This is a genomic window from Phormidium tenue FACHB-1052 (assembly GCF_014696675.1).
Taxonomy (GTDB): Bacteria; Cyanobacteriota; Cyanobacteriia; order Phormidesmidales; family Phormidesmidaceae; genus Nodosilinea; species Nodosilinea tenuis_A.
Window position 1 is genome coordinate 56527 of record NZ_JACJQN010000006.1, and the last position, 57671, is coordinate 114197.

At 51.7% G+C, this 57671-nt stretch carries 51 protein-coding genes and 1 pseudogene (2 of these 52 only partly in view); 17 read left to right on the forward strand and 35 right to left on the reverse strand.

Going from position 1 to position 57671, the window contains the following annotated elements; translation table 11 throughout:
- The 5 genes from H6G07_RS10235 to H6G07_RS10255 all read right to left on the reverse strand — a co-directional run.
- On the reverse strand, positions 1–607 hold the 5' portion of the coding sequence (locus H6G07_RS10235; RefSeq protein ID WP_073608372.1) for a superantigen-like protein SSL4. Its footprint begins 98 nt before the window's first position; 607 of the gene's 705 nt are visible here — the first part of the coding sequence; it begins with the start codon at positions 605–607; its stop codon lies off the left edge, out of view.
- A 186-nt stretch (positions 608–793) separates the two neighbouring features.
- Positions 794–1126 (reverse strand): MgPME-cyclase complex family protein, encoded by a 333-nt coding sequence (locus H6G07_RS10240; RefSeq protein ID WP_073608371.1) that lies wholly within the window; start codon positions 1124–1126, stop codon positions 794–796.
- A gap of 87 nt (positions 1127–1213) precedes the next feature.
- Positions 1214–1924 carry a pyridoxine 5'-phosphate synthase gene (locus H6G07_RS10245; RefSeq protein ID WP_073608370.1) on the reverse strand — a complete coding sequence of 237 codons (711 nt, stop codon included), beginning with the start codon at positions 1922–1924 and terminating at the stop codon, positions 1214–1216.
- 76 nt (positions 1925–2000) lie between these two features.
- The gene (locus H6G07_RS10250) at positions 2001–4181 is read right to left on the reverse strand and encodes a GumC family protein (protein WP_073608369.1); all 2181 of its coding nucleotides are present in this window, start codon (positions 4179–4181) and stop codon (positions 2001–2003) included.
- A gap of 23 nt (positions 4182–4204) precedes the next feature.
- Positions 4205–5320: a polysaccharide biosynthesis/export family protein gene (locus H6G07_RS10255; RefSeq protein WP_084173112.1), complete on the reverse strand. Its 1116-nt coding sequence runs from the start codon at positions 5318–5320 to the stop codon at positions 4205–4207.
- A gap of 411 nt (positions 5321–5731) precedes the next feature.
- On the opposite strand from H6G07_RS10255, the gene H6G07_RS10260 reads away from it, so the two are divergent.
- The 3 genes from H6G07_RS10260 to cofH all read left to right on the forward strand — a co-directional run bounded on the left by H6G07_RS10260 (position 5732) and on the right by cofH (position 9199).
- Positions 5732–6790 carry a Gfo/Idh/MocA family protein gene (locus tag H6G07_RS10260; RefSeq protein ID WP_084173110.1) on the forward strand — a complete coding sequence of 353 codons (1059 nt, stop codon included), beginning with the start codon at positions 5732–5734 and terminating at the stop codon, positions 6788–6790.
- Positions 6787–7845, forward strand: coding sequence for an NAD-dependent epimerase/dehydratase family protein (locus H6G07_RS10265; protein WP_073608368.1), 1059 nt, complete (start codon positions 6787–6789; stop codon positions 7843–7845). Before H6G07_RS10260 ends, H6G07_RS10265 begins: the two co-directional genes overlap by 4 nt.
- Before the next feature lie 136 nt (positions 7846–7981).
- Positions 7982–9199 carry a 7,8-didemethyl-8-hydroxy-5-deazariboflavin synthase subunit CofH gene (gene cofH / locus H6G07_RS10270; protein WP_171973006.1) on the forward strand — a complete coding sequence of 406 codons (1218 nt, stop codon included), beginning with the start codon at positions 7982–7984 and terminating at the stop codon, positions 9197–9199.
- Here the strand turns inward: cofH and H6G07_RS10275 are convergent.
- The 4 genes from H6G07_RS10275 to efp all read right to left on the reverse strand — a co-directional run bounded on the left by H6G07_RS10275 (position 9100) and on the right by efp (position 11642).
- Positions 9100–9768, reverse strand: coding sequence for a hypothetical protein (locus tag H6G07_RS10275; RefSeq protein ID WP_073608367.1), 669 nt, complete (start codon positions 9766–9768; stop codon positions 9100–9102). The genes cofH and H6G07_RS10275 overlap by 100 nt on opposite strands.
- The gene (pyrF, locus tag H6G07_RS10280) at positions 9744–10469 is read right to left on the reverse strand and encodes an orotidine-5'-phosphate decarboxylase (protein ID WP_073608366.1); all 726 of its coding nucleotides are present in this window, start codon (positions 10467–10469) and stop codon (positions 9744–9746) included. Before pyrF ends, H6G07_RS10275 begins: the two co-directional genes overlap by 25 nt.
- A 32-nt stretch (positions 10470–10501) precedes the next feature.
- The gene (gene accB, locus H6G07_RS10285) at positions 10502–10996 is read right to left on the reverse strand and encodes an acetyl-CoA carboxylase biotin carboxyl carrier protein (protein WP_073608365.1); all 495 of its coding nucleotides are present in this window, start codon (positions 10994–10996) and stop codon (positions 10502–10504) included.
- Between the two features lie 88 nt (positions 10997–11084).
- Positions 11085–11642 (reverse strand): elongation factor P, encoded by a 558-nt coding sequence (efp, locus tag H6G07_RS10290; protein ID WP_073608364.1) that lies wholly within the window; start codon positions 11640–11642, stop codon positions 11085–11087.
- Positions 11643–11885: 243 nt separating this feature from the next.
- On the opposite strand from efp, the gene H6G07_RS10295 reads away from it, so the two are divergent.
- From H6G07_RS10295 to H6G07_RS10325, 7 genes are all read left to right on the forward strand, one after another.
- A complete protein-coding gene (locus H6G07_RS10295) occupies positions 11886–13007 on the forward strand; it encodes a peptidylprolyl isomerase (protein WP_084173106.1) in 1122 nt (373 codons plus the stop codon).
- Between the two features lie 106 nt (positions 13008–13113).
- Complete coding sequence (thiL, locus tag H6G07_RS10300; RefSeq protein WP_073608362.1) at positions 13114–14124, forward strand: thiamine-phosphate kinase; 1011 nt, start codon at positions 13114–13116, stop codon at positions 14122–14124.
- Between the two features lie 170 nt (positions 14125–14294).
- Complete coding sequence (locus H6G07_RS10305) at positions 14295–15566, forward strand: sensor histidine kinase (protein ID WP_073608361.1); 1272 nt, start codon at positions 14295–14297, stop codon at positions 15564–15566.
- A 290-nt stretch (positions 15567–15856) separates the two neighbouring features.
- Positions 15857–16174: an ATP-dependent Clp protease adapter ClpS gene (gene clpS / locus H6G07_RS10310; RefSeq protein WP_073608360.1), complete on the forward strand. Its 318-nt coding sequence runs from the start codon at positions 15857–15859 to the stop codon at positions 16172–16174.
- Between the two features lie 38 nt (positions 16175–16212).
- On the forward strand, positions 16213–16512 hold the full coding sequence (locus H6G07_RS10315) for a DUF2103 domain-containing protein (protein ID WP_073608359.1): 300 nt from the start codon (positions 16213–16215) through the stop codon (positions 16510–16512).
- A gap of 23 nt (positions 16513–16535) precedes the next feature.
- Positions 16536–17630 (forward strand): tRNA (guanine-N1)-methyltransferase, encoded by a 1095-nt coding sequence (locus H6G07_RS10320; protein ID WP_073608358.1) that lies wholly within the window; start codon positions 16536–16538, stop codon positions 17628–17630.
- Between the two features lie 106 nt (positions 17631–17736).
- Positions 17737–19002, forward strand: a complete 1266-nt coding sequence (locus H6G07_RS10325; RefSeq protein ID WP_199312017.1) for a serpin family protein — start codon at positions 17737–17739, stop codon at positions 19000–19002.
- Positions 19003–19107: 105 nt separating this feature from the next.
- On the opposite strand, the gene H6G07_RS10330 is transcribed toward H6G07_RS10325, so the two are convergent.
- Positions 19108–20409, reverse strand: a complete 1302-nt coding sequence (locus H6G07_RS10330) for a hypothetical protein (RefSeq protein WP_073608356.1) — start codon at positions 20407–20409, stop codon at positions 19108–19110.
- Positions 20410–20614: 205 nt separating this feature from the next.
- Positions 20615–21052 carry a CAAD domain-containing protein gene (locus H6G07_RS10335; RefSeq protein ID WP_073608355.1) on the reverse strand — a complete coding sequence of 146 codons (438 nt, stop codon included), beginning with the start codon at positions 21050–21052 and terminating at the stop codon, positions 20615–20617.
- 783 nt (positions 21053–21835) lie between these two features.
- On the opposite strand from H6G07_RS10335, the gene H6G07_RS10340 reads away from it, so the two are divergent.
- The 5 genes and pseudogenes from H6G07_RS10340 to H6G07_RS10360 all read left to right on the forward strand — a co-directional run bounded on the left by H6G07_RS10340 (position 21836) and on the right by H6G07_RS10360 (position 26830).
- The gene (locus tag H6G07_RS10340; RefSeq protein ID WP_073608354.1) at positions 21836–22036 is read left to right on the forward strand and encodes a CAB/ELIP/HLIP family chlorophyll-binding protein; all 201 of its coding nucleotides are present in this window, start codon (positions 21836–21838) and stop codon (positions 22034–22036) included.
- A gap of 557 nt (positions 22037–22593) precedes the next feature.
- On the forward strand, positions 22594–24150 hold the full coding sequence (hflX, locus tag H6G07_RS10345; protein WP_479684956.1) for a GTPase HflX: 1557 nt from the start codon (positions 22594–22596) through the stop codon (positions 24148–24150).
- Between the two features lie 32 nt (positions 24151–24182).
- Complete coding sequence (locus H6G07_RS10350) at positions 24183–24812, forward strand: Uma2 family endonuclease (RefSeq protein WP_073608352.1); 630 nt, start codon at positions 24183–24185, stop codon at positions 24810–24812.
- A 143-nt stretch (positions 24813–24955) separates the two neighbouring features.
- Positions 24956–26005, forward strand: coding sequence for a bestrophin family protein (locus H6G07_RS10355; RefSeq protein WP_084173102.1), 1050 nt, complete (start codon positions 24956–24958; stop codon positions 26003–26005).
- A gap of 60 nt (positions 26006–26065) precedes the next feature.
- A pseudogene (locus H6G07_RS10360) lies at positions 26066–26830 on the forward strand (IS5 family transposase).
- A gap of 51 nt (positions 26831–26881) precedes the next feature.
- On the opposite strand, the gene hpsJ-C (H6G07_RS10365) reads toward H6G07_RS10360, so the two are convergent.
- The 20 genes from hpsJ-C (H6G07_RS10365) to H6G07_RS10460 all read right to left on the reverse strand — a co-directional run bounded on the left by hpsJ-C (H6G07_RS10365) (position 26882) and on the right by H6G07_RS10460 (position 50853).
- Positions 26882–27517, reverse strand: a complete 636-nt coding sequence (hpsJ-C, locus tag H6G07_RS10365) for an HpsJ-like protein, cyanoexosortase C-associated (RefSeq protein ID WP_139297023.1) — start codon at positions 27515–27517, stop codon at positions 26882–26884.
- A 217-nt stretch (positions 27518–27734) separates the two neighbouring features.
- Positions 27735–30302, reverse strand: a complete 2568-nt coding sequence (locus tag H6G07_RS10370) for a DUF4347 domain-containing protein (RefSeq protein ID WP_073608349.1) — start codon at positions 30300–30302, stop codon at positions 27735–27737.
- Between the two features lie 531 nt (positions 30303–30833).
- Positions 30834–31589 (reverse strand): PTPA-CTERM sorting domain-containing protein, encoded by a 756-nt coding sequence (locus H6G07_RS10375; RefSeq protein WP_139297022.1) that lies wholly within the window; start codon positions 31587–31589, stop codon positions 30834–30836.
- 176 nt (positions 31590–31765) lie between these two features.
- The gene (gene crtC, locus H6G07_RS10380) at positions 31766–32695 is read right to left on the reverse strand and encodes a cyanoexosortase C (RefSeq protein ID WP_073608347.1); all 930 of its coding nucleotides are present in this window, start codon (positions 32693–32695) and stop codon (positions 31766–31768) included.
- 97 nt (positions 32696–32792) lie between these two features.
- Entirely contained in the window at positions 32793–33401 is a 609-nt protein-coding gene (gene hpsJ-C / locus H6G07_RS10385; protein WP_073608346.1) for an HpsJ-like protein, cyanoexosortase C-associated, read from the reverse strand.
- A gap of 145 nt (positions 33402–33546) precedes the next feature.
- Positions 33547–34944, reverse strand: coding sequence for a hypothetical protein (locus tag H6G07_RS10390; protein WP_073608345.1), 1398 nt, complete (start codon positions 34942–34944; stop codon positions 33547–33549).
- Complete coding sequence (locus H6G07_RS10395; RefSeq protein WP_073608344.1) at positions 34944–36116, reverse strand: glycosyltransferase; 1173 nt, start codon at positions 36114–36116, stop codon at positions 34944–34946. The genes H6G07_RS10390 and H6G07_RS10395 overlap by 1 nt, the downstream gene beginning before the upstream one ends.
- Entirely contained in the window at positions 36104–37345 is a 1242-nt protein-coding gene (locus H6G07_RS10400; protein ID WP_073608343.1) for a glycosyltransferase family 4 protein, read from the reverse strand. Before H6G07_RS10400 ends, H6G07_RS10395 begins: the two co-directional genes overlap by 13 nt.
- A 108-nt stretch (positions 37346–37453) precedes the next feature.
- Complete coding sequence (locus tag H6G07_RS10405) at positions 37454–38611, reverse strand: glycosyltransferase (protein WP_073608342.1); 1158 nt, start codon at positions 38609–38611, stop codon at positions 37454–37456.
- A gap of 39 nt (positions 38612–38650) precedes the next feature.
- The gene (locus H6G07_RS10410; protein ID WP_084173099.1) at positions 38651–39736 is read right to left on the reverse strand and encodes a polysaccharide pyruvyl transferase family protein; all 1086 of its coding nucleotides are present in this window, start codon (positions 39734–39736) and stop codon (positions 38651–38653) included.
- A gap of 99 nt (positions 39737–39835) precedes the next feature.
- Positions 39836–40981, reverse strand: coding sequence for a glycosyltransferase family 4 protein (locus tag H6G07_RS10415; RefSeq protein ID WP_199312018.1), 1146 nt, complete (start codon positions 40979–40981; stop codon positions 39836–39838).
- Between the two features lie 358 nt (positions 40982–41339).
- Positions 41340–42473 (reverse strand): glycosyltransferase, encoded by a 1134-nt coding sequence (locus H6G07_RS10420; RefSeq protein ID WP_073608341.1) that lies wholly within the window; start codon positions 42471–42473, stop codon positions 41340–41342.
- 37 nt (positions 42474–42510) lie between these two features.
- The gene (locus H6G07_RS10425) at positions 42511–43377 is read right to left on the reverse strand and encodes a glycosyltransferase family 2 protein (protein WP_073608340.1); all 867 of its coding nucleotides are present in this window, start codon (positions 43375–43377) and stop codon (positions 42511–42513) included.
- A gap of 36 nt (positions 43378–43413) precedes the next feature.
- Entirely contained in the window at positions 43414–44376 is a 963-nt protein-coding gene (locus H6G07_RS10430; protein ID WP_073608339.1) for a glycosyltransferase family 2 protein, read from the reverse strand.
- 35 nt (positions 44377–44411) lie between these two features.
- On the reverse strand, positions 44412–45314 hold the full coding sequence (locus H6G07_RS10435; RefSeq protein ID WP_073608338.1) for a glycosyltransferase family 2 protein: 903 nt from the start codon (positions 45312–45314) through the stop codon (positions 44412–44414).
- 34 nt (positions 45315–45348) lie between these two features.
- Positions 45349–46335, reverse strand: a complete 987-nt coding sequence (locus tag H6G07_RS10440; RefSeq protein WP_171973001.1) for a glycosyltransferase family 2 protein — start codon at positions 46333–46335, stop codon at positions 45349–45351.
- 143 nt (positions 46336–46478) lie between these two features.
- The gene (locus tag H6G07_RS10445) at positions 46479–47348 is read right to left on the reverse strand and encodes a polysaccharide pyruvyl transferase family protein (protein WP_073608336.1); all 870 of its coding nucleotides are present in this window, start codon (positions 47346–47348) and stop codon (positions 46479–46481) included.
- Between the two features lie 39 nt (positions 47349–47387).
- On the reverse strand, positions 47388–49250 hold the full coding sequence (hepA, locus tag H6G07_RS10450) for a heterocyst formation ABC transporter subunit HepA (protein ID WP_073608335.1): 1863 nt from the start codon (positions 49248–49250) through the stop codon (positions 47388–47390).
- A gap of 86 nt (positions 49251–49336) precedes the next feature.
- A complete protein-coding gene (locus H6G07_RS10455) occupies positions 49337–50155 on the reverse strand; it encodes a hypothetical protein (protein ID WP_073608334.1) in 819 nt (272 codons plus the stop codon).
- A 356-nt stretch (positions 50156–50511) separates the two neighbouring features.
- Positions 50512–50853 (reverse strand): hypothetical protein, encoded by a 342-nt coding sequence (locus H6G07_RS10460; RefSeq protein WP_139297020.1) that lies wholly within the window; start codon positions 50851–50853, stop codon positions 50512–50514.
- 864 nt (positions 50854–51717) lie between these two features.
- Between H6G07_RS10460 and H6G07_RS10465 the strand changes: the two genes are divergently transcribed.
- Positions 51718–53058 (forward strand): right-handed parallel beta-helix repeat-containing protein, encoded by a 1341-nt coding sequence (locus H6G07_RS10465; RefSeq protein ID WP_084173095.1) that lies wholly within the window; start codon positions 51718–51720, stop codon positions 53056–53058.
- Positions 53059–53415: 357 nt separating this feature from the next.
- Complete coding sequence (locus H6G07_RS10470) at positions 53416–54144, forward strand: DUF8692 domain-containing protein (protein ID WP_139297018.1); 729 nt, start codon at positions 53416–53418, stop codon at positions 54142–54144.
- Positions 54145–54492: 348 nt separating this feature from the next.
- Here the strand turns inward: H6G07_RS10470 and H6G07_RS10475 are convergent, their stop codons facing one another.
- The 4 genes from H6G07_RS10475 to H6G07_RS10490 all read right to left on the reverse strand — a co-directional run.
- Positions 54493–55116 (reverse strand): sugar transferase, encoded by a 624-nt coding sequence (locus H6G07_RS10475; RefSeq protein ID WP_338420691.1) that lies wholly within the window; start codon positions 55114–55116, stop codon positions 54493–54495.
- A 184-nt stretch (positions 55117–55300) separates the two neighbouring features.
- Positions 55301–56380 carry a GDP-mannose 4,6-dehydratase gene (gene gmd / locus H6G07_RS10480; protein WP_073608332.1) on the reverse strand — a complete coding sequence of 360 codons (1080 nt, stop codon included), beginning with the start codon at positions 56378–56380 and terminating at the stop codon, positions 55301–55303.
- Between the two features lie 166 nt (positions 56381–56546).
- Positions 56547–56975, reverse strand: a complete 429-nt coding sequence (locus H6G07_RS10485) for a hypothetical protein (RefSeq protein ID WP_073608331.1) — start codon at positions 56973–56975, stop codon at positions 56547–56549.
- A 574-nt stretch (positions 56976–57549) separates the two neighbouring features.
- Positions 57550–57671: the 3' portion of a WecB/TagA/CpsF family glycosyltransferase gene (locus H6G07_RS10490; RefSeq protein WP_073608330.1), read on the reverse strand. It continues 676 nt past the right edge of the window; the window shows 122 of its 798 coding nt (coding positions 677–798); the start codon falls outside the window, past its right edge; its stop codon occupies positions 57550–57552.

Below are 57671 nucleotides of genomic sequence, written 5' to 3' on the forward strand. Positions count from 1 at the left end.
TAGAGGCGGCTCCGGCCACATCGGGGCTGTGGGCAATGAGTAGGTAGGAGCGCTGGCGATGCACCGCTAGGCCTACGGCCTGGCCCACCTGACGCTGAATGGCGATCGCCGACTCGGGCTGATACTGATAGTCCACCAGCACCGCAAAGCCTGTACCCAGCGGTTGAGGGGCGTAGGCGGTCGGCGCTGACTGCGTCGTCGCTGGGGGAGTAGCCGAGGCAGGAGTGCCACTGCTGGGCGGAGTATTGTTGGCGAGGGGAGTCTCACCGTTCGCAGGCGGAGTTGTGCCACCCGTGGGGGGTGCAGGCTGGGCCGCAGTGGTAGCCGGACGGGCCACAAAGGCCTGGAAGCCCTCTACCTCAGTCATGTACTGGGCCCAGGCATTGGCATTTTCCAGGTTGGTAAACCCTCCGGCCCGCACGACGGTGTCGTTGAGGTAATCACAAACTAGAACGGTGCTGTTGGAGGGCAGCAGGTTTTGTACCCGCGTGCGCTCGGCCTCGGTGTTGCTGCGCACCAGCAGCAGATACTCGTTGGCGGACGGGGGCGGGCAGGGCGGAAACTGGGCCTGGGCCGCAGTCCACAGGCCAGCTAGCGGGGCCAGCAATAGCCCCAGGGCAATGCTTCCCGCTCGGGGCAGTGTTATCCAACCAAGCGATACCTGTGCGCTGCTCCGTTTCAAACCCTTTACCATTGCTCTTTTTACCGCCGTAATCTGCCAGCGATTCTAGCCTAAAGCGGCGATCGCGGGCAGAGATTCTAGGTTTTGATCGCAATCGCGCCTGCCGTCAGCTTAGGACGCTACGGCATCTAAAGAGGCGAAGGGATCGGGAATGGTAGCGGAGGGAGCCTCAAATTCACCGGTGCCTACATAGTCAAACCGCAGTTTGACCCAGGTAATAAACTGCTTGCTGGTAGAAACTAGAGCTACAGAAGGCTGGGGGCAGCGGGCCTTAACGCTGGCCAACTCAGGAGCCTCTAGAAAAGCGGGAGACTTAACCAGCCAAAAATTCACCTCCTGCTCTTGTTCCTGATAGTAGCGGCGGCGCTCCTTGAGGGATTCTTCAAGGGGTTCTTCTTCGAGCAGAAACTTTTGGCTGGCGACGGCGTAGTAGTAGGTGGTCATGGGAAATCTCCTTTAGGGTGGGTGGGTAGGGGGCGAGGAATGCAAAGTTCAAAATTTTGAATTCTCAATTTTGAATTTTGCATTTCCTCAGATCAGCGCTTTCATCTCGCGGACGGCGCGCTCTAGGCCGACCAATACCGCGCGGCTAACGATGCTGTGGCCGATGTTCAGCTCCTCCATACCAGGGATGCGGGCGACTGGAGTGGTGTTCCAGTAGGTGAGGCCGTGGCCGGCGTTGACCCGCAGGCCGAGGGCGATCGCCTGGGCCGTTCCCTGAGCCAGAATGTCGAGTTCGCGGTGGAGGTTCGCTTCGGCCTTGGCCTCGGCGTAGGGGCCGGTGTGCAGCTCGATAAACTGGGCACCGACCTGCGCTGAAGCCTCAATTTGGTCGGTGGCAGCGTCGATGAACAGGCTGACCGGAATGCCAGCGCTCTGAAGGGTGTTGACTACGGATTTCATCCGATCGGTTTGACCGGCAATATCTAGCCCGCCTTCGGTAGTGACTTCCTCGCGCCGCTCGGGCACTAGGGTGACGTAGTCAGGTTTGACATCGAGGGCGATCGCCACCATTTCGTCGGTGGCAGCCATTTCCAAATTTAGGTGGGTGCGCACCGTCTGCCGCAGCAGGCGCACGTCGCGGTCTTGCATGTGGCGACGGTCTTCGCGCAGGTGCACGGTGATGCCATCGGCACCGGCTAGCTCGGCCAGCACCGCGGCGGCCACGGGGTCGGGCTCAACGGTGCGGCGGGCCTGGCGAATCGTGGCAATGTGGTCAATGTTGACTCCCAGGGTAGGCAAGCGATCGCTCCTCAACGTTCCTAGACGCTACAGCCTACGATCCTACCCTATCGGCCTACCTTGCTAAAAGTCGCCGCTAAAAGTCGATGGAGCGAACCATGGGCTGGGGGGCTGGGGTGACGGCGGCACTATCGGTCGGGGGGATGGTGGCAGACGAGATCGTGGTGCGATCGGTGGCGTTAACAATCGCACCCAGCAGCGGCAGGTCTTCGTTTTCTAACAGTTGTTCTAACAGAGCCTCTAGCACCGCTTTGTCGGTGTAGCCGGGGCGGGTCACCAGCAGTAGCCCATCGCTAGCTGCCCCTAAGAGCAGAGCGTCATTGCTGTTGCCCAGGGGCGGCGCGTCGATCAGCACTAGGTCAAATCGAGCGCGAGCATCAGTTAAAAACTGCCCCATCTCGCTCGACTCCAGAATGGCCGCCGGGTGGGGCTGGGGGCCGGGACTGGGGGCCAGATACAGGTTTTCAACCCAGGGCGCAAGCTGAATCGGCTCCTGCTGCCGCCCGGCGTAGTAGTGCAGCGGTGCCGAGATGGCGGCTGGGCTGAGCTTGATCCCCAGGCGGTGGCCGCAGGAGGGTTGACGCAAGTCAGCTTCGACAATCAGGGTGCGACGTCCGGCGCGAGCGGCGGCAATGCCCAGGTTAAAGGCGCTGGTGGTTTTGCCTTCCCCCGACCGGCTGCTAACCACGAGCACCACTCGCGGGGGTGTCCCAGCCTCAGACAAGCTGCCCGCCCGCCGCAGGCTGCTGCGCAGGCGCTCATAGATTTCAAGGTCGGGAGTTTGGGGTTGGTAGAGAATTGGCCAGCCCTGGGAGGAGGTAGCCGCCAAGGCCGGGACTAACCCCAACACCGGCACATCTTGATCGGTGAGAATGCCCTGGAGGTCTTCCGGGGTGCGGGCGGTGCTGTCGAGCAGATCAAGCAAAAAGGCCACGGCTCCGGCGGCGACAATTCCCAGTAGCCCGCCTACAGCCATGACGACGATGGGGCTGGTGGGCGGGTCAGCCTGGAGCGTGGTGGTGGGCGGTTGGGCGACGGTGAGGCTGCTGGCGGTCTCGGCCTCGGCAGCCTGGGCATCAATGCGTTTGGCCTGAATTTGGTCGTAGAGAGCCTGATTGAGGGCCACCTGCTGGGCCAGGCGATTGCGCTCTAGCTGCTTGTTTGGCAGGCTGGAGTACTGCTGGCGCAGTTGGCCATCGCTCTGGCTGAGCACCTGCTGCTGGCTAGCCAAGGCGGCCCGCTGGGCGCTGAGGGTCACCAGTTGATTGGCCAGGGCAGCGCGGGCGGGGTCGAGGCTGCTGTTTTGGCGCACTTCACTAACGCTGGGCAGGGCGGCTAGATCTTGTCCCCCAATTACCTCCTGGGCGCGCTCGGCCAGCAGGGCGTTGTAAGCGGCCAAGTTTTGGCGCAGGTCTTGAATGGTAGGGTGCGACTCGCGCAGGGTGGCCGACAGCAGCTTGAGCTGGGTTTCGCTCTCTAAAATCTGCGATCGCAGCTGGGCAATAATCGGGTCAGCGCTCAGGGCCGAAGCGGTGAATGCCTGCCCCGGCGTCAGCCCTAGCTGCTGTTGTAGGCTCTGAATTTGGGAGTCGAGCCCCGCCAGGGCAATTTGGTTCTGGCGCTGCTGCTGCTGTCCGCCCGAGATTGCCCCCAGCAGGCTGCCGTCGAGGGCAGATTGAATGGCCGGGCCTTCGGTGCGATCGTAGGTCTCAAGGGCCTGTTCGGCAGCCCGGAGGTCGGCCTCCACAGCGGGCAGGCGTTCATCTAAGGCGGTCACAATGGCCCCAATTCTGGCGCGGTTGGTGACTCGGCTCAGCTCCACCATGGCCTCAAACATCAGGCTAAGGGTGAGCTGGGTCTGCTCTGCGTCGGCCCCGCGAAAGGTAACTGTGACCCGCTGCACCAGGTTTTCTTCCCCCTCCAGTTTGACCGTGGTGCGGTAGCGCAGGGTTTCAGGATCCATTGAAATTCCTTGCCGCTCTAGCTCCTGGGACACCTGCTGAAGCAGCACGTCAGCCAGCAAAAATTCCTCCGAAATAATGCCCTGGCCCCGCTGCTGCACTTCGGTACCGGTGGTGGTGAGGGCAACGACGGGCGCATTCTGTACCAGTACCCCCTCAGCTCGATACAGCGGCGGTGGCGGCGGCTGCACGGCTACCACCGCTGAGATACCCAAAATTCCCAGCAGGGTTGCCAGACTAGGCCACTTGTAGCGGTCGAGGGCCAGCAGATAGCGTTTAACAAAAGGAGAAACCATCGCTGTTCTCAGGGGCTAAGGCCCTAGGGTCTAAATAACGAGTCTGCTGAATCGGTCAGTGAGTCAAAAAAGAGCAAAAAGCCCAACACATCGCGGAAGGGCTGAGTAAAGGTATTGAGAGCATAGCTGACCCGCGCCAGCAGGTTGCGGTCAACCACCAAGATGTCGTTTTCCTGAAGGGGAATGTTCTGACTCAAGTCACCGTTTACCGCCGCCGTCGCATCCACCGTAATCGTATCGGCCAAGCCAGTTTCGGGGTTGAATCGCAGCACCGCAATACGGTTGTAGGCGGCCACATCGGGGTTGACCCCCGCCACGGCCAAAGCGTCTAAAAAGCGGCTGCCGTTACGCAAATTAATGGCTCCAAAGCGAGCTTCCCCGCCCCGCGCCCCAGCGGCTCGGTTGAGTATGCGGATGGTAATTTCGGGGCGGGCCAGGGTTGAGCTGGCTACTAGGGCGCGATCGTAGCTCTCCACATTTTCTGGGGCCAGGCGGGGTACCGTGACCACATCGCCGTCCTGGAGCCTCACCTGGGGAATGGGTTCGCCCTGGAGAAGTGGGGTGAACAAATCTACGGTGCGCGAGAGTACGTCGCCGCTCTCTAGGGGCCGATCCACCTGAACGAGGCGCAGATCCGCCAGGGTGGTAGAGCCCCCTGCGGTCAACAGCGCCACCGATAGCTGTGGAGCCTGCAAGGGGTAAAACCCTGGACGGGGCACCTCGCCTACCACCGTCACTTCTACCGGGCGCTGGGTGGTGAGAATCACCGACACATCAGGATTTACCACGTACTGGTTGTAGAGGTTAAAAATTGTTTCGCGGGTTTCGTCTAGGGTGAGCCCGGCAAGGTTGATCGTGCCCGCTAAGGGCAGCACCACATTGCCCTGAATATCTAGAGTAGCCGGAAAGCTCAGGTCGGGAAACCGCTGTACTCCAACAAAAATGCCGTCTCCAGGCCCTAGACGGTAATCGTCAAAGGCGGTGTTCAGGTTCTCGGATTCTAGCCTGAGGCTAGAACCTGGGAGGTGCTCGGGCAATGCCGCTGGGGATGGCTGGGCGATCGCTGGGGCGATCGCGATCGCCAACCAAAGCCCCGTCACCCCAACGCCCCAGCATTGAGCTGAACCACAAAAAACCATAGCTTTAACCCTGGGACGCGATCGCAATGGACGAATACCCAATATTGACCCATTTTTCTAGCGGTGGGACAGGGTTCGGCGCAGCCTCGTTCAAAGAAGGGCGCTAATTTTGAATTTTTTCCTCTGCCCTGCCAGATTCAGGTTGCTAACAACTAAGCTCGATGCCAGATCGCTCTGGAGGTGCGACAACCGAGCTTCAGTTTTTATACACGGCAGTTTGTAAAAACTTTACGGTGTAATCATAGATCTGAATTTTTTGGCAATATTCCTTGCTTTTCCCACGTTCTTAAATTCAGCCGTATAGTCTGTACAGCAGTTAGGGGTGGGTACACTTAGCCCTGCGTAGCTCATTTTTTCCGTCTAGATACATCTCTATGATTAGTTTTGGCTGGCTTGCTACAGGTATCTTCAATGGGTAAATCTCTAAAGGCTGCGGTGATTGGCACCGGCGTTATTTCTAAGCAACATCTAAGCTTTCTAGATAGTTCTGACCACAGTGAGCTGGTTGGGGTGTGCGATCTGTCTGCCGCCGCCGCTAAGTATGCCGCTGAGACGTTTCATGCTGGCCAAGCCTTCACCGATTACCAAACCATGCTGGCCGAAACCAAGCCCGACGTGGTTCACATTCTGACCCCGCCAAATACTCACCAAAAGCTGGTCACTGACTGTCTCAATGCCCAGGCCCACGTGATCTGCGAAAAGCCGATTACGCCCACCTACGAGGACTTCAAAACCCTCTGGCACTTAGCTCAGGAGAAAAACCTGCACCTGATCGAAAACCACAACTACCGATTTAACGAAGCCATTCTCAAAATCGAAGAAATGGTCAAAGACGGTACCTTGGGCGAGGTGCAAGAGGTTGAGGTACGCGTTGCCCTAGGCTATCGCGAAGCAGGCGGGCGCTTTGCCGATCGCAACCTGCCCAACCCCGTCCACAAGCTGCCCGCCGGGGTCGTGCATGACGTGATTACCCACATGGCCTATCTGCTGCTGCGGTTCATGCCCGAGGTAGACCGGGTCGCTGCGGCCTGGAGCAACCACGGCGGCGGCGATCTGTTCAAGTACGACGACCTCGACGCCATTCTGCTCAACGGCCAGCAGCACGCCCGGCTGCGGTTTAGCTGCTACACTAAGCCCGAGTGTTTTACCCTGTTCGTCAGAGGCAGCCAGGGCTATGCCGAAACCGACCTATTTCAGCCCTACCTGCGCACCGTGATTCCTCGGGCCGGGGGCGAGCAGCTTTCGCCACTGATCAACCACTTCGTCAACGGCTGGGATCTGATGGGTTCTAGCGTTAAAAACTTTCGCAACAAGGTCATGCAGCGCACCGCCTACGAAGGGCTGCACCGCCTGCTCGACCAGACCTACGCCGCTATTCTTCACGATCAGCCCATGCCGGTGAGCTTCGAAGATATGGATAAAACCAACCGCTTAATTGAGACCCTACTTGCAGAGGAGAACCGAGTATGAAGCTGTTTATTACTGGAGCATCGGGTTTTTTAGGCAAGTATGTGGTGGCCGAGGCGGTGCGGCAGGGCTACGCCGTTAAAGCCGTAGTGCGTCCCGCTACCGACACCTCGAAGCTGGCCTGGGCGAGCCACCCCGCCGTCGAGCTAGTGCGCGTTGATCTGCGCCAGGGTCGCGGCATCGCCGAAGCCCTCAGCGACGTTGACTGCGTGATTCATCTGGCGGCGGTCAAGGGCGGCGATTTTTACGATCGCTTTGCAGGCACCGTGCTCACCACCGAAAACCTGCTGGGCGCGATGACCACCGCCGCTGTAAAAAAGCTGGTGGCCACCAGCACTTTCTCGGTGTACGACTACTTCACCCCCCCAGCCAACCGGGTGATCGACGAAGCTTTTCCCATCGAGTCTGAACCCGAGTACCGCGACGCCTACGCCCAGACTAAGCTGATTCAAGAAGACCTGATGCGCGACTGGGGCAAAGCCAATGATGCCGCCGTCACCCTGATTCGCCCGGGCATGATCTATGGCCGTGAGGCACTGTGGAACGCCTGCCATGGGGCCGACTTTGGCTCCAAGTGGCTACTAATTGGCCCCAATGCCTTGATTCCAGTTACTTACGTCGAAAACTGCGCCGAGGCCATTGTGCTATCGGTGGGCAGCGCTGCCGCCGCTGGCGAAGTGATCAACGTGGTAGACGATAACCTGCCCACCCGCCGCCAGTTCACTAAAGCCCTGGTGAAGCGTACCGAAAACCCGCCCCAGGTCATCCCTATGCCCTGGGGCATGATGCGCGGCGTCTCTAGTTTGGCCTGGTTTGTGAATCAGCAATTGCTCAAGGGCAAGGCGCGCCTGCCGGGGCTGCTGATTCCCGCCAGCCTGGATGCGCGGCTGAAACCCTTTCGCTACACCAACGCCAAGGCCAAAGAAATGCTGAACTGGAGCCCCCGCTACACCCTGGAGGCCGCCCTTGATCGCAGCGTTAGCGACCAGAACCTGCTGAGCGACATCCTGGCCAAAGCTCCCGCTACCCCCACCCTAGAGCCTGTCACCCAGGGCTAGCGGTTGTCTGCCCTAGGCCAAAAAAGCCCGTGTTTCTAGTCCTAGAAACACGGGCTTTTTGATGGCAAGATAAATTTGCCTGCTAGAAAGCCAGTCCGCCGCCACAATGAGAAAGTGATGTTGTAACGGTGGATGGCTGGTAGCTATGGAAATTGAGCAAATTCTCGCCAAGTCCCTGGCCGGGGGCGATATTTCCCCCTCTGAAGGCGTAGCGCTCCTAGGGCGGCGAGATCCAGCAGCTCGAGAGGCCATTCGCCACACCGCAGACACCCTGCGCCAGCGGCAGGTGGGGGAAACCGTCACCTATGTGGTCAACCGCAACATCAATTTCACCAACATCTGTGAGCAGCACTGTAGCTTCTGCGCCTTTCGTCGCGATGCTGAGGATGAGGGGGCTTACTGGCTTGACTTTACCCCCATGCTCGAAAAAACCACAGAGGCTGTCGCCGTGGGGGCCACCGAAATCTGCATGCAGGGCGGGTTGAACCCCGACGCCAAAATCAATGGCCGCTCTCTGAACTACTATCTGAAGCTGGTGGACACCATCAAGGGCTCGTTCCCCACGCTGCACCTGCACGCCTTCTCGCCCCAGGAGGTGGAGTTCATCGCCCGCCAGGATGGGCTGAGCTATCGGGAAGTACTGCTGGCTCTTAAGGATGCCGGGGTGGGTTCGCTGCCGGGCACGGCGGCAGAGGTACTCGATGACGAGGTGCGGCGGGTACTGTGCCCAGAGAAAATCAACTCTGCCACCTGGCTGGAGATTATTGGGCTGGCCCACGAGATTGGTTTGCCCACCACCAGCACCATGCTCTCGGGCCACATCGAAACCCCCGCTCAGCAAATCACCCATCTGGAAAAGCTGCGTCAACTCCAGTGCCAGTCCCTAGAGGCGGGCTACTCAGCGGCGATGACTGAATTTATTGTGCTGCCCTTTGTGGGACAGGAGGCTCCCAAGCCCCTGCGCCGCCGAGTGGGACGTGACCAGCCGGTGCTAGCCGACGCGCTGCTGCTGATGGCGGTGGCCCGCATCTACCTGGGCAACTGGATTGTCAACCATCAGCCTAGCTGGGTAAAGCTGGGGCTGAGCGGCGCTGCCGAGGCGCTGACCTGGGGCTGCAACGACATTGGCGGCACCCTAATGGAAGAGCACATCACCACCATGGCTGGAGCCCAGGGGGGAACCTGCATGACGGTGGTGGAACTGAAGGGGGCGATCGCCGCCTGCAACCGCCCCGCCCGCCAGCGCGATACCCTCTACGGATTTGTCGATGGGCCTGGGGAAATTTCAACCTCGGCATCGGGTGGAAACACTGCCTCAGCCCGACAGTCGCGCAGCCAAAGTCTCACCGCCTGACCTACTATGCCGTCGCTGCTCTCCTGGGGTGGAGTGGGGGGGCGACTGCCGGAGCCTAATGGGCCACTGCTTGGATAGGTGCCCAGGCTAGAAAACAGCAGAGCCATGTGCCAACCGTCCTGGGTTGGGGTAAGAAACAACCAGTGGTGATGTTGCAGGGATGTCGGCTGGCCTTGCCAGTACTGCCGCTCTAAAGTGGTAAAAAATACCTGCTGCAAACCGGCATCGGGTTCGCGATCGCTGGCCGCCCCGGCGGGAGACATCTGGGACAACTCTAGGGGGGTGAAGTCAGGGGCGCTGGCCACCAAGATAGTGGTTACAGGTTGGATCGGATTGGTAGATAGATCTAGGTTGCGGCTAGACACCCGGTTAGCATAGCTGGGCAGGTCGGCCAAAAGTTGGGTGGCGAGCACTTGGGGGTCGCTCGGGCAGGGTTCAGCGGGTCGCAAATAGTTGGGTTCAGGCTCAGGCGGCTCTTGAGCTTGAAGATCTCCGCCCAGCGCCAGCAGCAGTACGGTGCCCGCAGCCAGCACCGCTTGGCGGACTAGGGGGCGATCGCGGTAGAACATTCTTCGCAGATGCGCGCAAAGGCAGCGGCGGGGTCGGGGGCAGCGGTAATCGGGCGACCAATCACCAGGCAGGTGGCCCCGGCATTGAGGGCTTGTACCGGGGTCATGGTGCGGCGCTGATCTTGGCTATCGGCCCAGGTGGGGCGCACCCCAGGGCACACTAGGATAAAGTCGGCGGGCAAAAAGCGCCGCAGCTGGCTGGCCTCTTGGGGTGAACAGACCACGCCTCTCAGGCCACTATCTCGAGCGAGTAGAGCCATTTGCAGCACGTAGCTATTCGAGTCAAGGGGAACTTTTAGCTCAACAGCCAGGGTTTGAGGGTCAATGCTAGTGAGTAAGGTAACAGCCAGCACCAGAGGTGGTTCCAGGCCGACGGCCTCGGCGGAGGCGATCGCCGCCTGCTGAGCGACCTCCATGGCTTCCTGGCCCGCCGCCGCGTGAATGGTCAGCAGGTCAACCCCGTAGCGCCCCGCTGCCGCACAGGCCCCGGCCATGGTGTTGGGAATATCGTGAAACTTGAGGTCGAGAAAGATACGCTTTTGTCGAGCTTTAAGTTCCTGAATTAGGCCCGGCCCGCTGCTAACAAACAACTCCAGACCCACCTTCCAAAAGCTCACCTCAGGAATTGCATCCACTAGATCTAAAGCGGCTGAGGCTGAGGACACGTCCAATGGCACAATGATGCGTTGGTCAACGGTCATGGGCAAGGGGGCCTGGGCTTAGGGGGCAAAAATTAGACAGGGCGTACCAGCATCAGGGTTTGACCAAACTCCACAGGCTGGGCATTTTCCACCAGGATCTCGACGATTTCGCCGCTGATCTCGGCCTCTAGCTCATTCATCAGCTTCATGGCCTCGATGATGCACACGGTTTGGCCGCTGGTGATGCGATCGCCCACTCCGACAAAGGCCGGCTCCTCGGGGGCGGGCGATCGATAGAAGGTTCCCACCATCGGGGAATTGATCGATAGTAGATCGCTGCCCTTGCCCGGTGGGGTGGCAGGAGGAGCAGGCGGCGATGCCGCCACCGGCTCGGCCATCGGCGGGTTGTTGGGCGCTGTGTCCTCCAGCGATCGAGGAGTCACGGGAGCCGGTGCCACTACTGAAACCATCGCCCCTGGCTTGCGCAGGGTGAGTTCAAAGTCTGAGCTCTTGAGGGTGAGCTCTACAATGTCGCTCTGGCTCAGGGCGGTGACTAACTCTCTTAGATCGGTGACGCTTAGTTCCACGGCGTAAGTCTCATACGGTCTGATCAGGGTAATGGGCCAGGCTTAGTCAGCGGCAAGGGCCGCAGGCGTCAAAGAGCCAGAAAAAATTCTACTCCCGACCCAGGTAGGCGTCGGTGCGGGTATCTACTTTAATGCGCTCGCCAATCGAAATAAACAGTGGCACCATCACCTGAGCACCGGTTTCGAGAATGGCGGGCTTGGTGCCGCCGGTGGCGGTGTCGCCCTTGACGCCGGGGTCGGTTTGGGTAACCTCAAGCACGATGGAGTTGGGCAGCTCAACTTCCAAGATTTGACCATTCCAGCTAACGACGCTGACGCTCATCTCTTCCTTGAGATACTTCACCTGGGGGCCGATTTCGCCCGTGGTAAGGCGCACTTCCTCGTAGGTTTCCATATCCATGAACACCAGGTCTTCACCATCGCGATAGGTGTGCTGCATGTCTCTTTTTTCGATCACCGCTTGGGGCACGGTTTCACCAGCCCGAAAGGTTTTTTCAACGGTGTTGCCACCTTTGACGTTCTTGAGTTTGGTGCGCACGAAGGCAGACCCCTTGCCGGGTTTGACGTGGAGAAACTCGACTACGCGCCAGACGGAGCCGTCTAGCTCAATGGAGGTACCGGTGCGAAAATCGTTGCTGGAAATCATGGCGCTGGCTACGGGGACAGTCGTTAAGTTTGGCAATTCATTTTACCCCCCTGTGACCATTTCCCGCAGGATTTAGCCTTAACCAGCAAAGACTCAGCGTTGCTGCGGCCCACTGGGTTAGGGGCTGGAGTTGCCGCCTAGGGGTCGCCAGAGTATGACAAGATTGTTAGGAGCGCAAGTGCGCTATCTGGTGAACGACCGCCTGGGGCGGAGCAAGGAGTTATTGCTAAGGACATGCGTGCGATGAATCAACGGCAGAGTTTAGGCTGGGCTACCCTGGTGCGGCTGGGATGGGGATTGGCCGTAGCGGTGGGGGTGTGGCTCGGCTCCCTGTCTCCCGCGCTGGCATTGCCCGCCGGGCCGCTGGTGGCCTACCTGCCGCCGGGCAATGCTATTACCGATGGTCGTGCCCTGCTGCGCTACTCGCTGCCCATCGACAACCCTGACATTCGCACGGTGCAGGCGACTCTAGAGGGCCTGTCGGAGTGGCTGCGCAGCAAGCGCTGGGGGCCAATGGCCAAAGACCTGACCAAGCTGGAGCGGGTGCTGATTCGTGGTCGCGAAGCCATGCTGGCGGCGGTGCCCGACGGCAAGCGAGCGGCGGCGATTTCCTACCTCGACGATATTCAGGCTCAGCTGGTGCCCCTCAAGGAGGCGGTGGAGGGACGCGATCGCCCCACCGTGCAGGACAAGCGATCGGCCATGCTCGACGATGTCAGCCGCATTGAAGAGCTGATGGTGAAAGCCTTTCCCTATGAGGTGCCCGAGAAGTACAGCAACCTGCCCCAGCTCAGGGGACGCGCCACGGTAGAAATTACCACCAACAAAGGCACTATGCAGGCGGTGATCGATGGCTACAGCGCTCCGGTGACCGGCGGCAACTTTGTCGATCTGGTGCAGCGGGGCTTCTACGACGGCATGGAATTTACCCGCGCCGAAGACAACTACGTGCTGCAAACCGGCGACCCGGCAGGCCCTGAGGATGGCTTTATTGACCCTAAAACCAAGGCTTATCGGGCAATCCCGCTAGAAATCTTGGTGGAGGGCGACGACGCGCCAGTGTATGGCAACACCCTAGAAGAACTGGGCCGTTTTTTAGACGCGCCCGTGCTGCCTTTCTCGGCCTTTGGCACCCTGGGCATGGCCCGCCCCAACACTGACCCCAACGGCGCGTCATCGCAGTTTTTCTTCTTTTTGTTTGAGCCGGAGATGACCCCGGCGGGCCTCAACCTGCTCGACGGACGCTACTCGGTGTTTGGCTACGTGGTAGAGAACAAAGAGGCGCTCGACCAGATGACCCAGGGCGATCGCATCGAGTCGATCCGGGTGGTGTCTGGGGCTGAGAATCTAGTCCAACCGTCCTAAAGTTCTGCCGTCAAATGTGGGCGGGTGGATGGGTAGGGGGGAGGGAAAATCCGATACCTGCTCGTTCCCCTGGGCGAAGGACTGGATTCACCAGGGGAACATCTACATGGAACATCCGCAAACCATTGCTGAATTGGGGGAACTGGGGCTGCTGAAGCGGTTGTTTCGCTACTGCCCTGGGGATGTGATTGGCGATGACGGGGCAGTGGTAGCCCTGCCTCCCGGTCGTCATCTGGTGGTGACGACCGACGTGCTGGTGGAGGGGGTGCACTTTAGCGATCGCACCACCCCTGCCGCCGCCGTGGGCTGGCGAGCGGTGGCCGCCAATCTGTCAGACTTGGCGGCGATGGGCGCAACTCCCGAGGGTATTACTGTAGGCCTCAGCCTGCCGGGGCACACGCCCCTGGCCTGGGTTGAGGGACTTTATCAGGGCATGGCCGACTGCCTCAACCGCTGGGGTGGGGTCGTGCTCGGGGGTGATCTGTGCCGGGCCGACGCCGTCAGCGTGGCCATTACCGCCCTGGGCTCTGTCGATCCCCAGCGGGCGCTGTATCGCAGCCAGGCCCAGCCAGGGCAGGCGATTGTGGTGACGGGCTACCACGGTTTGTCGCGGGCGGGACTAGAGCTATTGCTGCATCCCGATCGGGGAACTGAGGTGGCCCAGGCCGATCGCGATCGCTGGATCGCCGCCCACCAGCAGCCCCAGCCCCGGCTAGACGCGATCGCCGCCCTCTGGCAGGTGCTGGGGGCAGACGCAGACGCCCGAGCGATCGCCGTTATGGACTCCAGCGATGGCCTAGCCAATGCGGTGCTGCACCTGTGTCAGAGCAGCGGGGTCGGAGCTGTCCTACAAGAGAGCGATCTGCCCATTGATGGGGCGCTGGTCGATTGGGTGGGGCGATCGCAGGCCCTCGACTGGTGCCTCTACGGCGGCGAAGACTTTGAGCTGGTGCTGTGTCTGCCCTGGCCTCAGGCCCAGGCGCTGCAAGCGGCCCTGGGGAAGGGCTGTGCGATCGTGGGTGAGACAACGGTGGCGACTAGGGTCGAGCTGTGGCCAGACGATCGGGCTGCCCCTGTGGTGCTCAGCTTTAGCCAGGGGTTTCAGCACTTTGACTAAGGGCGACCTCTAGGCTGAATGGGGCGCGATCGCGTTTAAACTGCCCTGCTCTAAAGAATATATTCAGAATGGTATGGCCCCAATGAGGTGGGGTTTAATGGAAAAACGTCCGGCTCTAGGCCAGATTCGGCGTTCTACATTTCTATCATCGCCTGTTCGACCATGACCCTATGACCGCCAACGATCTTGAAGACCTACGTCACTTTTGCCGAGATGATGCCGCCTTTGAGCAACTGAAGCAAGTGCTTAAGCAGCGTGAGGCCAGCCGCGAACAGGGCTGGCTTGATGTGACGCGCCAGACCCATCGCACCCAGGCGCTTGAGGCGCAACGGCGGGCCGCAGAGGCCGCCAGTCAGGCAAAAAGTCGTTTTTTGGCGATGATTAGCCACGAACTGCGCACCCCACTCAACTCGATTTTGGGACTGTCGGCGCTGCTGTCGCGGCAGGTGGTGGGCGCGCTCAATCCAAAGCAGGCAGAATACCTCGACTATATTCACGGCAGCGGTGAGCACCTGCTGGCGATTATTAGCGATATTCTCGATCTATCTAAGGTGGAGTCGGGCCAAGAGAATTTGCGGCTGTCGCAAGTGTCGCTGCCGGAGATCTGCCAGGCTTGTCTGGCGATGATGCAGCCTCGCGCCGCTGAGAAAGGTCTGAGGCTGTCCCACCAGGTGATTATTTCAGGGCCAGCTACCTGTATTGCCGACGAGCGCCGTCTGCGGCAGATGCTGCTCAACCTGCTATCAAACGCGATTAAGTTTACAACCCAGGGTCAGATTACCCTGACGGTGAGCCGCCGCGAGGCCCTAGTCGAATTTAAGGTGGAGGATACGGGCATCGGTATTCCGGCGGATCAGCTAGAGCAGATTTTTCAGCCCTTTACTCAGATCGATCGCGGTCTTGATCGGCAATACGAGGGGGCTGGTCTAGGGCTGGCGCTGACTCGACAACTGGCCCAGCTCCACGGTGGCCACCTGCGGGTGACATCGGTCGTGGGGCAGGGCAGTTGTTTTGTCCTGGCTCTGCCGATGCATGGGCCAGAGGGTAATTCTGAAGCCGATCTGCCGACCGTGAGGCCGGTGCCGATGGGGGCGGGGGGCCATCGGCTGGTGGTGGTAGATAGCGACCTCGATCACCATCGGGCGCTGGTGGCCTATGTGAGGGCCTGCGGCTGGCAGGTCAACGGCTGTCGCAGCTGGAGCGAGGTACAGATGCAGCTCAAAGAGCACCTGCCCCAGCTGTTGATTGTGGGCGATCGCGAGGCCTGCAACCCAGCTTTAGAGAACCATTTGCAGCAGCTCAAGCCACCGCTGGTGTCGCAGCCGATCAAGGTGGTGATTTTACGGCCAGCGGATATGTCTGCTGAGTGCTCATCGATGGCCGACGCCTACATCGACCTGCCCTTAACGATTCCTAAGCTAGAGCGCATGCTCTCGCTTTAGCGGTGGGCTGGCGGTGTCTTTGAACTTGGGGCAAAGCCCGCCCACGACTGGGGAAATGAGGGCCACAGACTTGGGTGACCAGAATTCGATACACTAGGGGAGAAAATCCGGCCTAGAGGTTGTTTGGGACTTCCCCGAAGGGTTTGTAGGTGGCGCGAGCTAACTACAAGCTAGGGTTGGGATTGGTGCAGCGGAAAACGGTCAATCACCGCCGCGATCGCCGGTTTCAAATGAGCTTCTGGCAACGGTGTGCAGGACAATAGGTTTAGGTTCAGCTAGGTTCACGTCCCATGACTCCGGTTTTGCCCCAAGCGGTTTCCTCAGCCCCCGCCAGCGCCCCTGCAAAGACGCGTCAAACCACGCGCCAGTCGTATCCCAACTACAAAATCATCGTGCTCAACGATGATGTCAACACGTTTCAGCATGTGGCGGAGTGCTTAATGAAGTACATTCCAGGTATGGATGGCGATCGCGCCTGGGATTTAACCAACCAGGTGCACCACGACGGCCAGGCAGTTGTCTGGGTTGGCCCGCTTGAGCAGGCGGAGCTTTACCACACCCAGCTTACCCGCGCTGGCTTGACGATGGCCCCCCTCGAAAAAGCATAATCAGATAGACTTTCTTAAATCTTTCTTAAAACACCCCAATGACACAAGCCTCGGACGGTCGTCTAGTCTGGAACCACTCCACCCATCTGCCCGGGCTGATTCCCATCCTCGAACGGCTGTTAGAGCAGCCCGGTATTGGCACGGTGACTCCGGGGGTAATTGCCAACGTCAGAGCCCACTCCCCCGAGCTGCGGGTGAAGGTGTCGGTGCCGATTCGCGGCGGGTTTAAGCTGATCGCCCGCAAGGGCAAGACGGTGCAAGAGGTGTTTGTGCTGACCGAACTGGAGAAGCTAGCGCTCGAGGGCGCGATCGCCAAGGCGATCGAGGCCGCTCGGTGACCCTAGGGTCATCTTCAGTTTTAATGCAGGAAGGCAAGGCCACGTTTGCGGTAGGGCAGGCGTTTTATCGTCCGAAAAGCGCGATCGCCCGCGATCTGGCGGTGCTGGCGGCGACCGTCTACCGCCAGCACCACGGCCATTTGCGGGTGCTAGATGCCATGACCGGCTGCGGTGTGCGCCCCCTACGCTATCGATTGGAAGCCGAGGCCGACTGGGTCTGGGCCAACGAGGGCAATCCTGAGCTGGCGGACGTTTTGGCCCAAAACCTGGCAGCTCTGCCCACCAATACCTACCGCATCACCCATCAAGATGCCAACCAGGTCTTTTTTACCTGCTACCAGCAGCGCGACTTTTATGACCTGGTGGATATCGACAACTTTGGTGGCCCCGCCCCCTACGTCGGCACTGGGCTGTGGGCCACCCGCCTGGGGGGAATGCTGTACTTGACCAGCACCGATGGCCGCGCCACCAGCGGCCATGACCCAGAGCGCAGCGTGAGAACCTATGGGGCCTGCGCGCGATCGCACCCCGCTGCCCACGAGCAGGGCCTGCGGCTGATCATCGGTCACGCCGCTCAGACCGCAGCGGCGCGGGGGCTGGGCATAGAGCCAGTGTTTTCGCTGTTTACGGGCCAGGTGCATCGGGTGATGGTGCGCCTGGTTAGCAAATCGACACTGACGGAGAGTAACTATGGCTTTGTGGCCTACTGCCACCGTTGCGGCCACTTCAAAACTGTAGATTGGCGACACCTGGGCCGAGTAAATTGTCCCTGTGCCCCAGAAGCCTTGCCTGTGGTGAGCGGGCCGATGTGGCTAGGGCCGCTCCACGACAGGGAGATTTTAGTGGAGATGCAGGAGCTAGCAGACCGCTGGGGCTGGAGTTCTCAGGCCAAGCTTTTGGCCATGATGGCTCAAGAAGTTGATCTGCCCCCCTACTACTACCCCCTTGGGGAGATCGGGCGGCGGGGACAAATGGATATTCCCAACCGCGATCGCTTAATTGCGGCCTTGCAGACAAAGGGCTATCAGGCGGCGATTCCATCGATGGATTGGCAGGGAGTGAAGACTAATGCGGCATTTGGAGATTGTGTGGCGATCGCCAAAACGATTCAGCCATAGGATTCAGATTCGATGAAGCCTGCCGTCAGTTTCCATTCCTGCAACCACTGCCTCCTGCCCTATGCCCCATGGCAAGGTAGGGACAGCGTTAACGGATCCCCCCATGATGGAACACCGATGGATTGGCCGGGCGGCATCGATCGGGCTAGCCGCCCTGGCGTTGGGCTGCACTCAGCTCCAGGCCCGGCCCCCGATTGCCTCCGAACCAGCTCCCTACGACAATTCGCGTTTAGCCCAGCCCCCCACTGTGGATAGAGCATTGACCCAGGCCCATTTAGATTTTGGCTTTGCTCTGTTTGAGCAGCTGCGTCAAGCGACGCCCAATGAAAATGTGCTGGTGTCACCGACCAGCGTGGCTCTGGCCTTGGCCATGGCCTACAACGGCGCAGGCGGCGACACTCAGGCGGCGATCGCCGCTACCCTCAAGCTCCATGACCTAGATATCGATCAGCTCAACGCGGGCAACCAGACTCTAACTGAGTATTTAACGCAGCTTGACCCCGAGGTGGCGCTTGCCATCGCCAATTCCCTTTGGGTAAACGAAAGCTTGCCGGTGCGACCCGACTATGTAGAGCGCATGCAGACGGCCTATGCCGCCGAAATAGCCGCCCTCGACTTTAGTCAGCCCGCCGCGATCGATCGTATCAACCGCTGGGTGAAAGAAAAAACCCGCGATCGCATCCCCACTATTGTCGAGCAGCTCCCCCCCGACCAGCTCTTGGTGCTAGTCAACGCTGTCTATTTCAAAGGAGCCTGGAGCGAAGCCTTTGACCGCGCCCGCACCGCCGATCGCCCCTTTACCCTAGCCAGCGGCGAAACCATCCAGCACCCTCTAATGGCCCAGCAGGGCGACTATTTGTATTTAGAAACCGACCAGTTTCAGGCAGTGAGGCTACCCTACGGCAGCGGCGCGCTCAGCTTTGAGGTAATCTTGCCCGCCCCCGGCACCGACCTAGCCACCCTATCGTCGCAGCTCACCCCTGAAACCTGGGAGAGCTGGATGGGCCAAATGCAATTGCGCCCCGGCGAAATTCAGCTACCCAAGTTTCAGTTTGAGTACGAAGCCGACCTGATCCCCGCGCTGCAAGCCCTGGGCATGGGAATTGCCTTTGAGGCAGGCCAAGCCGACTTCTCAGGCCTCACTGAGTTGGACGCTTTCATTAACCAGGTGCGCCACAAAACCTTTATTGAGGTCAACGAATCCGGCACCGAAGCCGCAGCCAGCACGGCGATCGGCATCGCGCCTACCTCAGTTGCCCTGCCGCCCGATTCACCCTTTGAGATGGTGGTCGATCGACCTTTTTTAGCCGCCATTCGCGATCGCAACACCGGCACGCTGCTGTTTCTCGGGGCGATCGTCGATCCGCGTTAGAGCGGGTGAGGAAGTTTTGAATTTTAAGTGTTGAGTTTTTAGTTTCTGAATTAAGACTCGAACTCAACACTTAAAACTAAACATTCAAAACTCTCCCCCACTCCCCTACTTTCCCCCCCGCTGCTCCAGCAGTCGCTGCCACTCGGCGTCGATCTTGTCCTTTTGTGCAATTTCCTGATCGGTCAGATCGCTTTCTGTGGTGTAGGCCAGGTTGTCGGTTCCCACCACCGTTTGAAGGGTGAGGGTCTGGGCAAAGGCCAGTTTTTCGCGCTGGTCGTCGGTGAGCTGGCTTAAGACTTCGGCCCGCTGCTCGCGTTCGGCGTTGCGGGCGGCAATGCGGCTATTTTGCTGCTGCACCCAGAAGTAACGCACCAGGGGCAGGCCCAAAAAGGCCGTTCCGTAGCCCAAAAGCAGCCAGTAGAGCGAGTTGACCAGGGCGACAACACCGCCAAGCTCAGCGACTAAGCTCTGATCTTGCAGCATGCTGCCCAACACCAGTGCGCCAATTAAATTGGCACTGCCCAAAACAATGGCTCCCATAATCTGCCCAGAGGTCGCCTGGCTAAACTTGCGCGGCGACTCTCGTAGGAATGGGGGCGGGTTAATGGTGCGCTGCGCCTTAGCCGTCACCTGTAGCTCAGGAAACTGATACACAATGCCGCCCTGGGGGCTGACCTGAGGCAACCCATTAAACCGGCTCAGCACCGGCACCATAAAGTCTTCGAGGTCGCTGGCCCAGCCCTTGCCCAGGTCGCCCAAAAACGGGGTAATCTGCTCGGCCACCACAGCCCCGCCGTTGGCCTGAATCACCTGGGCAATGCTCTGCCAGCGGCGCTCGTCGAGGCCGTCGTTGGGGTTGCCGTCGCCAAATAAGAACGAGAACACCGCCTCTAAAAAGTTCATCTCAGACTTGGTGCGAGGTCGCCGACGGCGATCGCTCCTCGGGTCAAACATCCAAAAAATGTCTGGCCCCAGCCAAACCCGAGGCAAAAATATCATGCCGCCGCCACCGCCGCCACCGCTGTCGTTGTCCTCACGACCGGCGCTGCTGGCTGCGATCGCGATAATCGTAATCGCCACCACAATTAGCACCAGCGACAAAATCAGCACCACCCCAAAGGAGACGCGAATTAGGTAAAACAGCACCCGCCAGATCTTCTCCCAGACAGCCTGCCACCGCAGCCGCCAGGATTTGCTCCACAGCACCGCCTGAATGTTTTTTGGGAAGACATAGGCGATCTCGCCCGACTCAGCCACCTGAAGATGAGCCTGCACCTCAGAGGCCAGAGCCAAGACTCCCTGCTGGGCCTCCAGCAGGGGCAGACCAGCTTCAGCGGCTACATCTCCCACCGTGACGCGGTAGCCCAACCGCTCTACCGCTTGGGTAATTGTTTTTGTCTGCGCCATAAATAAACGAAACCCCTGGGTTCTAACGATCGCGCAACTACCAGTTGCATCTACAACCAGTATAGAAAGCGCGATCGCAAATCACAGGGGAAGTTAACCGAAAGAGAGTGTGAGGGTTAGTAGGGTAGGGAGTATGAGGATAGACATCAGATTTTGGAGGTTTTTACTGTACACCCCTCACTCTCCCCTCCCCACTCCCCACTCATTAACGAGCCCCGTTACCGAGCACCTGGTCACGAATGGCGGCAATATCACCCAGCAACTCTTGCCGGTTGGAAGCCTTGAGCAGGTAACGATAGAGAAACCAACCGCTATAGATGAGCCCAATCAGCTCAAAGGTGGGAGCCAGCAGGGGAACGTCATTCACGGCTCCCAACAGCGCCAGCACCAGCTTGACCGCGATAAACGCCGCGATAATCAAGCCAACGGTGACAATCGGTCGCCGATATCGCTGAATGAACTCAGTCACATAGTCAGGAAGATTACCCAAGAGTGCCGAGACCTTGTCCCACACCTGCTGAATTTGACGAGAGGCTTCGTCACCCAGCGCAGAGGCGCTAGAGTCCGAATTATCGATGATAACCGTGGGGTCTTCCGGTTCCGTAAACTCTGAATAAGTGGTATCTGACTGAAAATCGCTCATAGCTAATAGTCCCAGGGGCTTAGGTAGCAGTAGAAGTCAAGAATTACGAAACAAGAATACACCAATTCGCCTAAATTGCCGTGCTTCTTAACAGCGTTATAGACCCAATCCCGCCGGTTTCCATGTTCCTTAAGAGGTAAGTGCCCCATCCACTTGAATGGAAACCTCAAAGGCTATAGGATCACTCCCCCGACAAGCCCTCTAGGGAATCTAAATACCGGTAAAGCCGCCGCCGGTCAACGATCAGATCTAGATCAGACGACAGCCCAAAACGAGCATTTGAAGACTTGGATGTTGAAGGCCACCGAATAAAGCTCTGCCCATCCTCACGGTCTGCCCGATGTCGTCTGGCCATGTATGCCCTCAAAATCAGCCTTAGTACTATACCGAATCCTGTATATCCCAGAGAGTGAGAGATTCACGTAATCCAACTCCCATGGTTGGGTAGGTAGAGCTATGGAGATTAGTAAGTTGGGTTTCGAGAGCGCGCCTGGTTGCGGGCTATAGCCCTCCTAAACTTGTTGCTAGAACCTACATTGGCCCGTCAACTCAAACCGACAAACAGCTAAATATGGCTAGGTCAGAGCAATAATTTACTAAGTCTTCTATCCAGCTACAGATAGCCCGCTCCAGCCAGGATTGTTAAGTTGAGTAACAACACACCGCAGGCTCGTGGTCACTGCAACACGTGCATTTAAGAACGAGCCGTTGGGGTTCAACCCCCTATGATTTGGGTGTGACAACTGCTCAGCTGTAACGTAATCCTTTAGAGGCATTTTCACAATGACTAATCCCCAAGACAAAGTTACCTACGACGGTCAATTTACCCGCAAGTATGGTGAGTACGGGACTAAGTTTGAATTTGGGTCTAACCCCAGTGCCGAACTCTGGAACGGTCGTCTTGCTATGATTGGCTTTCTTGGCGCTCTGATAGTTGAACTGACCACTGGCCAAGGGTTTTTCCACTGGCTGGGTCTCTTTTAGGCAAAACAGCTCTAACCCACATTGCTGCCCGAAAGACAAAGCTCAAAAGAGGACATCAATACAACGTCCTCTTTTGAGTTTCAACCAGTTCTGGCTAGCAATAGATGGCTATACATCAGCTCACCCCTAGATTCTGACCATTGTCAGTTGCCCATGCCTTAAGCTAATTAGACTAATGCTACAGGCTTGCATAGCTACCGCTGAATGACTGTTGGCTGAGCAATTGGCTACGGACAGCTATGGCTTTATGAATGGGAAAGAATAAGAAAGTTTGAATCTCTCGACTTGTCCTTGAGTTAGAAGCCAAAGTTAAAAGCTATATAATCTATATCCTCAGCCTATGCGGGGAGAGGTTGGTTTCCTAAAGGCAAAACTGCACCTCCTCAGCAGGGTTGAAGATACCTTCGGCTTAGGAGCAGGTTGACCTTATCGAAACCATCTATGGCAATTTAAAGGGCCTCAAACCCAGCCAACTCAAGCAGCTACAGCGCATCTATCACCAGCGGCTGCCGGGAGATTGTGTAGTAACTCCCGAGTTTGCCCAGCGGCTGGCGGCGGTGAGTACCGACGTCGACAGCCCCCTGTGCGCCTACGTCAACCGGCGTGGCCAGGTGATTCGGGTGGGAGTGGGCACGCTGCGGCAGACCCAAATTCCCCCTTCAGAACTGCCCCGCTACGGGGCCGAGCGCCTCAGCGGCATTCGCTGCATTGCCACCCAATTTGAACCCGACCCGCCCAGCGACGCCATTCTCACCACCATGGCCCTCCAGCGGCTAGACGTACTGGCGGTGCTGGCGCTGACGGGCACTGGTTTTACCCGGCGCGGCGGCGGGGCCACGGGCTATATCCAGAGTACCTATCTGGCCCACCTGGTGCCCCACCCCGAGCAGCGCTGGCTGGTGTCGGCCCCCACCGACTTAGACGAGCTGGCCCAGCAGGATTTTCTTGCCCTGGCTGAAGGGCTAGAGGCCGAGTTCAGCCGCGCCTTTACCGCTTTGCAGGTCGAGGATGAGCGCGATCGCGTCCTGGTCGTCGGTCTATTCACCAATAACCAAACCCCCGCTCACTTTGAGCAGCGACTGGCAGAGCTAGAGCGCTTAGTTGACAGCGCAGGCGGCGAAGTGATGGAAACTATGTTTCAAAAGCGGCCTCGCCCCCACCCTCAGACTGTGCTAGGAGCCGGTAAGGTGCAGGAGGTGGCTTTGGCGGCCCAGACCGTCGGGGCCAATCTGATCGTCTTCGATCGCGACCTCTCCCCCATGCAGGTGCGCAACCTGGAGGACATGGTGGGCCTGCGCGTGGTCGATCGCACCGAGCTGATTCTCGATATCTTTGCCCAGCGAGCCAAAAGTGGTGCCGGTAAGCTGCAAGTCGAGCTGGCCCAGCTCGAGTATCAAATGCCCCGGCTGAAGGGGCGCGGGCAATCTCTATCGCGGCAGGGGGGCGGCATCGGCACCCGAGGCCCCGGTGAAACCAAGCTAGAGACCGAGCGCCGGGCGATTCAGCGGCGCATTCAGCGGCTCCAGCAGGAGGTCAACCAGCTCCAGGCCCACCGCGCCCGCCTGCGCCACCGCCGCCAGGATGACAACCTGCCCTCGATCGCCGTGGTGGGCTACACCAACGCAGGCAAGTCAACCCTGGTCAACACCCTGACCAACTCCGAGGTCTACGCCGCTGACCAGCTATTTGCCACCCTCGACCCTACCACCCGCCGCCTGGCGATCACCGATCCCGCCACCAACGAAACCACCCAGCTGGTGGTCACCGATACCGTAGGCTTTATCGAGGAGCTGCCCACCTCGCTGATGGATGCCTTTCGCGCCACCCTCGAAGAAGTCACTGAGGCCGATGCCCTACTCCACGTGGTCGATGTGTCGCACCCCGCCTGGCAAGACCAGATTCACTGGGTGATGCGGATTCTCAAAGACATGCCAATTGTGCCGGGGCCGATGCTGCTGGTGTTTAACAAGGCTGACCGGGTGAGCAGCGACGTGCTGGCGATCGCCCAGGAAGAGTATCCACAAGCTCTGTTTATCTCCGCTACCGAGCGGTTGGGGCTGGAGACGCTGCGATCGCGATTGCTGCAACTGGTCGATTATGCCGTCACGGTATAGCGTAAAGAAAACCAGAAATCGGTGAGGCCATCATGGTTCAAGCTGCCTCTCAACCCCTCACGTTTGAACAGTTTTTAGAGCGGTACCCTGAAGACGGTGGTCGCTACGAGCTGCGCCATGGAGTCATCCTAGAAATGCGCCCTATCGGTGCTCATGAAGAAGTGATTAGCCTAGTGCGGAGAAAGCTCGATTTCGAAATTGAGCGCCTGGGTTTGCCCTACTTCATTCCTCAGTCCTGTTTGGTCAAGCCATTGCAGGAAGGGGAGGGCTACCTGCCCGACATCATTGTGCTCGATCAGTCCAAGGTCAAAACCGACCCCTATTGGAAGAGGCATTCCAGTATTTCAACCGGGGATTCTGTGCGGTTGGTGGTAGAAGTTGTGAGCACAAATTGGCAGGATGATTACCTGACGAAACTAGCCGAATATGAAAAGCTGGGCATTCCGGAGTACTGGATTGTGGACTACCGTGCCCTGGGCGGCGTGCGGTTTATTGGCTCTCCTAAGGTGCCAACGGTGTGGATGTATCGACGCCTAGGGGAGGAATATGAAGCGGGCCAGGCTTTTCGTCCCGGTCAGACGCTGACGTCTCCAACATTTTCAGAACTGGCGCTGACCGTAGACCAAATTTTCGAAGTGGGGCAAGCCGCAGACCTGACCTAAAGTGTCTACAGTCCCGGCAGCAGTAGCGCTGGCTAGATAGCTCAGCCTGTAGGAATCTGACAAGCTAATGCGCTACCTGGCTCGCCATTGCCACTTCAAAATTGCTATCTTCAGCTTGGCCTAATCACCGTGGCGATGGTGGTATGGCTAGGTCAATTGAGATCGTGCAGGGGAATGAGCCGGTGCCAAACCAAACTATCAAACGCAGCATTCGCCGCTATGAATCCGAGCAGGACTGGTTCAAGCTGCTGTTTCGCGTGCGGGGGTCGGTGATCCCGGCGGTGATGCCCCGAGTACTGCTGTGCGCCACCTTCGCCCTAGGCATTTTGTTGCTATACAGTCGGGGCTGGCCGGTGGCGTCGCCCATTTTGGGGTCGCTGGTGCCCAGCCTGGTGCTGGGTCTGCTGCTGGTGTTTCGCACCAACACCTCCTACGAGCGGTTTTGGGAGGGGCGCAAGCTCTGGGGCAGCGTGGTAAATCTGACCCGCAACCTGGCCCGGCAGATGTGGGTGGCGATCGAGACGCCCCAGCTAGAAGATTATGAGGCCAAAATCGCCGCCGTGCGCTTGCTGCCCGCCTTTGCGATCGCCATGAAACTGCACCTGCGCGGCGAGCCCCCCGACGCCGAACTGGCCAGCCGGCTCACCGCCGACCAGTTTGCCAAACTGCGGCAGATGAACAACCCGCCCTTGGAAATTGCCTTTTGGGTGGCCGACTACCTGCAAACCCAGCAGGCCCGGGGCACCCTCAACACCCACCAGCTCACCTACTGCCTGGAAACACTGGATGACCTGGTGGATGCCCTGGGGGGCTGCGAGCGCATTCTCAAAACGCCCATGCCGGTGGCCTACAGCATTCACCTAAAGCAATTACTAATGCTCTACTGCCTGGCGCTGCCCTTTCAAATGGTAGATTCGGTGGGCTGGGGTACGCCCTTTTTGGTGGGGCTAATCAGCTTTGCGGTGTTTGGCATCGAGGAGATCGGCATTGAGATTGAAAACCCCTTTGGCCACGACCCTAATGATCTGCCCCTCGACACCATCTGCCGCACTATGCAGCAAAATATTGAGGATTTGATCTCGCTGGTGCCGGGAGTGGGGCGATCGCCAAACGTCCCCGTTGGGGAATCGCCTCAGACTTCTCGCTCCGCTTTGCAAACGGAAGAGGTCACGCCGCGATCGCCTACGATTTAGCCCTAGGGCGTGTCATCAATTAGATAAAGTGGGACAGTAGTCTATTGCCTCAGAGTTCGAATGACGACCCGACGCTATGCGCTGCGCGATGATCAATGGGAACGCATCAAGGATTTACTGCCGGGACGCGAAGGTGCAGTCGGGGTCACAGCAACCAATAATCGACTGTTCGTTGAAGCGGTGCTGTATCGGTATCGAGCGGGCATTCCTTGGCGCGACCTGCCAGAGCGCTTCGGTCAGTTTCGCAAGATTCACACTCGCTTTCGGCGCTGGGCCAAGACGGGGGTGTGGGAGCGAGTGTTTCAGGCGCTCGCTGCCGACGCCGACAACGAGTACGCGATGATTGACGCCACCATTGTACGAGCCCACCAACATAGTGCTGGGGCAAAGGGGGGGATGCCGACGCCCAGGCCATCGGTCGCAGCAACGGCGGATTGAGCACCAAGATTCATGCCACGGTCGATGCGCTGGGCAATCCGACCGGCTTTCACCTCACCCCCGGACAGAAGTGTAACCTCGATGGGGCCGATGTACTGCTAGAGGACATCACCACCGATACGGTCCTGGCTGACAAGGCCTATGACGCCGACCAACGGGTGATTGAGCGATTGAAGCAACAGGGCAAAACGGCCGTCATTCCGCCCAAACGTAACCGTAGGACTCCGCGTGACTACGACCGTGAGTTGTATAAAGCCCGGCATCTGATTGAGAATTTCTTTGCCAAGCTCAAGCAGTATCGAGCCATTGCCACTCGCTACGACAAGCTGGCTGAGACCTTTCTCAGTGCGATTTATAATGGCGGCTTCCATTATCTGGCTTATTTGATGACACGCCCTAGAGCCTTTAGTACTCTATTAGATAGCTATAGCGCCCTATTTATACCGTTTTTCTCATCTTTTTAGTGCTGCGCCCGGCAATTCGACCCTTGGCACCCATTGCCAAGCGACCCAGACTGAGTAAACCAATGCCCACTACGGCAAAATTGCTCGTACTGGCTATCCCGCTTTTGGTAATCGTAGTCTTTGCGTTTTGCTTTAAAGTTTCAGCCTGGGTATCGATCGCTCGAAGGGCATTGGCAAAGTCGTCTTCAGAAGCATTACCTCCAACCTCTGGATTAGAGCGGCTAGCTTCTACCTGAGTTTGCAGTTGTATAGCCTGGTTGCCAATATCGTCAATTGCCTGGGAGTGCAGCGAAAAGCTGTCGCGCACAACTAGCATACAAATTAGCAAAAAGAGCGTTCCAAGTCCCAGGGCTAGAAAGCCGAGGGGCTTGCGCAGATTTTGATTTTCCCAGGCGCTATAGATGAGTAGGCCAATGCCAATCAGCAACACAATACTGCGATCGCCCATCTGTTGCAGCAGCCCCACCCGCCAAGCCGTACCCGATCCCAACGGGAAGGTGAGAGCTGTCATGTCGACAATAAAACCAAACGCACAGGTTAGACCTACCACACGGGCAATTGCTTGACCGCTGAGAGAAGGTGAAGAAAGCGGATTTGAAGCACCAACCATAGATAAAACTCCAGATCTATAAATGCTTAGTTCAGGGTGGAGCGATCGCACACCACCGCCAGGGCACGAGCTTACTCCAACCCTATTCAGGAGATGATCGTGGTTTCCGCTCGGTTTGATTTAACTTCACTAGATGTTCATAGGTAGGCCGCCCTGCTCACCAAAGCCCCAACCGTACGGCCGGGGCTTGACAGCTTACTAGATCAAGATCGTCGCTTTAAGCAAAGTAATTGGTCACAGTTAAAGTCCCAGCGGTAGAATCACTCCCGGCCATCCTTATACCTGTAACTTCAGCCACCAAGTCGGTGTCTTTGGAAAAGGCAGCGGTGCCATTATTGGCTGAGAGAAACGTGCGGGTTCCCCATCGAAAAAACACCGCTTGGTTAGCCGCCATAGCTTGTGCGCCACTAGAGGCTTGATTTTTATCTTGGTAAGCAGCTAGAGCGGCCTGCTCTAGGGTGGTGCCATTCTTCAAGCCAGCATTGAATAGGCCCGATGGCCGCTCAGAGATGAGCAAATTGTTGTTGTAGTCGAGCTGAATGCGATCGCCCTGGGTGGCATCAAAACTCACAATCAGATCCAGCGCCGCCAAGGTTGACTGGCTAAAAGCTTCGGATTGCGAGCGCCCAGTATAGACAATGCGATCGGCTCCAGTACCGCCGGTTAGAGTGTCAGCTCCGCGCAATCCTAAAAGGGTGTCGTTGCCGCTGCTTCCAGAAAAGCTATTGATCGCTGAAGTGCCTAAAAGAACGTCGTTTCCGGAACCGCCTGTGGTCGGTAACCCGCCACGCTCAAAAGCTCCAACATCGGGCATAGAGTCACGGGTAAACTGCCGCTGGTCTTGGGTGGGCACCCCAGTGCCTTTCACTCCAGTGTTGATCGCTGGGCTGCCGGACAGCAGTGGATGTACCAGGTCATTGCCAATTTTCATTAGCGGACCCAGCAGTGGATCGACAATACGGCTGTTAGCAGCCACACGCGGGCCAGAATTTACCGGCGTTGGAAACTCAATATTGCCGCCACCATCTCGGGGGGTGTAACCCACTTGGTTCTGCCGTGTATCGACTGCCCTGTTAAAAGCAACAATCGAATTGCGCAGGGTAATTGAGTCCTTATTGCCGCTGTTCATCCACAGCGCCCCGTTAGCCCGCCCGGCATAGTTGTTAACAATGGTGGAATTCACAATGTTGACTGGGGCTGCTGCGTCAGTATTGAGGAACATCGCACCACCCGCATCACTGGTTACTCGATTGCTCGAAAAAGTCGAGTTAGTAATGTTGACGGGTAGTTTAGTTTGTACCCACAAACCACCTCCCTGTCCATCAGCCAGGTTATTCGCCACCGAAATGTTTTGCAGCGTAATACTGCCGCCGTTGGCTTCAATGCCTCCACCACGAGCCAAGTTTCTGGCGCTGCGAGTAACCGAATTATTGAGCAGAGTGCTATCTTTTACGATCAGCTTTTCGTTACCGTAGCTCCAAGCATAGATTGCCCCACCACCACCTGTAGCTTTGTTGGATTCAAAGAGGCTGTCTTGAATTAGTAGCGGGGTTCCTTGGGTGGTACTGGTGCCACCAGGGCCAGCACCATCACCAAAGATAGCGCCTCCTCCATCGCCAATAGCAGTGTTGTTGAGGAAGGTAGATTTCGTAACTGTTGTTGGGCTAGATAAGTTGTAAATGGCGCCGCCGTTAAAGCCCTTATTATTGGTAAAGCGAGAGTTTTCGACCATTAAAAACGATGCTTCTCCAACTCCTCCTGAACCATTGGTAGAAATTGCTCCACCGCTGAAGCCATTGTTAACGCGACTTCCGTCATTATCAGTAAAGCTACAGTCAATCACTTTGGCCTCAACCCCCGCCCAAAGCATTAGTCCGCCGCTGCGATCGGCTTTGTTGTTGTTGAGTTGGCAACCCATAAGGGTAATGCCACCATAGTTAGCCACACTCACCCCGCCCCCTGCGCCTCCAGCGGGTGCGTTGCCGTTGGCAATGATCAAGTTTTTGAAGGTGGCCGTCACTGGGTTGTTTGAGCTTCCTACCTGAAACACTCGGCTGCGGTTGTTGCCGCTAATGGTGAGATTTGCAACCTCAGTGGCATCGATAGTGAGGTTGCGGCCCAGGTACAGCTCACCACTGGTGAGAGTAATAGTTTTGTTGGCCAAGGTCGAGGCAAACTTAATTACACTGCCCGCTGGAGCTGAAGCAATGGCAGCCCGTAGAGACCCCGTGCCACTGTCGGCAGTACTGGTAACGGTGATGATATTGAGGTTGCTAGCATAGCTAGCTTGGGCCTCGGCGCTCAAAGCTATAGCTGTTTCGATGGAGCCGGTGACTAGCTCAAAATCCCAATCGCCCGAGTTGCCAGTGATATCGTCAGAAGCGGCGATATCTGCTTTTGTCAAATAGCTCAAGTGATCTAAAAAGCTTTTGCCGCTGGGTCCGAACCCTACGTTGCAGCCATACAACAAAATATCTGCTGTACTGGTCATGGCTTTTTGCCATTGGGTTAGGTAGCTGCTGTAGCTATCTAGATTGTTGCTGTTGAAATCAGTTGAACCTAGCGTCAAACTGCCCGATTCACCATGGGAAATAATATGGATGCTTTCTAAGCCAGAGAATAATTCTAAGGCATTAGTAATTTGAGCTATGCCATTTTGGGCAGAGTCGAGGAAAATAACGCCTAGATTAGGGTCAATCCCCTCAAGCAACGTATCTGCATCAGCGATCGAGTCATCTACAAAAACAATACCTTTAATCAAGCTAGGAACACTTTGAGTCGTCATTTTTTTCCAACCTAAAGGGAATAAATGTCGCCTCAATGCCTGTTCTAAGCCTTAGAATCAGGTCTAAGGCTTGTAAGTTAAATATGTCTCCAGTCTAGGGGGGTAATAATTCGCGTGGCTACAATCCAAAGCTTTAATCAGGTATCAGCCAGCGGTCATCTTTCAATTTTGCTCGAAGAAAGACTACCGGTTGATTTTCTAAAGACAAACCTACAGAACAAAGGCAAAGACGACAAACAGAGTTGGTAAATAAAAGCCCTGAAGTAATGCACAATTAGCTGGGCAGGTTAGGTACGTTATTTATCAGTTACCCAGCTCTATTAACTCACTTACACTAACTTTACAAACTGCCATCGCCTTCCGTAAACCTACTCAACAACTCTCATAAGCTGCTACTTCTAGGACGCTAAATACTACTGAAATGTTCCAAAACTTCGCGTTATAAAACCCCAAAAAACAGCAAGAAAAGCGCTATCTCTCGGGCGAGATAGCGCTCTTAGAATAAATCAGATGCAAAAGCTAAAGACGTTATTATGCGCTCTCGCTTTCCCCTTGCTGACGCTTGCGCAGGGCCGCTACGCCCATGCCAATTAGCCCAGGCAGCAGTGCCGGAGTAGGAATAGACTCTGGAGTGGAGTAGAGGGTAGCGTGGGAGAAGGCGTTAACTGGACCGCCATTGCCATTGCCATTGCCATTGCCATTGCCGTTGCCATTGCCATTGCCATTGCCATTGCCATTGCCATTATTGATGAATCTGGCAGTTGTCCAGGTTCCAGCCTGAATTGTACCGTCAAAGTAGTTGAAGGCGAAGTTAGGTCCCGCTTTCATAGCAAGGACAAAGGGGCCATCAAAATTGCCGCTAGGCAAAAATTGGTTGATGACCTGCCATGTCCCTGATCTAGAGTCTCCTGGAGAACCATTATAGCCAATTGATAAATAGCCAGCCAAACCCTCATTCGCTACTGTGGAAGGAGCATTTACTTTAGCAATAAAGTCTTCCCCAGAATTAAGCCCACCATTGCCCCACGTGGTTGGATCAGCAACAGGATCTGGGTTGACGAAATTATTGAGGTCAGTCAAGAACTGCCGCAACTGGGTGAGATTGTCATTTCCGCTTTCCACGTTAGAGCAGTAAACGGCTCCTGAAAAATCACAACCTGTAGTTTGGATTGTGAATGCGTTTGCAGAATTGGTTTGCATCATGAAACCAGTTGCTACAGTCCCTACTGCAAGGGCACTGCTCAAAAGCTGTTTCTTCATAAAAGGTGTAAATTCAATGAACGACAATAGACTGTGGTAGTGTCCCTCATTTCTAGAGCGTAGAGCTCATAAAAATCAACTAGTAGAAGGCTCAATTTTCTGTCCTTCATCACTCAGTATAAATTGATCTAAGTGTAAATACCAGCATTAGACGAATATTTTATTGAGAACTTATAAAGCAGTAAAGAATCAATAGAAGGAATTTAATTGTTTTTTTGACACTTTTTTGATCTTTCAACCAGTGCCATCATGACGTAGTAATAAATTGTTAATAATATACCGACGAAAATTTGCCCGCCCCAGAAGCCGTGCCAAAAATTAAACCACCACTCGCCCCAATACACATGAGCAATGGTCACTAACATTAAGCGAGGAATATTAAATACAAGTGAAATAACCATAGCAATGCCAATAAGCATTACCATCTGGCGGGTCTTTTGCTTGTAGAGAATTCCCATAAAGAATCCGGTGGCGGCAATAGAAAGAGCCATGTCTAACCCATTACAGCCCCAGCCTACTTCTACAGCACCTTCGGGAAAGGTAATATAGACACCCTCCTGCACTGCCGGGAAACCAATGGCCCGCATAGCGGCGCTGCCCATCTCAGCCATCTTAATTTCTAAAAATTGGTAAGGAGTAAAAAAATCCCAGATAAAGCGAGAAATAAAACCAATGCGCGGGTACGTGGTGAGGCCAATCAATACCACAGGCACCATAAACCGACTAAAAAAGCTAACTCCCCAGGCGCTGCAAGCAATGCCCGCTAAGATTACCAACCACAAAAATGCCTGAGGCCAAATTGCAAAGCGACAGAATGGAAACAGCACCGCTGCGCTTACAATTAACAATTGTCCTAGAAGACGATCTTCTTCAGAAGCTCTTAACGCTTTAAGAACAGAACGACGATTCCACAGTTCAGCAGCGGCTAACCCCAACATACATAGCACTAAAAGCCAACCAACTTTGCCTTTGAGGGCTCTTGGTACTAAATAGCCCAGCCACACCGGCAGATAAATCAGTCCGACTGTCAGTCCCAGTAGCACAATACGCCCATGGAAGTCTTTAGCTAAAGCAATTATCCAACCCCAAGCAGTTTGTAGGTGAGGTTTAAGGTTTAAGGTAGGGGCAGCCATAGTTGTAGAAAGTAGCGTCACGATACTGTTGAAAAAGCTAGGCAGGAATAACTGCTGTCTACACCTCTACCTAGCTCTTTCGCATTTGTAGAGCCACCTAGTGATTGTGCTTGATAGCGACCCTACCCAGCGCCAACAGTCCTAGACCAATGACAACATGGGTACTTAGCACAGACATCATGGATTGAGTGGTGCTGCTACGAGCATTTTGGCTGAGTGCTTCGGCCTGAATCTCGAGTTGGCCTAAGGCTTCTTCAACACGTTGAGGAGTAACTTCCGGAGGCAGATTGGGATTAACCTGTGCCGTTTGTAGCTGAGAGCGGATTTCTGTTGCCTCGCTTTTAATGGTGCTAAGTGCTTGATTTTGAAGCACTAAGCCGTCACGAATAACAATCACGCCCGACAGCAGAAACAAAATACCACCGATTAAGCAAGCTAGCGCTAGGTAGCGAGAGAGCACTCGCTGTCCTAAGCTGCTATAAACCACCATAGCCACACCTAGAAACAGCGAAATGCTGCGGCCACTTATCTGCTGCATAAAACCAATCCGCCATTCAAGAGCCATGGGGCTAGGGGGAATAGCAGCAGTCAGAAGGTTCATCACAAAGCCTAGAATGCAGGCTAAGCCAAGAACTAAGAAGATGATGCCACCAGGGGCTTGTGATCGGGGCACAGTGGCAAATGGGGAACTAGAAGTACTAGTCATAGCTAACACATAGAAGACGACGGGTAGGTTGTAGAGCCACAGAAGAGGATCACCATCACATCTTTCTGCTGGGCTATATCAAACCCGGAGACTTAGAGAACGATTGGGTGGTCTTTACTAAAAATTTATAGAACGGCAGCAGGCTTTAAGCCAGATACCTATTTTTGCCGTTAAAGAAGCTTTGCCGAATCTGAGATGACACAGGATTCAGTTCGTGCCATCGTAATCCCAGTAACACGGCAATAGTGAGCATAAACCCAGGTTCTTCCATGCCGGTCATAATAAAACCGTTGACTATGACGTTTAACAGTAAAAATCGGGAGAGATCATCTACGCAGACCCTGTTCCAAAGTAACACCCAGAGGCTGACATAAACGCCTAGGCCTATAAAGCCACCATCTCCCCAAATACCTGCCCATGTCCAGAAGGGTGAGAAAAAGCTGGAATCGAGGTAACCGCTAAGCCAATAATCCCAAATGGATTGTACTACTGGGTGACGAGTTGCACCTAGCGGGTCAAGTAAACTGTCGTAATCGCGAATCATCCAACCGCCAATGCGCCCCACTGTATGCCCTGGCCCTAGCCCCAAGAACCAGTTTAAGATTGACGTATAATACTCAGGAATTGAGCGTAGGGGCAGAAGTTTTTGAAGGGTGGCATCGCCGTTAGGGCCATAAATCTCGGGCCTAATCCAAGTTCGGAATGAGCTTAGATAGGCGACATCTATATTGTAAATACACCAGTAAAATCCATAGATGACTACAGCAGCTAGCAATGTGTATTTAAGCGTCTTTTTGATATCGTTAGTGCGGCTGATGATTAACACAATCCAAGCTACAGCCGCGACTAGGAGGACTTGTTTTGCATCAGCCACTAAAATTTCAAGAAATCCAGCAGCTAGCACCGCTGCTCGTAACCCAAACCCGGCCTTTTTAGCTGTTATATAAAAGTAGATAGCATAAATGAATACTACAGTACCGCCTACCACATGGCCGCCGTTAGATAGATAAAAAACGCCTTGAACATTGTCATTGAGAGTTAGGCGACTGTATGTAAGAATCCCTGCCTTTAAAGCTAAATATTGACCTAGGGATAGGACTATATGCAGTAAGCCAAAACCCATTACCCATCGTCTAAATTTGCCTAAGTATTGCTCATTGAATGGGATGCTGATAATTGCTGACAGGACCAAAAACGGCTCTGACTGAATCATGAAATTTAGAAAAATGTTTACGGCTCCAGCATTATTGACAATGGCGCTGGCAGTGCTTACAGCAAAGTAAACATAGAGACCTATCAAAATTGACCGGACAATTGATTTCTGCTTAAAACTGGTTTTTCCGCAACGGAGGTAGACCAGCAAGCACACAATGGGTGTGATACAAAAGTGTAGAAAATTTATAGGTGCTGGTGCCCCCATAGCCTCAATTATTCTCGGAAAGAAGGCACTGGCAAAGGCAACCAAAACCAGGCTGGGGTTAGATATAAATCCCCTTATCTGATTCTTGGTTATATAACTATTGAAAGAGTGATAATTGGTCATTAAATTGCTCTGCTGAATATAGCTTTCTTATAAATACTTTTGATGTAGCTATAGTTCTGGGTAGCGGTATAGCGGTCCAAATAAGTTTGGCGAGCGATTCGGCGCATGATGGCCTGTTGGTCCGGGTGATTAAGCATGTACTGCACCTGCTGCGCTAAGCTTTGAGCGTTACCAGGTTCGAAAACCAGTCCAGTTCTGCCAGCTTCTACCAGCTCAGCAATCGCCCCAATTTTCGCTGCCACTACTGGGGTACCTTTGGCAAAGGCTTCTACTGCTACTCGCCCAAAGGTCTCATACCACTTCGACGGAAAAATTAAGAAGCTGGCTTCTCCCATGAGGGTATGCACCTCACTCATGGGCCTACGGCCCAGCCACTCTATCGCCGGTATGGTCTGGGTAGCATCTTTTACCATGTCTTCTAAAGGGCCATCACCGACAATCTTGAGCGGGTAGGGTACGGCTAGTTGTCGCCAGGCATTGATCAGAGTGTCTAACCCCTTTTCTACTGAGAGGCGACCCACATATAGTGCAAAACCACCGCTGCCGCTGCCCACTCCAGGATCAGGATCAATAAAGTTGGGCTTAACGATAATCTTGTCGGCTGCCAGGCCCCCTTCTACCAGCTTTTGTTTGGCAAATTGGGTGAGAGCAACAAACAAATTCACTTGCCTATCCCAAGTTTTCAACGCTCGATGGGTGCTGATCATGGCTGTAACCATGGCACTAGCAGGTTTGCTCTGGCGGTAGCAGCCATGCATAATCCCAGGGTAGGGAATTGCCTTGCCTACGCAGTCTTCGCATACTTGTCCATCACGAAAAAAAAGGGCGTTGGGACAAATGAGTCGATAATTCCGCAGGGTCTGCACCACAGGTACTCCCTCAGCCTGGGCAGCATAGTATACCGAAGGCGAAATCAGCGGAAAGAAGTTTTGCACATGCACAACGTCGTAGCTGTTGGCCCGTAGGGTTTGTCGCACAGCCTTATAGGAAGTCTGTGACCAGATGGTTTTGGCTGCCAACCGCAAAGGGTTGTAGGTGGGAATATCGTCGTTGGTGGCAGTGTAGCGATCGACCTGGTGTCCATGGTTTTCGAGCAGACGCTCTTCAGCAGCGCATGACTCGTCTTCTCCTCCCCTAATTTGGTAAGCATTATGAATACTTAGGATGCGCATGGGTCAACCTCCTGGCAAATAGCGCGGTACTGTTGGCTCAGTTCTCGGCCTTTGGCTTCCCAAGAAAAGTGCTGTCGCACCCGTCGTTGCCCAGCAGCACCCATTTGATGGCATAGTTCGGGGGCGTAGGCAAGTTTCGCCATGGCGGTGGACAGACCTTGAACAGTCTGAACAGGGTCGGTAGCAGGAATTTTTATGCCAGTTTCTGCGGTGACCTGTACACTAGGCCCACCTAGATCTAAGCAAATTACTGGGCGACCAGCGGCCATGGCTTCAAGGCAAACCCAACCCCCAGAGTCGTGTAGGCTAGCGTGTACCAAGGCATGGCACTGGCCCATCTGTTGAAGCGTCTCGGCCCTAGGTAGGCGACCTAAAAACTTAACCCGCTCAGCTACGCCAAGCTGCTCCGCCAAGGCCTGTAGGCTGGCTCGCTCTGGTCCTTCGCCCAAAATCCAGTACTCGGCATCAGGCTGCAGTTGAGCAGCAGCAAAGGCGCGCAGGCCCAAGTGCAGCCCTTTCCAGTGCAGCAGGCGAGCCATGCTAATAAAGCGAAAGGGCGTTGGACTAGGCGTAGGACACTGGCTGAGCTGAGCAATTTCTTGGTTTGACAGGCCTGACTCTGACTCAACTTTTAACTGTGTCACGCCAAAAGGCTGCAAACGGCGGGCGGTATCGGGGGTAGTAGCTTTGACCAGAGCGCTGCGGCGGGCTGTCATAGCGGTAAAGGGATCTAGCTCACCTACACGGTGAACTAAGCTACGTACTATTTCATAGGATTGGCCTCGGCGGCTAAAGTCCCTCCAAAACGATTTGGGAGCCATTTCGCCTCCTCCCACAGGACCCCAAACAAAGGGCACAGGCAGCAATGCCAAAAAGCTAGGGGTAGAGTAGCGCACATAGGTAACATGGTGAATCAGATCGATATCTACAGTTTTAAGGAGTGCCTTAGCAACAAAGTAGGCACCCACTTGCCAAGCGTAATAGTGGGGCACATGAGCTCGGGGCAACCAGTTAGCAACCGGGGGCGGATCGCAGTATAGAAATGACAGAGTGTCGATAGGGTGCTGTGCTAGTTCAGCCTCGATTGCCGATTGATTGCTAGTGCGAGTGAGTACCCAAACCCGGTGGTGCTGGGCCATTTCCTGAGCAAGGTGCCAGCCAACACCGGGCTCTGAGCCCATGTGGGGCTGACAGGCGTAGGCAGAGATCAAAATGTTAAGTGGTTTCATCAATTAGAAAAAAATTAAATAAGAGACTTTGATCAAGTTCATATAAGCTCTAGCCGGGTTTAAAACTTAAATAACACTGCAAAAATATTAGACAAGTTATTCAAGGGATCATGTCGAAGGCGTAGCTTCTTCAACTGCTTTAGAATAAATTTCTTCCAGCTTTATGGCTTGACTCCTTAGATCAAAGTTTTCCACAACATGACTTCTTCCAGCCATGCTAAACTCTTGCCATAATGTCTGATTTTGCAAAATTGACAAGATATGATCTGCAATCGTGCCAAAGTCTTTTTCCTGAGCGAGCAATCCATTTTTTCCATGTAGCACTGCCTCTGGTATGCCGGCATGAAAAGAGCTTACGATTGGCAATCCCATAGCTAAAGCTTCTAATATGACCATGGGTAAACCTTCGGAGTCACCAGTTGACGAAGTTACACTAGGTGCTGCTAAAAGCATAGATTCATTCATAAGGTCTCGAATCTTATCGTGGGGCTGAGAACCTAAAAATTTGTAGTTTGATAGCGTTTGTGAAGCCAACTTCTCTAATGGTTGCCGAAGTGGCCCATCACCAACGATCAGCAATTCAATTTCAGGCATAATCATTTCTACTTTGGCCATAGCCTGAATGAGATATTCGAGACCTTTTTTTTCAGTCAGCCTCCCTACAAAGAGTATATTTAATTTGCGTTTAACCGCTATTTTTGGAGTAAATTTTTCTATATCAACGCCAATATAATGAACAACAATTTTTTTGTCAGGGAACCCCTTCTCTAAAAGCTTAGCTTTAATAAAATTTGAAACCGCAATGAAAGTTGTTGTGTCCTTCTTAAGCTGCTCGCGTCTTCTCAAGTAAATTCGATGATTTAGAGAGGCTTTACGAGCATATTGATCGGTGGAGGTTGCATCTGAGCCATGGAAGGTGACTACCAAAGGTAGTTTCATCTTCGCAGCAATAGGTAGAGCTAGTGATCCGCTTAGCCCAAAGTGAGCATGTATTAAAGACGGCTCTAGTTTCCTAAGATCTTGATAGAATCTAGGAGCAAAACCTGAGACTTTAAAAAGACCTTCACTAAAAAAACCTAGTATTCCTCCTCGATTGACGGTAATTAATTTTTGAGGAGGTAAAGATATGCCCTCAATTGAGCGAGAGCCAGCAAAAAAATAATTGTGTTTTTTTAGGCTTTCTGCTTGAGTTTTAATAAAAGTTTCTGATTTAGCAAGAAGAATGCTATTGAAAATAACTACATTTTTCTTCTTGAGGTGAGACATAAACAATTCCAAACATGTACAGAATTTGCAGCAATGCCATTAAGAAATTCCAGCCATTCTAGGTATTTGATCGAAATATAATGAGTTCCAGTCGGGAGTATTTCGTTCTTCTATTGCCATACATTCCTCAAGCAAATGGGGAATTTCATCATGGTTTTTTGCTAGCCTTATAAAAGGCAGTTCGCTAAACCACTGGATTCCATAAGTAAGTTTATGGTCAACTGTTGGCACAACAATGCAGGGCTTTCGACAAACAATTGAGAATATTAGACCATGAAACCGATCGGTGACGATCGCATCAAACTCACAAAACTTGTCTAAGGTTTCAGTTACAACTTTCTCCTGTAGCTTCTTGGCAATTGGAAAATCTGTTTCAGTGTCGAAGCTACTACACTCATAAGGAATTAATTTTTCGATATTTCTTCGGCTATCATCTGTTAAAGCCGATTGATCATCATGCCGGAGACATAACAAAATCTTCGGTGCAGTAGCAGATTTAGAAACGTTCCTCGGAGGAAGTGCTAAAACGAAATCAGGCATTTTAAATACAAGGGCCTTTGAAAAAAGCTCCTGAGCGATTATTTCACTCATGCTGTCTCTAGCGATCATCACTAAATCAGGATGTTCGCCGTATATACGCCTTGTGTTTTCCTTTTCCTGATTGCCGTACTGAGTATCGCTAAACTGAATAGACTGCGGCAGGTTGACGATTTTATTATTAGGAAAAGACGATATCAAAAGACGACGAAATCTCTCAGTCCACATTCCCCTTTCGCCTAAGTTACCCCCACTCTGAAAGATGATTAGGTCGTCATCTGAAACCAGCTTCTTTAAAGCCGCTAAATAATATTTGGATTCTTCTTTATCAAGCTCTATAACCGGAAGATTCGGAAAATGTTTTTTTAACCAATTCCTTATCGCTATGACCTGAGCATGGTCACCAATATTGTTCAGATGGGCAGGAGGGGTTAAAGCAAAGATAATCTTCTTTTTTTGAGCTATCTCCTGATGGCGAAAATAAAATATTAGATTTGCTAAGGGTAAAATTAATATAGCCAAACCTTCTCTAAGCTTTCTAAATAGCTTAGATGAAAACTTTCTCAAGAAAATAAGACGCATTTTCATAATTTCAGGTGTGAATAAATGGGCTGGGATAGAAGGGATAAATAGAATTAGACAGCAATCTGATCAGGAATCCACAGGCATGTTTACGGTTATAAACGATTAATTCATCGTATTCACAATGATTTCAACAAAATTATCAGCAGCCTGCGCCGGAGTAAACTGTTTAATGGTTTCACCAGATTCATGACCCATCCGGATGATTTTTTCACTATCCTTTATAAAGGAGGCCATATAGCGGGATAATTCGTTGGTATCTCGAGGATCAAAAACATATCCGTTTTTGCCATGTTCGACTAGATCAGACGAGCCAGCCCACTTAGAGCACAAAATCGGTTTTGAAAACAACATTGCCTCAAGAACAACCATACCCCAAGTATCTTCAAGGGTTGGTAAAACAAAGACATCTGCTTTTTTGAAATATGCGCCTAATTTATGATAATCAATGCGCCCTAGCCACAACACATGACTGTTAAGACCATTTTTGTTGCAAAATTCTTCAAGTTCATTTTTTTGGTCGCCATTACCTATAATTACTAGTGTGAAATCCTCAATGTCATTCTCCTTAAGAGCTACGCAGGCGTTTAATAGATAGTGAATTCCTTTACGGGGTACAATTTTACCCACATAAAGAAATATCTTTTTGCCTGGATCTATCGGCAAATCTGTCGAGTCTAACTGTTTATCTAAAAACGCCTCAGCGACGGGTACTTCATAAGGTTTTTTATAAACTTTATCTGGGCTAATATTTAAAACCTCAATTAAGTAACGTTCACCTGCTTGGCTATTAGTCACTAAACCATCAGAAAATCTAGCCATTAACCTGCGGATGCCTAGCCGCAATGGTGATTTAGCGTAATCAACGTTTGGCGAACTACCCTCATAGGCAATGATAATTTTCCATCGTCCTAAAGGTTTAGCAAGAATGGCAAGAATAGTCCAAATGCCAAAAGAGTTTGAAAATATAAAATTTGGTTTGAACTCTAATAACTTGTTCACTATTCCTAACGGTAGGTAGGTAAATCCATAGCTATATCCTTCTTTTGACGATTTAATTTCAACAAACTTTCTTTGACTTAGTTCTTGAACCAGAAAAGCCTGATCCAAACCTTTTGAAAAACCAGTCCAACGCGTAGTAAACAATTTTGTTTGAGGAAATTTAATTGCTAGTTTAGCTAAAACGGGCTGCCAATAAAACCATGTAGATGGAAGTAAAAAGGCTACTTTAAAGTCTTTGATTTCGTTCATGGCTTAACAAATAAAAATCGGAAAACTACTGGCAAAACGATAAAATTAGCTAGACATAAATTGCACAAAGCGCCTTAAAATTAGCAATGTGTACAAATTATTAAAACGAGAATTTGAACGCTAATGATCTGAGTCTCCTAAGCAAGTACTGGAAACCCTCGCGCTTTCTAAACGATCCATCGCAGAAGAGAAGAAAGCCCAAATTTACTGTCGGTTGTTAAAACTAATTCAAGTGTAAGATATTGAAGTTTAGTTCAAAGTCTTAAGAAACAATTACGGTAATTTATACTTCAATCAGTCCTAGTCTGAAATAGAATCAATAAGTCAAGAGCGGAATATCTGTCTTGACAAAAAAAGTTTAAACCGACCATTGATAGTCGTGCATTGCTTTCTGAGCAATGCATTTCCATTGAAGATTTGAAGAAGCATAATTTCTGCCAGCTAATCCCATAGCTTTCCATTGGTTATTTTGTTCAAACAATTTAGATAATCCCTTGCTAATGGCAGGAACCGTTGGTTCAACGGTAACTCCACATTTGGCACTTTCTACATGAGGTGCAATACCTGCAACATTAGACACTAGTAAAACGCGAGCGCTTACCATTGCTTCTAAAGCCGACAAACCAAATCCCTCAAACCGTGATGGAAGACAAAAAATATCATATTGCTGAATTAAAGATGAAGAAGGAAGATTATAGTCAGGAGCTAAAAAGGTAACATGATCTTGAATTGATAGCGTTCTAGCTAATTTCTCCAATAAGAATTTATCTCCTTTGTCTACCCCTTGCAGGGTTAAATGGGCTGGGCTTTTAGGCAAAATTTGAGCAAATGCCTTAAGCAGTAGATCTAGCCCTTTATTGTGGGCGTCAAAACGACCTAGAAAGTAAAGCTGTGGGACGTCATTGCACTGCCAAGTTAGTGATGACTCATCCACAACGTCATTTTCAGAAAAACCATTGGGCACAGACACAACAGGAGTCCTGATATTAAGGTTTCGCAGATAAGTCTCATGTCTAGGGTCTAGAACTTGAACAGCAGACGCATTTTTTAGCAAGAGGCGCTCGCACAAAAGCCAGTAGGGCCACTTTAGATGAGCGTTCTTGCTAAAAATAGAAGGTGCATATGGATCGTGGGGAATATAAATGTAAGGAATGTGATGTCTTTTCAAAAAGCGAGATAATAAATAGATTTTGGGTTGAAAGATGCCGCTGAGAAATATGGGAGTGTTAGCATCTAAGTTTTCTGCTATAAATTTTTTTAGAGCTAAAGGCAAAAAAAGTTTTTTTTGCTTTTCGTTTTGCTTAAAGCTACGTATTACATATCCCTCAGGCATTTCATGTACATATCCAGAACTGCCTTCGCATAGGAGGGTGACGTCTACTCCGCAGGCTGCCATACCAGTGCAGAGACCATGGAGCGATTTTTTAGTACCCTCACTCATAATGTATTTAAGATCAGGCGAGAAATATCTAGTGTAAAAAAAAACTTGCATTACTGTTTAATAAAAAGTAGCTACATTTTAGTTGAGCTTACGCCCAGCCTAACCAACCCTGTACTCTTCCTTTAAGAGTTGCCCAGTGCGATTTAACTCTGTCGATCTTTCCTTGAAGTAAGGACAAAATAATTCCTGTACATGGCCGAAACCAGTTGTACAGAAGGAACCAAAAAGGTGCGTTATGCTTACGGAGTACTCGACCTCTGCCCATAGCATAGGAGTAAGTCTTGGCATGTGGTGTCTTAGGTTGAATTGCTTCTAAGGACTGGACACTCTCTAAAGCTTCAACCTTGGTGGGATGAATAACTAGAAAGGATGGATCGTAATATAATCCTGCACTCACAGCTCGTAGTAAATAGTCAATATCCTCACCAGACCCCCAGGGTGTTGAAGCCCCAACACCTAATGTTTCATCAAACGGTCCAATTGCATCTACGACAGCTCGTCGTAGAAAGATAGTGAAGGATGTTCCTCTCCGCCAAACATTAAAGGCATTAACAGTGCCAGCCACATGATCCCAGCGGCCAGATGAATCATTCCCTTGCTGGTTAACTGCGCGGCCTACAAGACCAGAAAGTTCCGGTTGTTCTTTGAAAAAATGGGCAACTTCTTCCAACAGATCAGGAGTGTAAGCGCAGTCATCGTCTGGAAAAGCAACCAGATCTCCTGATATTTGCTTTAAGGCGACATTACGGGCAAGGGAAAGACCTTCTTTAGAACGTAGATGAAGTATTGGAAAATGATTTTTATAAGGAGTTAGCAACGGCAGTAGTCGATCATCAGAATTTTGATCGACCACAATCAACTCAAAATCTCGATAGCTCTGCTGATCCAGGCTTTCTAAAAAAGTTTTAACCTGAAAAGTACGGCCCAGCGTGGCTAGTATGAGCGAAAATTTCATGGCTTAACAGGCTATGTAAAGGGCTAAAAAGGAAACTTAACTACCTTTTACAGCATTCGACTCAGCCAACTTGGCATAGCGTTTGCTGCCTAAAATCGCAAACAAAAATCCCTTAACCATCAGCTTTCTAGAGTGGGGTAAATACTGGGTCATGCCGATGAAAAATTTCCAAGCGGCCAATATTTTTCCTTTAGCCAAAGCTACTCGAAATTGACTCAACTGCACGTAGGCCAGGTGTTGGGCAGCCCAACGTTCGTAGGTCTGCACGCTCAGGCGTTGCTGAATGGTCTGGCCCCAGCGCTGCTCAAAAATTTCAAATCCCTTAAGTTTGGCAGCAGGGTTAGTACTCACCTGCAACCCTGAATGGACGTGCTTGATCAACATTGGCTGATCGACTACTACGAAACGATAGCCCGCCTGCGCTAGCCGCAGCCACAGGTCAAAGTCTTGAAAGCTGGGCAGGTTCTCGTCAAAGCCATCGACTTCAAGCAGGGCCTCACGGTGTGTGAGCACCGCTGACGAAGGCGGGCACCATCCGGCTAGCAGCCGGTCAAAGATATCGCCAGCATGGGTAGTGCCAATGAACACATCGCGCTTGGTAAGCTCATGACGCTCGTAGTAGGTACAGTAGGCGGCAGCCACCTTGGGGTCAGTAGCGCTGTCGAGCAGGGCAATCTGAAGTTCCAGCTTATTAGGCAGCCATTCGTCATCGCTGTCGAGCAGGGCAATGTATTTGCCGGCAGCAGCCTTAATGCCCTGATTGCGAGCATAACCACCGCCTCGATTTTCGCCTAGGGGCATAAAGCGCACTCGGGCATCATCAATGGCGCTGACTAGGGCTGCGGTACCGTCGGTAGAGCCATCATCAACAATAATAAGCTCCAGATTTTGATGAGTTTGTTGTAGAACACTATCAATGGTTCTAGAGAGAATATCAGCTCGGTTATAGGTTGGAATAACTACGCTAATATCAGGTGTTGAAGCAGTTAGGTTAACCATAATCTAAAGCTTTTGTGTAGGTAATACAGTTATGACTATTGAGCCAGTCGAGCTTTGAAATAAAGTTGAATCTCTTTCCAAAGGCTAAGGTAGCGAATAGAAATAAATACCATACTCAGCTTTAGACGATGATGCAGGCTAGGAACTGTTTTGTCTGCAAAAACTCGGCTAATATCCTGCATTGGGGGGCGGGTTTGCCAGGCCATGCGCTTTAAAAATCGGGTTATAGGCTCGGTTTGCTGGTGTTCTATCTTGTAGCGTCCCTCAATAACGCGCACAATTTTTTTAGAAATTTCAGGCCAAGAGTGGCGGGCAGGGTGGGCAATGCAAACGTCGTCAGCATAGATCTGTGGGTAACCTGCGGCGTAGACTCGCTGCCCCCACTCACGATCGCCACCCGATTTGAGCTGGGCGTTAAAGAGTCCAACAGCATCAAAAATGGCTTTGGAGGTAAATAGGTTAGCGGTGGCTCCGTAGTGGTCTTCGGTGATATAGCGGTGCTGCTGTAAAAAGTTGCGGCTGTCGAATAGCTCGACGGCGGTGGGACGATCGCGCTGTTTAAAGAAAAGCTCGATTTTGCCCGCTACTAGACCACAATTGGGGGTAGCCAAAAACTGGGCCACTCCAGTTTCAATCCAATCTTTGGCGGGAATGCAATCGGAGTCGGTAAAGCTGAGAATTTCGCCACGGGCTAGGGTAAGGCCGTGGTTGCGGGCAGCGTAGGAGCCTGGTTGGCTTTCATGGGTTAGAATAACCTGTTTAAATGAACTGATCAGATCGTCTAGAGGTTGGTCGGAGCTGTTGTCGATAACAATGATTTCGTACTGGTCGCGGGGATAGGTCTGGTGCTCTAGAGCATTTAGGCAGAGCACTAGGCGATCGGCATCGTTATAGACCGGGATGATAATTGAGACAAAGGGCTGAGGGCTCCGACTCATAACAACTCCAAAGAGTTAATGTTTGTGGCTCTAGTTAACCGACAGAATAATTGGATTTAGTTAGACCTTGAAATAATAGTTTTAAAATCATTTTGAGTAATAAGCTCATGTCTTTAGTCAGGGCAGAGGTACTTACTCTGATTGCCTTAAACGAAAACGACGACACATGAAGGCTTAGCCATTTCAACAAGTTCCAATTCGCCAAGAATTCTCTAGCAAAATAGAGATTGATCTGAGTTCTGATCTCTGACATTGAATCGACTTCAAACTTTGAAGACACCAAATCATAATACTTTTCGGCAGTTTCTATTCTGTTGAGTCTTCTTTTCTCAAGATTCTCAGGTGAAATTGCTTGATCTTGAAAATGCTTTCGGCGTATGGAGTGAGTCTGACTTTCGTACACAAACTTGTAGCCAGACAAAAGTAATCTTATGTATAACTCAGTATCTTCTCCAAAACGAAGAGATTCGTTAAATACTCCTGCATCTTCAATAAATTTTCGAGGTAGGACTATGCTTGAGGGCGAAAAGACAAAGCTCCCTTTGGAGAAAAGATGGTGAATTGGCGATCGGTATCTTTTTAAGTTTGGTTTTTGATCATACTCGGAGCGTCTTCCACTAACCGTATTCCATTCTATTGTTGAACTTACAGAAACTTTTTTGGGATATATTCCTTTTTTATCTCCGAATACGCTTAGCTGCGAAGAAAGATAATCTAAATCCCATAAGTCATCTGAATCCAAGAAGGCGATGAAATCACCCTTTGCTTTAGAAATACCTATATTTCTAGCCGCAGAAGGCCCTACATTTTTGTTTAAGTGCACAAAGCAAACATCAGGAAATTCAGTTCCGATAAGCTCCACAGTATTATCTGTAGAGTTATCATCTATGACAATAACCTCCTTTGAACCTTTATAGCTCTGTGCATAAACACACTCTAGAGCTTCTTTGAGAGTAGCAGCTCTGTTGTAAGTTGGAATCACTATAGATACATGAGGATCTTGTAGCATGATGTCTTTCAAGAAAGCTATTTTCATTGTCAAACGATTACTTATCTGTTTAATAGCCTGATTTCTATCGAAGATTTTTAGACAAGTAGCATATTTATTTAGCCCTTAATTTTCTTAGTTTATAATCTTTTGGAGAAATTGCTTAACTTCGGTCTTCAGTTACTAAAAATACCAGACGAAATATCTTTTCTGAGGTATTCGACTGCTTCTTCCATCTTTATAGTCAACTGCTCTACTTTTGACTCTTTGCTCAAAAATGGAGAAGGAGATTTTGTGATTTCCATAAATTGATTGATAATTGCTTTTTCAGCCATCCATTCTGTGGCAACTAAAAAACCATTCTTCTTTTCGGAAAAGCCCTGCATCAGGCGTGGTTCATAATGTAGACCTACTGACACACACCAGTCCCACCACTTGAACTCGAAAATATTTCGAGCTGTTTTAACTGGAATCCAAGGTATTCGAAGTGCATCTGCAACAATAGCTCCATGCATTGCTTCTGTAATCAATATTTCTGTTTGGCAGAGAGTATTTAGAACATCCTCTCTTTGCCATCTCGGGTCAATAAAACCAAATCCTATCTTCTGACAAATGCTCTGCCATCTATGTGCATGCTTCTCAGCTTGATCAACATGGGGCATGTATGAAAACTTATATACTTTTTCCTTATGAGGCTTAAATAATCTTCTGATTAAAATAGCTCCGTCCGTGACGGCTTTTTCTGGTTCAAGACCAAGTGCATTCGATGATAATGGCCCTCTGAGACAATAAACACTCCACTTCTCATTTATGATGGGTAGGTTTTTGAGTGGCGTTTTACCATAGCCAACTCCCGAGCCAAAAATTATGATCTTTTTTGCATTAGGTGCTCGGTCATAAATCCTGTCGTTTATTATTGTTCCGATGCCAAAAAATACTACGCTGTCATCTTCATCAAACGTATTTGGGAAAAATTGCCTCCACAACCAATCATTAAGGTCATCGCCAAAATTTCCTTCTTTCTTTTTAAAGTAATAAAGCTTCATGACTTATCCGTGAAAATATAATGTTTATAAATGGTCTGTTTAGGTGCTTTTTTCAGATGAAAATTGCATTTTATGGTACTCCCAAAGCCTTCCATTCTCATTTAGTAGAGTTTGATATCTGCCTTGCTCAACAACCCGGCCTTTCTCCATTACTACTACCTTATCGGCATTGGCAATAGTAGATAATCGGTGGGCGATAGCAATCACTGTCCTGCCCTTCGATAACTTCTCTAGGGACTCTTGAATCAGCCGCTCCGTCACCGAATCTAGCGCACTCGTCGCCTCATCTAAAATCAAAATGTCGGGGTTTCGCAGCAGCGCTCTAGCGATGGCAATGCGCTGCCGTTGCCCACCCGAAAGCCGCACGCCGCGGTCACCCAGCACGGTTTCAAATTGCTCAGGCAGCGCCAAAATGAACTCCAATGCATTGGCTTGGCGTGCCGCCTCCATAATGGCGCTATCAGTTACATCAGTAGTTCCGTAAGCAATATTGGCCCGCACCGTATCGTGAAAAATAAATGTGTCTTGGCTCACAATGGCTAGGTGCTGGCGAAACGAGTTAATTCGCAAATCGCGTAGGTCAACACCATCGACTAAAACCTTGCCTCGGTTGGGGTCATAAAACCGAGGTATGAGATCGGCCAGAGTGGTCTTGCCCGCCCCCGAAGACCCCACCAATGCCGTGGTTTCTCCTTGTTTAATAGACAAGGTAATGTCGTGCAGCACTGGCTCATCGGGCTTGTAGCCAAAATCAACCCCAACCAAATCAATTGACCGTTGCAACTTGCTAAATATAACAGTGCCATCTTGCAGATAGGGCTTGTTGTCTTCTCTCAGCAAGTCGTTAACGCTGTGCATTGCCCCCTGTAAGCTACTCAGCTTGGTTTTAGAACTGTTAAGCGACGACACAAAAGGCGTTAACCGGGTCAGCGCAAACAAAAACGTCAACACCGTCGACGCTTGCATCTGTCCACTCACAATCAAGAAATTAAACGTAATAGCCACCATCAGAATCAGTATGGTGGCCGCCGCTGCCTGCACTAAAGGATTCACCAACGCCGCAAGGCCCTCTAGATTAAGGTTAGCCTTGCGCACCTTCTCGGTTGCCTCAACGAAGCGCTGCTGCTCATACTCCTGGGTACCCGAAGCATGCACCGTGCGAATGCCGTTAATAAACGACAACAGCACCCCAGTCATTTGCTTATTGGCCTTGGGCACCTCAAAGCTAATTTCGCGTACGCGCCGGGTCATGCTGCTAATGCCTAACGACATCAACCCAAACAGCAGAATAGAGACTACTGTCAATTGCCACGATAGCAAGACCATAGCCGCTAGGTAAGCCAGCAACGTTGTGCCCTGAGTCAAAAAAGTGGTTAATACCCCAAACACCTGCTGCACATTGTTGACATCGGCCACAACGCTGCTAACCAGGTCACTGCCTCGCGTTTCGGTGTAGTAGCTCAGCTGCACTCGCTGTAACTGGTCAAAAATGCGCAGGCGCAGATTTTCGACCAGGTTAAACGTCACCGATCGCGACATGATTAGGGCCAGATAAGAAAACGCTGCTCGTCCCCAAATCAAAACCAAAATAAGCGCTGATAGGCGATAGATGCGCGCCGCTGGGGCTGCTTGGGTAGCCAGCACAGTAACATCAAACCAAGCCCAACCCGTTTGCAGCGGTGGCTCGACGGGGTTAGTTAACCCTTGCAAAAACGAGGCAATAATGCCAACAGTGCCACCTTCCGCGAAGGCACCCAGTACCGAAAATATAATCGCCGCCACAACCGTGTTGCGAAGGGGCTTTAGCTCTCGCAGCACCAAAGCGTTGTCGTTCCAAAATCCGGTAGATTTGACCGATTGTTTGAAAAGGTACTGGACTGGATTGAAAATCTTTAAGAACATAAAAGAGTAAATATTACGACGTGTCGTCTTTATCTGGATCTCGTCAAGTAAATTAAGCCGAAAAGTTACGCTAATTTTGAAAACATTTAAACACCCCAAAACTCTTTTTTAAAGGAAGTATTAACTAGCCGAAACTTTAAAGTTTCTGATATGACTTTCTTGGGACTCTTCAAAACGCCATTTTGAAGAAAAACCTTACCTAACAGTCCTGACGATTTGCTATGTGATTCTGAATGATTAATGCGATATACAGCACCAGGGAAGGATAGGGGATCTAAAGGAGTTTTTTGTTTCTCCATAAAATCTTTTATGAAAATATGACTACCCAGCATATTCTTCACATAATCATCTTGAGCGGCATCAAAACTATTTGGCAAAGACAAAAGGCCAATTTTAACGATATGTGAGGTCCCACATCTTCTCGAAAAGATAGAGCTTTTATACAATAGTTTTCCTCCATCTTCCCAAAAAAAACCTGTTGGTATATACCAACCATTTGCGCCTGAATTTTGTCTTACGAAGGAAGCTAAATTACAACTGATCAAGTCATCCCCATCCACAGTCATAATGTAATCATCATCAGTTGAATACTTTCTGACATGAAGCATTCCAGAAAGTAACCTACGCCCTTTATCAAGACGAACAGCATCACGAAAAGTTTCAATATTTTGACTTCCCTTTTCAAAAATAGGATTTGGGGGGAAATCTACATAATTAATCTGAAATTTTGGCCGTAGCTCAGGAAGATCAGATTCTTTGTTCGCAACAATTGTCGCCCTCCAGTTATCACTAATCTGTCCTGATATCGATCGCATTGTCTCTTCTAGATTTTTCTTCACTACATGCCAGTTTTTAGCATTTTCTGGATGTAAGATTGGTATTACAAAATTTAGAATTCCAGTCATATTTGCAAATCACCTTTAAACTAGTAGAATATAAGTAAAGCCTGCATTCATCTGTATTCAAGCTTTTGCTTACCCGCTAAGGGTGTAGCCTAAGTAAGGCACAATATGTATATCAAGCTGAACTTTGTTGTATTCCGCTAACACTTCATCTGATCTACGGTGTGTTTAGTCTTTAAAGATTATATTAGTTAGCCAGAATGCCCGTAGATTAGTGTAAGCAAAACATCAACCACATACATGACTGGGACTATTGATAAAGTGCAAGCTGGCTAGAGTTTTGTTTTGGCAACTTTAAAAAAAGGGCGATCGCGTATTTGTATGCGATCGCCCTTTTGCTATTCAGTTTTTGTCTGTTCCTATTCAACAGGCATTGCTAGCTTACGCTGGGGTCGCTTACGATCAAAGCGCCGCACACCACCCGCCATCTCATACTCATAACTATCGCGGCCAAACTTCACCTTCACTCCGCTCAGCATATGTTCAGACATTTCGCCAAGTGCCCGCTCATCGGCCAGTAGCTCGTTATACAGGTTATCCACACTCGATAGCAGCGCATTATACTGCTGCTGCTTAGCCCGCAAAGCGTTAATCGCTTCCCAATATAGCTCCAGCGTGTGCCCGTTACCCAAATCTAGCTTCTGCTCAATCGAGTCCATCGACGCAGCCCGTAGCTCGGCCTTTTCTAACGTTGGAGACAATCTTTTGCGTCTTGACATAATGCAGATACCCCAATGGCATAAATAAACAACAGTGTTGGTACTCGTTCCAACCTCCACACTGTAGCCAAGCACCCAAGCCATACATCACCGTGCAAATTAGGATCCCTTTAGGCTAGTTTTTGGTTAGACGCCAAAAAGATCCGAAAATTCTCTCAAGGCATTAAGCCCTTGCTAGAAAGCATTAAAGCTTTCTTTGCACGACTTCAGCCTTTCTTTAAAGCGCTTATAGCTTTCTTTGCAACCTATAAGTATTTCAAAGAAAGCCTTATAGGTTGCAAAGAAAGACTGAAGCTCTCCTTTGCAGCGTTTGAGCCATATCAAGAAAGGCTTATGGAATGCGTTGCAGGCTATAGGCCATGCAAACAACAGTTCAAACCGTCCTTTGCATCTGTTTAATCTTTTGCTGAACCATTTAGGCAACGCAAGCGCTACCCCTAATGAGAGCAACGCCTAGGTACACCTGTCCTATACTCTGCCCGATCGCTCCAAGAGCGTTCTAGAACAGGGCAAAGAGACTGAGATCTAAGACGACCATCAAAGCCCCTCTGCAATAAGGCCCCTCTAAACAGGGGGGTTAGCTTAAGTTGTTATTTTCCTTTACAAGGCTAGCCGGCCCATTCCGGATCAGTAGCCCAAAGCCTCCGTACTTTCTCTAGGGTTTGGCTGTATGTAAAGACTGCTTTAGATCTCGAGCATTGTTCCGGATTGAGGATCAGCAGATCGTTTTTTGAAGAGTGTGCTTGAGCGAGTTACTCCTAAAGGTAGCAACGTCCTTATCGCTGTGGTTTTTGCTAGCCCCAGGCTCTGCTCCGCAGACGCAGCCGTTTTTACAGAGTTCTTCTCATGACGCGATCGATAACGCGACTGGCAGCGCTGCTGCTGTGTGCAACTGTTTTGATACTAGCGATCGCTCTGGGGCAGCGGGCCAACCCTATTAACCTGAATGAGGTGGTGGCCCAAAGTGCCCCCGGCGACACGGTTAGGGTACCGTCGGGTATCTACGAGCTGTCGTCCCCACTGGTCCTCAAACCCGGTATGACACTGATGGGCGATGGCGTGGAGAGAACGGTAATCAAGGCCGCCTCGTCTTGGGCTCCTGGCCTTGATGGGCTGCCTAATCAAGACAATCCAGATGCGTACCTGCTCAAGTTAATTGACATCAACGATATCAAGGTCGCAGACTTGACGCTCACCGGCCCCACGCTGCATGGCGCTATCTATGCCGACGATGCCGACCAGCTAGAGTTGAGCCACTTGCAAATTAATAACTTTGCCTGGAGCGGGGTGCGCACCCTTGGCCTAAGTGGTCTTAAGGTGCACGACTGCCAGTTTATCGATGCCGGGGGCGAGGTAAAGTGGACGAGCGGGGCGTTATTTATGACCCATACGGAAAAATCTGAATTTTGGAATAACTTGATTCAAAAATCTGAAGGACTAGATCGCAATTTCTATGGCTTCAAGGGCCGTGGTGGCAGCAATCTACGGTTTCATCACAACGATGTGCAAGTCAATTTCTCATTAGAATACCCATTCGAGAACGATGCCAATATTGAGATTGATCACAACCGCTTTGATGGCGTGATTTCTATTCCAAAATTTGGTGGCGGCCCGGTACTTAATGAAAGGCGATCGTTTCATATTCACCATAACTGGCTCAAAAGATCTTACACCCTAGAGTGGACACGAAACTCCGCCGAGATTGACCATAATCTGTTTGATTTTGAGGTTAGTGAAGACGGTGGTAATCTAATCTCTAGCTTTGGCAATGAGCCAGCCCCAGGGCCGACCGATTTTCACGATAACCTGATCAATAATCCGGGTCGGGGCATTTTTTGGGCAAACGGCCCCTACGACCATTTTCGCTTTTACAATAATCACGTCAAGTCAAACGGCCAAAATCGTTGGGAAGGTTTCTTTGGCTTTCATCCTGCCACTGACTTTGCCACCATTGTGATTAAAGACAACATCTTTGACAACACTGCTGCCAACCCTCGTCCGCTGATGCGCAACGATGTCAGCTACCGGGCAACGGTGCAAAACAACCAGTTGATCAACGTGTCTGATGCCGATCGCTTTACCGATAATGCAACTGAAAGATTGCGCGGTCCTAAGCAGCCTCTACAGTTTACCGTAGGCGTCAACGGTACCTATCAGATAGATGCTTGGACGGCTCGAAGAGCGTAAGCGGTTGATATGCCAGCTTTCCATAATACCGGCGGCTACCCATAGGAAATTTCGAGATACTTTCCGGATAAAAGGTTAAAGCTAGGTAAAAGTAAGGTAAAGCCGTCTGTCGCCGCTAGTTGATTGACAAAACCTCCAAAATCCTTGTCATGGCGTGGGTTATGTAACGCAGCAGCAAGACCCCAAAAAACCTAGTCAGCGTTGGGTAGAACGTCATTCTACTTAACCTATCCTGAGGATTTATCAATCACTCAGCTATCGCTGTGGTGTTGGACGAGAGGCTTGTTTTAATGCGACTTAACAGCGATCGGGTGCGATCGCGGTCTTCGTTTTTTGTGCCCCTTATATGTTTTATTCATGCAAAAAACCTTAAATCGCTATGCACAGGTAAACCTTCGTCCTCACAAAATGAGCCTTTTTCTACTAGGTACCGTAGTCTTATCTGCTGGTGGACATATTCTTGTTCATCTAGTAGGTAAATTCATTGCTCTTCATCGCCCTCCGCTTTTAGGAGTATTTCGTTTCTTCCATATGGGATTTGAAGGAAATTTACCTACTTATTTTTCAGCTCTAAACTTGCTATTGGCTGCAGGGTTATGTGGACTTATTTCTTTTCATGAATCGACAACGAAGAAGAATTTATTCTTTCATTGGCTGGGAATGTGTGGCCTTCTACTATTTATGAGCTTTGACGAGGCATCTGGAATTCACGACAGGATTGTAGGTCCAATATCTATATATTTTATGGGTCGAGGAGAAGGTATTATGTATTATAGGTGGTATCTCTTTTTCATCCCAATTGTGTTTGCAGTAAGCTTAATCTACATTCCCTTTTTGAAACGACTTCCTTTATTCTTTTCGTCGCGGTTTATTTTGGCAGGATTCGTCTTTTTAAGTGGCTCAATCGGCATGGAAATGGTAGAAAGTATTTTAACTTCACAAGGGCATAGTGTAGGTGTTAGTATTTTACTAGAAGAAACGCTAGAGATGTTAGCGGTGGTAATACTCATACACACGCTGCTGCTCTATATCGCTAAAGCTAATTACACACTCAAGCTACAAGTGTCTGGCAATCCGCATCGCTAAGCCCATCTACTTACTTAAGCAAAATCTAACAAAAGTCCTACTTCAAAGCGCATTCTCAATCTAGGCGTTATTAACTTAACGCCTAGATTTTTACATGGGCATACGTGGTTACTGTCCAGCGTATTAATTTGGTTTTGGGTTAGACAGGAAGCAGCGTTCGTGGAGAATCTTCAGAGGAGAAACCAATGCTAGTTGAAACTTATGAGGCACACTAATACTTTACTTAGCTTAGTTAAGCTATCTGCCCCCTTAAATACCTCAATCTTAAAGAAGTCTAAACCTTCAATTACCCTGAAGTCTAAAGGTGGCTGAGGAAAATTATACCTGCCTTAATCAACGTTTTAATCGCTAAAAAGCTCCTCGGCTAAGCACTACAGCACCAAGAGTTTGTACAATCAACTGCACATCGTGTCCCAAAGACCACTGAGTTTGGTAGTCAATATCCATCTTGACGATCGCTTCAAAATCTTTAATGTGCGATCGCCCCTGCGCCTGCCACTTGCCTGTTAGCCCTGGCTTAACGTTGAGTCGCTGCCAGTGATGCGGCTTGTACTGCTGCACCTCACCCAGGGTCGGCGGGCGAGTGCCCACCAAACTCATATCGCCCCGCAGCACATTCCAGAACTGAGGAAATTCGTCTAGACTAGTGCGGCGCAAGAACTTTCCCACTCGAGTAACGCGAGGGTCGTTCTCATTCTTAAAGATTAGACCCTGGGCCTGGTTCTCTACCAAATGTTTAAGCTCGTCGGCATTAGCCACCATCGATCGAAACTTCCAAATTCGGAAGGGTCGCCCTTGGTACCCACAGCGCAGCTGGCTAAAAAAGATCGGGCCAGGGTTGTCGAGCTGAATGGCAACGGCAATGGGAACCAGCAAGAACAGAGTGATTAAAACTCCTAGCAAACCGCCAACCACATCTAAGCATCGCTTTAAGACAGAGTTAACCGATGGATGCGTGGGTGCCAACTGCACAGTATCTGGAATAACAAGAATTTCGTTCAGGGTTGCTTGGTATGCCTTAGGAGCGAAAAAGAACTGAAACATAGGTCTACCAAAGGGTTGAACAACACGTACGGCGGGCTCCAAAGGGTTACGTGGCTCTGCACCTGTTGTCTGGTCAGTGGGGCTTTGCTTGAGCGAAACCCCACTAAAAGTTCTACCCGACTGTTACGCCCCCAGCGGCCCGTAGGGTGGCTCGGTCTAGCACGCTGGTAGCCGCACTGCCGTTGAGCGTCACCAAGCCCAGCGCTTGCAGATCGGCTTCGACCATCAGGTGCACCAGTTCCTCAAACGTAACCGAGGGTTCCCAGCCCAGTTTGGTCTTAGCCTTGGTGGGGTCACCAATTAGCAGTTCTACTTCGGCAGGGCGCAGATAGCGCTCATCAAAGGCCACATAGTCTTGCCAATCCAGGTTGACGCGACCAAAGGCAATGTCTAAGAACTCGCGCACCGAATAGGTTTCGCCCGTGGCCACCACATAGTCGTCGGGCTCATCTTGTTGCAGCATGAGCCACATGGCTTTGACGTAGTCTTTGGCGTAGCCCCAGTCGCGCTTAGCATCGAGGTTGCCCATATAGATTTTGCTCTGCTGCCCAGCGACAATGCGGGCCACCGCGCGAGTGATTTTGCGAGTGACAAAGGTTTCTCCACGGCGGGGTGACTCGTGGTTAAACAAAATGCCGTTGCAGGCAAACATGCCGTACGACTCGCGATAGTTAATGGTTTGCCAGTGAGCATAGACCTTGGCACAGGCGTAGGGGCTACGAGGATAGAACGGGGTGGTTTCGCTCTGGGGCACATGCTGCACTTTGCCGTACATTTCAGACGACCCCGCCTGGTAGTAGCGCACCTCAATGCCAGTGCGCTGGCGATAGTCCCGAATAGCTTCGAGCAGGCGTAGAGTGCCCATGCCCACCGCATCCACGGTGTATTCAGGCGAGTCAAAACTCACTCGCACGTGGGACTGAGCTCCCAGGTTATAGATTTCGATGGGCTGCACCTCTTCAAGAATACGGCGCAGGGTAGTGCCATCGGTGAGGTCGCCGTAATGCAAAAACAGCCGGGCCGAATCGCTGTGGGGGTCTTCGTAGAGGTGATCAATGCGATCGGTATTAATAGTAGAGGTGCGGCGAATAATGCCGTGAACTTCGTAGCCTTTTTCTAATAGCAGTTCGCTTAGGTAAGAGCCATCTTGACCGGTAATGCCGGTAACAAGAGCTTTTTTGGGATTAGTCATAGGGTTTGGATAATGAATGAACAACAATAGTGACGATTAGGAAAGGCGAGGAAGATAGGGGAGATGAGAAAATAGGGAAAGTAAGAAAGGTTGAGGTTGAGGTTGAGGCTCGTTAGCTAACCATCTCCTCATCGCCTCATTCCCCTCATTTCCTCACCCTCATCCGTCATCCCATCCGGTAAAAATCCTTCACGCCACCGTATGTGGTCTGCCGTGCCTGTCGACGAGTAAACTCGCCCACGGTGGGGTTGCCCGTGGGTAAAATTACTCCAGCGGCCTGCATCCATAGCGCCGCCGGTGCTGTACAAAGGGTGTACTGGTTGGCTCCGGTCTTGCGCACGTGATACCACTGGGTGGCTTGACAGCGGTCGCACCAAAAGGCCTCTAGCCATTCTCCTGTTATAGGAACCGTGCCCAAGCCAGCGACCAGGGTAAGGGCCACCCGGCGGCTGAGCCCAGTCTGTTGCAAATGCTCAGGCTTAGTGGCAAAGAGAGGATATTTTTGGCTAACGCTGTCGAGGTAGCCGCCATGGATAGAACAAAAAATGCTCCGTCGTTTAGACCGGTTACGATTGCGCGATCGGGGCTGAGTCATAATCTCTTAAGGTAGATACGGCTATACACTCAGTTTCTAGCGACGGCAAGAAAATCAGGAAGAATCTTAAAATCAGTCTGGAATTCCCATAGTTTTTGCACTTTTTCTCCAATATGCAAAGGCCATCCACCCCATCTCTTTTGTGGAAATGGGGTGAGCAGTTTAGGGGTATTAGTACGGCTATATAGGATTCGTAAAGCAGTGCTACAAACTGCAGAACTCTCACCCTGCGGGAAACCACAAACCTTTTTGAGGAGATTTTTGAGTCATTTCAGTGCCCCTATTTCTAGGGAGAGCTGGGAAACAGCAGGTAGTTAAAGTTACGACAGATCAATTCTCGAACAGTCTCAAAGGGGAAGTGCTTGAGAAGGCTTTCACAGGTAACCCAATTCTGAAAAATCGTTATTATTCCTATGCTCGTGTGCCTCACTAACATAGTTCTTAGCTCCCCTTTGTCAGGGGATAAAAAGTGACATTTGACAGCAATAACCGGGCATCTAGACTGTTTAGTAGTGTGCCTATCGACTACATAAATACTGCGTTTCAGCATTTAAAGCAGACTTAGAGTGCTGCTCTAGAACGCCCTCAGCATGCGATTTATCCGGCGGTGCAATCGGGTAACGACCACCTGTTTGATCGAGAGATATACAAAAGGTGGAATGGTTTTAAAGTACCGCTGCCACAGACGACCCGGCT

Bases quoted from the DNA above. Each gene is read 5' to 3' on its own strand.
- H6G07_RS10240 (WP_073608371.1), bottom strand. From the start codon at position 1,126: ATGACCACCTACTACTACGCCGTCGCCAGCCAAAAGTTTCTGCTCGAA.
- H6G07_RS10250 (WP_073608369.1), bottom strand. From the start codon at position 4,181: ATGGTTTCTCCTTTTGTTAAACGCTATCTGCTGGCCCTCGACCGCTAC.
- H6G07_RS10255 (WP_084173112.1), bottom strand. From the start codon at position 5,320: ATGGTTTTTTGTGGTTCAGCTCAATGCTGGGGCGTTGGGGTGACGGGG.
- H6G07_RS10260 (WP_084173110.1), top strand. From the start codon at position 5,732: ATGGGTAAATCTCTAAAGGCTGCGGTGATTGGCACCGGCGTTATTTCT.
- H6G07_RS10265 (WP_073608368.1), top strand. From the start codon at position 6,787: ATGAAGCTGTTTATTACTGGAGCATCGGGTTTTTTAGGCAAGTATGTG.
- H6G07_RS10275 (WP_073608367.1), bottom strand. From the start codon at position 9,768: ATGTTCTACCGCGATCGCCCCCTAGTCCGCCAAGCGGTGCTGGCTGCG.
- pyrF (WP_073608366.1), bottom strand. From the start codon at position 10,469: ATGACCGTTGACCAACGCATCATTGTGCCATTGGACGTGTCCTCAGCC.
- efp (WP_073608364.1), bottom strand. From the start codon at position 11,642: ATGATTTCCAGCAACGATTTTCGCACCGGTACCTCCATTGAGCTAGAC.
- H6G07_RS10295 (WP_084173106.1), top strand. From the start codon at position 11,886: ATGAATCAACGGCAGAGTTTAGGCTGGGCTACCCTGGTGCGGCTGGGA.
- thiL (WP_073608362.1), top strand. From the start codon at position 13,114: ATGGAACATCCGCAAACCATTGCTGAATTGGGGGAACTGGGGCTGCTG.
- H6G07_RS10305 (WP_073608361.1), top strand. From the start codon at position 14,295: ATGACCGCCAACGATCTTGAAGACCTACGTCACTTTTGCCGAGATGAT.
- clpS (WP_073608360.1), top strand. From the start codon at position 15,857: ATGACTCCGGTTTTGCCCCAAGCGGTTTCCTCAGCCCCCGCCAGCGCC.
- H6G07_RS10315 (WP_073608359.1), top strand. From the start codon at position 16,213: ATGACACAAGCCTCGGACGGTCGTCTAGTCTGGAACCACTCCACCCAT.
- H6G07_RS10320 (WP_073608358.1), top strand. From the start codon at position 16,536: ATGCAGGAAGGCAAGGCCACGTTTGCGGTAGGGCAGGCGTTTTATCGT.
- H6G07_RS10325 (WP_199312017.1), top strand. From the start codon at position 17,737: ATGGAACACCGATGGATTGGCCGGGCGGCATCGATCGGGCTAGCCGCC.
- H6G07_RS10330 (WP_073608356.1), bottom strand. From the start codon at position 20,409: ATGGCGCAGACAAAAACAATTACCCAAGCGGTAGAGCGGTTGGGCTAC.
- H6G07_RS10335 (WP_073608355.1), bottom strand. From the start codon at position 21,052: ATGAGCGATTTTCAGTCAGATACCACTTATTCAGAGTTTACGGAACCG.
- H6G07_RS10340 (WP_073608354.1), top strand. From the start codon at position 21,836: ATGACTAATCCCCAAGACAAAGTTACCTACGACGGTCAATTTACCCGC.
- H6G07_RS10350 (WP_073608352.1), top strand. From the start codon at position 24,183: ATGGTTCAAGCTGCCTCTCAACCCCTCACGTTTGAACAGTTTTTAGAG.
- H6G07_RS10355 (WP_084173102.1), top strand. From the start codon at position 24,956: ATGGCTAGGTCAATTGAGATCGTGCAGGGGAATGAGCCGGTGCCAAAC.
- hpsJ-C (WP_139297023.1), bottom strand. From the start codon at position 27,517: ATGGTTGGTGCTTCAAATCCGCTTTCTTCACCTTCTCTCAGCGGTCAA.
- H6G07_RS10370 (WP_073608349.1), bottom strand. From the start codon at position 30,302: ATGACGACTCAAAGTGTTCCTAGCTTGATTAAAGGTATTGTTTTTGTA.
- crtC (WP_073608347.1), bottom strand. From the start codon at position 32,695: ATGGCTGCCCCTACCTTAAACCTTAAACCTCACCTACAAACTGCTTGG.
- hpsJ-C (WP_073608346.1), bottom strand. From the start codon at position 33,401: ATGACTAGTACTTCTAGTTCCCCATTTGCCACTGTGCCCCGATCACAA.
- H6G07_RS10390 (WP_073608345.1), bottom strand. From the start codon at position 34,944: ATGACCAATTATCACTCTTTCAATAGTTATATAACCAAGAATCAGATA.
- H6G07_RS10395 (WP_073608344.1), bottom strand. From the start codon at position 36,116: ATGCGCATCCTAAGTATTCATAATGCTTACCAAATTAGGGGAGGAGAA.
- H6G07_RS10400 (WP_073608343.1), bottom strand. From the start codon at position 37,345: ATGAAACCACTTAACATTTTGATCTCTGCCTACGCCTGTCAGCCCCAC.
- H6G07_RS10405 (WP_073608342.1), bottom strand. From the start codon at position 38,611: ATGTCTCACCTCAAGAAGAAAAATGTAGTTATTTTCAATAGCATTCTT.
- H6G07_RS10410 (WP_084173099.1), bottom strand. From the start codon at position 39,736: ATGAAAATGCGTCTTATTTTCTTGAGAAAGTTTTCATCTAAGCTATTT.
- H6G07_RS10415 (WP_199312018.1), bottom strand. From the start codon at position 40,981: ATGAACGAAATCAAAGACTTTAAAGTAGCCTTTTTACTTCCATCTACA.
- H6G07_RS10420 (WP_073608341.1), bottom strand. From the start codon at position 42,473: ATGCAAGTTTTTTTTTACACTAGATATTTCTCGCCTGATCTTAAATAC.
- H6G07_RS10425 (WP_073608340.1), bottom strand. From the start codon at position 43,377: ATGAAATTTTCGCTCATACTAGCCACGCTGGGCCGTACTTTTCAGGTT.
- H6G07_RS10430 (WP_073608339.1), bottom strand. From the start codon at position 44,376: ATGGTTAACCTAACTGCTTCAACACCTGATATTAGCGTAGTTATTCCA.
- H6G07_RS10435 (WP_073608338.1), bottom strand. From the start codon at position 45,314: ATGAGTCGGAGCCCTCAGCCCTTTGTCTCAATTATCATCCCGGTCTAT.
- H6G07_RS10445 (WP_073608336.1), bottom strand. From the start codon at position 47,348: ATGAAGCTTTATTACTTTAAAAAGAAAGAAGGAAATTTTGGCGATGAC.
- hepA (WP_073608335.1), bottom strand. From the start codon at position 49,250: ATGTTCTTAAAGATTTTCAATCCAGTCCAGTACCTTTTCAAACAATCG.
- H6G07_RS10455 (WP_073608334.1), bottom strand. From the start codon at position 50,155: ATGACTGGAATTCTAAATTTTGTAATACCAATCTTACATCCAGAAAAT.
- H6G07_RS10465 (WP_084173095.1), top strand. From the start codon at position 51,718: ATGACGCGATCGATAACGCGACTGGCAGCGCTGCTGCTGTGTGCAACT.
- H6G07_RS10470 (WP_139297018.1), top strand. From the start codon at position 53,416: ATGCAAAAAACCTTAAATCGCTATGCACAGGTAAACCTTCGTCCTCAC.
- gmd (WP_073608332.1), bottom strand. From the start codon at position 56,380: ATGACTAATCCCAAAAAAGCTCTTGTTACCGGCATTACCGGTCAAGAT.
- H6G07_RS10485 (WP_073608331.1), bottom strand. From the start codon at position 56,975: ATGACTCAGCCCCGATCGCGCAATCGTAACCGGTCTAAACGACGGAGC.